At 62.6% G+C, this 52,231-nt stretch carries 45 protein-coding genes and 3 pseudogenes; 13 read left to right on the forward strand and 35 right to left on the reverse strand.

The window, feature by feature from the left end; translation table 11 throughout:
• Nucleotides 1-299: 299 nt before the first annotated feature.
• The 4 genes from AC1DNF_RS10790 to AC1DNF_RS10805 are packed head-to-tail and all read right to left on the reverse strand — an operon-like array spanning nucleotide 300 to nucleotide 3,644.
• Complete coding sequence (locus AC1DNF_RS10790) at nucleotides 300-509, reverse strand: Rid family hydrolase (protein ID WP_478148623.1); 210 nt, start codon at nucleotides 507-509, stop codon at nucleotides 300-302.
• A gap of 6 nt (nucleotides 510-515) precedes the next feature.
• Nucleotides 516-1,568, reverse strand: coding sequence for an isocitrate lyase/phosphoenolpyruvate mutase family protein (locus tag AC1DNF_RS10795; protein WP_478148577.1), 1,053 nt, complete (start codon nucleotides 1,566-1,568; stop codon nucleotides 516-518).
• A 25-nt stretch (nucleotides 1,569-1,593) separates the two neighbouring features.
• On the reverse strand, nucleotides 1,594-2,778 hold the full coding sequence (locus AC1DNF_RS10800; protein WP_478148578.1) for an MFS transporter: 1,185 nt from the start codon (nucleotides 2,776-2,778) through the stop codon (nucleotides 1,594-1,596).
• A 2-nt stretch (nucleotides 2,779-2,780) separates the two neighbouring features.
• Nucleotides 2,781-3,644: an SDR family oxidoreductase gene (locus AC1DNF_RS10805; protein ID WP_478148579.1), complete on the reverse strand. Its 864-nt coding sequence runs from the start codon at nucleotides 3,642-3,644 to the stop codon at nucleotides 2,781-2,783.
• A 135-nt stretch (nucleotides 3,645-3,779) separates the two neighbouring features.
• On the opposite strand from AC1DNF_RS10805, the gene AC1DNF_RS10810 reads away from it, so the two are divergent.
• On the forward strand, nucleotides 3,780-4,727 hold the full coding sequence (locus AC1DNF_RS10810; protein ID WP_478148580.1) for a GlxA family transcriptional regulator: 948 nt from the start codon (nucleotides 3,780-3,782) through the stop codon (nucleotides 4,725-4,727).
• 120 nt (nucleotides 4,728-4,847) lie between these two features.
• Here AC1DNF_RS10810 and AC1DNF_RS10815 read toward each other — a convergent pair whose 3' ends face one another.
• The 12 genes and pseudogenes from AC1DNF_RS10815 to AC1DNF_RS10870 all read right to left on the reverse strand — a co-directional run bounded on the left by AC1DNF_RS10815 (nucleotide 4,848) and on the right by AC1DNF_RS10870 (nucleotide 18,759).
• The gene (locus AC1DNF_RS10815) at nucleotides 4,848-5,249 is read right to left on the reverse strand and encodes a PIN domain-containing protein (RefSeq protein WP_478148581.1); all 402 of its coding nucleotides are present in this window, start codon (nucleotides 5,247-5,249) and stop codon (nucleotides 4,848-4,850) included.
• Nucleotides 5,249-5,470: an AbrB/MazE/SpoVT family DNA-binding domain-containing protein gene (locus AC1DNF_RS10820; RefSeq protein ID WP_478148582.1), complete on the reverse strand. Its 222-nt coding sequence runs from the start codon at nucleotides 5,468-5,470 to the stop codon at nucleotides 5,249-5,251. Before AC1DNF_RS10820 ends, AC1DNF_RS10815 begins: the two co-directional genes overlap by 1 nt.
• A 396-nt stretch (nucleotides 5,471-5,866) precedes the next feature.
• Nucleotides 5,867-6,934 carry a CobW family GTP-binding protein gene (locus AC1DNF_RS10825; protein ID WP_478148583.1) on the reverse strand — a complete coding sequence of 356 codons (1,068 nt, stop codon included), beginning with the start codon at nucleotides 6,932-6,934 and terminating at the stop codon, nucleotides 5,867-5,869.
• 3 nt (nucleotides 6,935-6,937) lie between these two features.
• Nucleotides 6,938-8,125 (reverse strand): thiolase family protein, encoded by a 1,188-nt coding sequence (locus tag AC1DNF_RS10830; RefSeq protein WP_478148584.1) that lies wholly within the window; start codon nucleotides 8,123-8,125, stop codon nucleotides 6,938-6,940.
• Nucleotides 8,126-8,132: 7 nt separating this feature from the next.
• Complete coding sequence (locus AC1DNF_RS10835; protein ID WP_478148585.1) at nucleotides 8,133-9,551, reverse strand: SDR family NAD(P)-dependent oxidoreductase; 1,419 nt, start codon at nucleotides 9,549-9,551, stop codon at nucleotides 8,133-8,135.
• Nucleotides 9,520-9,693, reverse strand: a pseudogene (locus AC1DNF_RS10840) (SDR family NAD(P)-dependent oxidoreductase); the annotation flags it as partial. The pseudogene AC1DNF_RS10840 and the gene AC1DNF_RS10835, both read right to left, overlap by 32 nt.
• A 13-nt stretch (nucleotides 9,694-9,706) precedes the next feature.
• On the reverse strand, nucleotides 9,707-11,080 hold the full coding sequence (locus AC1DNF_RS10845; RefSeq protein ID WP_478148586.1) for a phenylacetate--CoA ligase family protein: 1,374 nt from the start codon (nucleotides 11,078-11,080) through the stop codon (nucleotides 9,707-9,709).
• Nucleotides 11,081-11,127: 47 nt separating this feature from the next.
• A complete protein-coding gene (locus AC1DNF_RS10850; RefSeq protein WP_478148587.1) occupies nucleotides 11,128-11,973 on the reverse strand; it encodes a hypothetical protein in 846 nt (281 codons plus the stop codon).
• 90 nt (nucleotides 11,974-12,063) lie between these two features.
• Nucleotides 12,064-14,124, reverse strand: coding sequence for a hydantoinase B/oxoprolinase family protein (locus tag AC1DNF_RS10855; RefSeq protein WP_478148588.1), 2,061 nt, complete (start codon nucleotides 14,122-14,124; stop codon nucleotides 12,064-12,066).
• A 41-nt stretch (nucleotides 14,125-14,165) separates the two neighbouring features.
• Nucleotides 14,166-16,391, reverse strand: a complete 2,226-nt coding sequence (locus AC1DNF_RS10860) for a hydantoinase/oxoprolinase family protein (RefSeq protein ID WP_478148589.1) — start codon at nucleotides 16,389-16,391, stop codon at nucleotides 14,166-14,168.
• Nucleotides 16,388-16,774 carry an acetophenone carboxylase subunit beta gene (gene apcB, locus AC1DNF_RS10865; RefSeq protein ID WP_478148590.1) on the reverse strand — a complete coding sequence of 129 codons (387 nt, stop codon included), beginning with the start codon at nucleotides 16,772-16,774 and terminating at the stop codon, nucleotides 16,388-16,390. The genes AC1DNF_RS10860 and apcB overlap by 4 nt, the downstream gene beginning before the upstream one ends.
• A 14-nt stretch (nucleotides 16,775-16,788) precedes the next feature.
• On the reverse strand, nucleotides 16,789-18,759 hold the full coding sequence (locus tag AC1DNF_RS10870; protein WP_478148591.1) for a hydantoinase/oxoprolinase family protein: 1,971 nt from the start codon (nucleotides 18,757-18,759) through the stop codon (nucleotides 16,789-16,791).
• A gap of 126 nt (nucleotides 18,760-18,885) precedes the next feature.
• On the opposite strand from AC1DNF_RS10870, the gene AC1DNF_RS10875 reads away from it, so the two are divergent.
• From AC1DNF_RS10875 to AC1DNF_RS10885, 3 genes are all read left to right on the forward strand, one after another.
• Complete coding sequence (locus AC1DNF_RS10875; RefSeq protein ID WP_478148592.1) at nucleotides 18,886-20,748, forward strand: PAS domain-containing sensor histidine kinase; 1,863 nt, start codon at nucleotides 18,886-18,888, stop codon at nucleotides 20,746-20,748.
• Nucleotides 20,745-21,365 carry a response regulator transcription factor gene (locus tag AC1DNF_RS10880; RefSeq protein ID WP_478148593.1) on the forward strand — a complete coding sequence of 207 codons (621 nt, stop codon included), beginning with the start codon at nucleotides 20,745-20,747 and terminating at the stop codon, nucleotides 21,363-21,365. Before AC1DNF_RS10875 ends, AC1DNF_RS10880 begins: the two co-directional genes overlap by 4 nt.
• 1,166 nt (nucleotides 21,366-22,531) lie before the next feature.
• Nucleotides 22,532-22,978, forward strand: a complete 447-nt coding sequence (locus AC1DNF_RS10885; RefSeq protein WP_478148594.1) for a hypothetical protein — start codon at nucleotides 22,532-22,534, stop codon at nucleotides 22,976-22,978.
• Nucleotides 22,979-23,065: 87 nt separating this feature from the next.
• On the opposite strand, the gene AC1DNF_RS10890 is transcribed toward AC1DNF_RS10885, so the two are convergent.
• Both AC1DNF_RS10890 and AC1DNF_RS10895 read right to left on the reverse strand, forming a co-directional pair.
• Nucleotides 23,066-23,284, reverse strand: coding sequence for a GDCCVxC domain-containing (seleno)protein (locus AC1DNF_RS10890; protein ID WP_478148595.1), 219 nt, complete (start codon nucleotides 23,282-23,284; stop codon nucleotides 23,066-23,068).
• 417 nt (nucleotides 23,285-23,701) lie between these two features.
• On the reverse strand, nucleotides 23,702-23,881 hold the full coding sequence (locus AC1DNF_RS10895) for a hypothetical protein (RefSeq protein ID WP_478148596.1): 180 nt from the start codon (nucleotides 23,879-23,881) through the stop codon (nucleotides 23,702-23,704).
• 222 nt (nucleotides 23,882-24,103) lie between these two features.
• Here AC1DNF_RS10895 and AC1DNF_RS10900 point away from each other — a divergent pair, with 222 nt between their 5' ends.
• Nucleotides 24,104-24,601 (forward strand): H-NS family nucleoid-associated regulatory protein, encoded by a 498-nt coding sequence (locus AC1DNF_RS10900; protein ID WP_478148597.1) that lies wholly within the window; start codon nucleotides 24,104-24,106, stop codon nucleotides 24,599-24,601.
• A gap of 277 nt (nucleotides 24,602-24,878) precedes the next feature.
• Here the strand turns inward: AC1DNF_RS10900 and AC1DNF_RS10905 are convergent, their stop codons facing one another.
• Nucleotides 24,879-25,061, reverse strand: a complete 183-nt coding sequence (locus AC1DNF_RS10905; protein ID WP_478148598.1) for a DUF3606 domain-containing protein — start codon at nucleotides 25,059-25,061, stop codon at nucleotides 24,879-24,881.
• Nucleotides 25,062-25,237: 176 nt separating this feature from the next.
• Between AC1DNF_RS10905 and ligD the strand changes: the two genes are divergently transcribed.
• Together ligD and AC1DNF_RS10915 are read left to right on the forward strand one after the other, a co-directional pair.
• Nucleotides 25,238-27,823, forward strand: coding sequence for a DNA ligase D (gene ligD / locus AC1DNF_RS10910; protein ID WP_478148599.1), 2,586 nt, complete (start codon nucleotides 25,238-25,240; stop codon nucleotides 27,821-27,823).
• A 9-nt stretch (nucleotides 27,824-27,832) separates the two neighbouring features.
• A complete protein-coding gene (locus tag AC1DNF_RS10915; RefSeq protein ID WP_478148600.1) occupies nucleotides 27,833-28,003 on the forward strand; it encodes a YciI family protein in 171 nt (56 codons plus the stop codon).
• A 204-nt stretch (nucleotides 28,004-28,207) separates the two neighbouring features.
• Here AC1DNF_RS10915 and AC1DNF_RS10920 read toward each other — a convergent pair whose 3' ends face one another.
• Entirely contained in the window at nucleotides 28,208-29,182 is a 975-nt protein-coding gene (locus tag AC1DNF_RS10920) for a ferritin-like domain-containing protein (RefSeq protein WP_478148601.1), read from the reverse strand.
• Nucleotides 29,183-30,117: 935 nt separating this feature from the next.
• Here AC1DNF_RS10920 and AC1DNF_RS10925 point away from each other — a divergent pair.
• The 4 genes from AC1DNF_RS10925 to AC1DNF_RS10940 all read left to right on the forward strand — a co-directional run bounded on the left by AC1DNF_RS10925 (nucleotide 30,118) and on the right by AC1DNF_RS10940 (nucleotide 34,521).
• Nucleotides 30,118-30,633: a hypothetical protein gene (locus AC1DNF_RS10925; protein WP_478148602.1), complete on the forward strand. Its 516-nt coding sequence runs from the start codon at nucleotides 30,118-30,120 to the stop codon at nucleotides 30,631-30,633.
• 771 nt (nucleotides 30,634-31,404) lie between these two features.
• Nucleotides 31,405-32,076: a GntR family transcriptional regulator gene (locus AC1DNF_RS10930; protein ID WP_478148603.1), complete on the forward strand. Its 672-nt coding sequence runs from the start codon at nucleotides 31,405-31,407 to the stop codon at nucleotides 32,074-32,076.
• 37 nt (nucleotides 32,077-32,113) lie between these two features.
• On the forward strand, nucleotides 32,114-33,121 hold the full coding sequence (locus AC1DNF_RS10935) for a tripartite tricarboxylate transporter substrate binding protein (RefSeq protein ID WP_478148604.1): 1,008 nt from the start codon (nucleotides 32,114-32,116) through the stop codon (nucleotides 33,119-33,121).
• Nucleotides 33,118-34,521: an FAD-dependent oxidoreductase gene (locus AC1DNF_RS10940; protein WP_478148605.1), complete on the forward strand. Its 1,404-nt coding sequence runs from the start codon at nucleotides 33,118-33,120 to the stop codon at nucleotides 34,519-34,521. Before AC1DNF_RS10935 ends, AC1DNF_RS10940 begins: the two co-directional genes overlap by 4 nt.
• 554 nt (nucleotides 34,522-35,075) lie before the next feature.
• Here the strand turns inward: AC1DNF_RS10940 and AC1DNF_RS10945 are convergent.
• The 4 genes and pseudogenes from AC1DNF_RS10945 to AC1DNF_RS10960 all read right to left on the reverse strand — a co-directional run.
• A pseudogene (locus tag AC1DNF_RS10945) lies at nucleotides 35,076-35,741 on the reverse strand (IS5 family transposase); the annotation flags it as partial.
• Between the two features lie 173 nt (nucleotides 35,742-35,914).
• Nucleotides 35,915-36,694, reverse strand: a complete 780-nt coding sequence (gene istB, locus AC1DNF_RS10950) for an IS21-like element helper ATPase IstB (protein WP_478148606.1) — start codon at nucleotides 36,692-36,694, stop codon at nucleotides 35,915-35,917.
• 53 nt (nucleotides 36,695-36,747) lie between these two features.
• The gene (gene istA, locus AC1DNF_RS10955; protein WP_478148607.1) at nucleotides 36,748-38,271 is read right to left on the reverse strand and encodes an IS21 family transposase; all 1,524 of its coding nucleotides are present in this window, start codon (nucleotides 38,269-38,271) and stop codon (nucleotides 36,748-36,750) included.
• 242 nt (nucleotides 38,272-38,513) lie between these two features.
• Nucleotides 38,514-38,837, reverse strand: a pseudogene (locus AC1DNF_RS10960) (transposase); the annotation flags it as partial.
• A 183-nt stretch (nucleotides 38,838-39,020) separates the two neighbouring features.
• Here AC1DNF_RS10960 and AC1DNF_RS10965 point away from each other — a divergent pair.
• A complete protein-coding gene (locus tag AC1DNF_RS10965) occupies nucleotides 39,021-40,307 on the forward strand; it encodes an IS256 family transposase (protein WP_478148608.1) in 1,287 nt (428 codons plus the stop codon).
• Between the two features lie 433 nt (nucleotides 40,308-40,740).
• Here AC1DNF_RS10965 and AC1DNF_RS10970 read toward each other — a convergent pair whose 3' ends face one another.
• The 9 genes from AC1DNF_RS10970 to AC1DNF_RS11010 all read right to left on the reverse strand — a co-directional run bounded on the left by AC1DNF_RS10970 (nucleotide 40,741) and on the right by AC1DNF_RS11010 (nucleotide 48,512).
• Nucleotides 40,741-42,057: an McrC family protein gene (locus AC1DNF_RS10970; RefSeq protein ID WP_478148609.1), complete on the reverse strand. Its 1,317-nt coding sequence runs from the start codon at nucleotides 42,055-42,057 to the stop codon at nucleotides 40,741-40,743.
• A complete protein-coding gene (locus AC1DNF_RS10975) occupies nucleotides 42,054-44,528 on the reverse strand; it encodes an McrB family protein (protein WP_478148610.1) in 2,475 nt (824 codons plus the stop codon). Before AC1DNF_RS10975 ends, AC1DNF_RS10970 begins: the two co-directional genes overlap by 4 nt.
• Nucleotides 44,529-44,672: 144 nt before the next feature.
• Nucleotides 44,673-44,921: a hypothetical protein gene (locus AC1DNF_RS10980; protein ID WP_478148611.1), complete on the reverse strand. Its 249-nt coding sequence runs from the start codon at nucleotides 44,919-44,921 to the stop codon at nucleotides 44,673-44,675.
• 73 nt (nucleotides 44,922-44,994) lie between these two features.
• Complete coding sequence (yidD, locus tag AC1DNF_RS10985; protein WP_478148612.1) at nucleotides 44,995-45,660, reverse strand: membrane protein insertion efficiency factor YidD; 666 nt, start codon at nucleotides 45,658-45,660, stop codon at nucleotides 44,995-44,997.
• Between the two features lie 86 nt (nucleotides 45,661-45,746).
• Nucleotides 45,747-46,010 carry a DUF1272 domain-containing protein gene (locus AC1DNF_RS10990; protein ID WP_478148613.1) on the reverse strand — a complete coding sequence of 88 codons (264 nt, stop codon included), beginning with the start codon at nucleotides 46,008-46,010 and terminating at the stop codon, nucleotides 45,747-45,749.
• Between the two features lie 532 nt (nucleotides 46,011-46,542).
• The gene (locus AC1DNF_RS10995) at nucleotides 46,543-46,875 is read right to left on the reverse strand and encodes an antibiotic biosynthesis monooxygenase family protein (RefSeq protein WP_478148614.1); all 333 of its coding nucleotides are present in this window, start codon (nucleotides 46,873-46,875) and stop codon (nucleotides 46,543-46,545) included.
• 119 nt (nucleotides 46,876-46,994) lie between these two features.
• On the reverse strand, nucleotides 46,995-47,318 hold the full coding sequence (locus tag AC1DNF_RS11000; RefSeq protein WP_478148615.1) for a hypothetical protein: 324 nt from the start codon (nucleotides 47,316-47,318) through the stop codon (nucleotides 46,995-46,997).
• Between the two features lie 201 nt (nucleotides 47,319-47,519).
• Nucleotides 47,520-48,158: a hypothetical protein gene (locus AC1DNF_RS11005; RefSeq protein ID WP_478148616.1), complete on the reverse strand. Its 639-nt coding sequence runs from the start codon at nucleotides 48,156-48,158 to the stop codon at nucleotides 47,520-47,522.
• A 138-nt stretch (nucleotides 48,159-48,296) separates the two neighbouring features.
• Nucleotides 48,297-48,512, reverse strand: coding sequence for a hypothetical protein (locus tag AC1DNF_RS11010; RefSeq protein ID WP_478148617.1), 216 nt, complete (start codon nucleotides 48,510-48,512; stop codon nucleotides 48,297-48,299).
• A 317-nt stretch (nucleotides 48,513-48,829) separates the two neighbouring features.
• On the opposite strand from AC1DNF_RS11010, the gene AC1DNF_RS11015 reads away from it, so the two are divergent.
• Entirely contained in the window at nucleotides 48,830-49,462 is a 633-nt protein-coding gene (locus tag AC1DNF_RS11015) for a dihydrofolate reductase family protein (RefSeq protein ID WP_478148618.1), read from the forward strand.
• Nucleotides 49,463-49,550: 88 nt separating this feature from the next.
• Here AC1DNF_RS11015 and AC1DNF_RS11020 read toward each other — a convergent pair whose 3' ends face one another.
• On the reverse strand, nucleotides 49,551-51,032 hold the full coding sequence (locus AC1DNF_RS11020; protein ID WP_478148619.1) for a Fic family protein: 1,482 nt from the start codon (nucleotides 51,030-51,032) through the stop codon (nucleotides 49,551-49,553).
• Nucleotides 51,033-51,407: 375 nt separating this feature from the next.
• Nucleotides 51,408-51,779: a hypothetical protein gene (locus tag AC1DNF_RS11025; RefSeq protein WP_478148620.1), complete on the reverse strand. Its 372-nt coding sequence runs from the start codon at nucleotides 51,777-51,779 to the stop codon at nucleotides 51,408-51,410.
• Nucleotides 51,780-52,231 lie beyond the last annotated feature (452 nt).

Genomic DNA, 52,231 nt, shown 5'->3' on the forward strand with positions numbered 1-52,231 from the left:
CCCTTCTGAGTTCCTCCACAGTTGTCGCACTTGCTAACGCGGGAAAATCAACAGCTTGCGAGGGTCGTTTTCAAATCTGCACCGCTCGGTTTTTCAAAGTTCCGCGGGCGGACAGGTGCAGCGAGCATCCAACGGCCGCTTTTCCAGGCCCCGTTGCCGTCCGCTGTAGACCCGGTTCGGGCCCTTAGCGGAAGGCCATCATCGCTCCTTGAACGACAGCAGTTCCAGCGAGAGCAGCCCGATCCGGAGACGGTGTGCCGCCTCCCACTCGAGCAACGACAAAAGCAACGAGGCGCGTTCTAGGTCGGCATCCCGGAGCGAGCGGCGACACAGTCCACTTCGTTGTCGAAGCGTCCTGGCCACGCCGGCACGCAGACGAATATGCGCGCCGGCGGATGGCGAGGAAAGTACCTTGCATAGATCGCATTGACGGCCGCGAACTTGTCCACTGACGTGCAGTAGACGTTGCACTTGAGTTCGTTGTCGAGCGAGCTGCCTGCGGTCTCCAGGCAGAGCTAGAGCTGCTCCATCACCAGCTCCGTTTGCCGTTCGATCGGTGCATCCACCACTTCGCCGGTTTCCGGATCGAACGGCGGCAGCCCGGAAACATAGATCGTGTCGCGACTTCGCGTGACCACCGATGTCGGTGCTTTCCACCGCTCGAGATAGGTGGAGAGTGGCTCGACCCGAACAACGTCTATCGACATCGCGACCTCCGCCATTACGGCACGGGAACACTTCGTGGCCCGCAGAAACACTGGCGATCCGCCGAACAGACTCTGGAGATCGAAGTACGCCGTCGCGTCCCCGACCAGCTCGCCGCTGTCCAGGAAGTGTCGGGTCTTCAGCGCCGCCTGCGCCCAGACGCGCGCAGAGATGCCAGACCCGGCGCTGAGCCGTCGCACACCCGCCGCCTCGAGCCGGTCCGGCTCCGGCAGACCCTCCCAGGCCAAGACATTCAGTGGGAGCTTGGCGCGTCCGGCGATGTCGCCGATCTCGGGCAACGCCGTGATCGCCGGGACAAACAGCCCGTCGGCGCCCGCAGACGCATAGAGTTTTGATCGACGCAAGACCTCCTCCACACGCCTGGAACGCTCGGCCAAGCCGGCAAGGTAGACATCGGTGCGGGCGTTGACGAAGAGTTTCATTCCCCCCTTTGTCAAGGCATCCTTCGCGGCGCCGATCTTGCGGGCCAGCAGGTCAGCAGCCTCGGCCCCGTCTTCGAGGTTGACGCCCACGACCCCGCTCTCGGCCAACCGGACAATCAGCTCGGCGACCTTCGCGGGATCGGAAGAGTAGCCGCCTTCGATGTCGACGCTCAAGGGCACTTTGATCACTCTCGCGATGCTCTTGCTGACCGAGAGCACCAGGCTTGGCGGCATCTGGTTGCCGTCGGGGTAGCCCGCGGCCCACGCGACACCTGCGCTGGTCGTGGCAATGGCCTTGGCACCCAGGCGCTCGATCACGCGGGCGCTGCCCGCGTCCCATGCGTTGGGGAGGCGCAGCAAGCCGTGCTCATGCGACGCGCGAAAGGTTTCGAAGCTCGACGGGTGTGCGGTGATGGACACGAGAAGATCCTTGTGGGTCGTGTGATTAGGAACGAACCGGTTGCATGGCCACCAGCGAGGCCGCAGTGCGTTGCTCCTCGATTCGCCGGCCCGCCATGTGCGATGTGAAGATGGCCAGCACGAACACGCCGACGCTCAAGAAACTCAAGTAGTGGGCGCCAAGCAGATGAATGCCGACCGCGCCGAGGATGCCCGCGGTCGTGACACCCAGGTACGTTGCGGCGGTGTTCAGGCCGAGGAGGACGGGCGCGATGGCGGGCGCCACGGTGACGAGCCGGTACTGCTGCGGGCCTTGAATCCCCCAGCCCGTCGCGCCCCATACCGCGATGGCCAGCACCGCCGACCACAGCGATGCGCTCGTCCAGGGCAGGAACGCCATGTCGCCCGCCTGGACGACCAGCACCAGCAGCATCACTTTTGTCGGGCTGGTCTTGTCCAGGACGCGTGAAAGGGCGATGTTCGTCGCGGTACCGCTCACGCCCCAGACCACCAACAGCGCGCCGAACACGACGGCGTTGGCCAGGACGCGGTCGAAGACCACCGAGAAGTAGACGTAGACCAGGAAGTTGCCCGCCATGCCCAGGTAAGTGGTGATCAGGGTCCATCCGATGCGCGAGTCCTGCAAGGGAGCCAGCCGGGCCTTCAGCCCGATCTTCGGCGGCAGGGGCACGTGGTGGAGCAGCGCCATGATGCCGAAGCCCGCGGCAAGACCGACGGCCGAGACGAAGTACATCGTCCAGCGCCAGTCGCTGAGGCCGCCGAGGACCGTTCCGATCGGCGATCCGAGCGCCGTCGCCGCGGTGAGACCGGCGACGATGATGGCGATCGCCTGGCCGCGCCGCTCGGGAGCCACGATCGTTGCGCCGGTTCCGGTCGCGGTCGGTGCGTACATCGCGGCGCCCAGTCCAGCGAAGACGCGAGAGATCAACGCGATCGTGAACGTGGGCGCGAGCGCGGTGGCGAGGTTCGACAGCACGAACACGCTCAACGCCGCAAGCATCAACTGCTTTCTGGGGACGTTCCCCGCGATGGCAGCGATTGTCGGCGCCAGCAGCGCATAGGCAATCGCGTACACAGTCGTCAACTGACCCGCCATCGCGATGTCGACGTTGAAGGTGTGCGCGATCTGCGGGAGCACGCCGGCGACGACGAAGGTGTCGGTCCCGAGCGCAAACATTCCGAGCGCCAATACCAGGAGTCGCTTGTCCATGGTCAGACCTTCAGCCTGCTCAGCCCGCCCATACCAATGCCGTCGATGAGCTGCTGCTGGATCGGCGTCAAGGCGACGTTCACGTCGGCGGCCCCGAAAGGATTGCCGACCACCACCCGGGCAGGGCGCTGCCCTGGCGGCGTGTCGACCAGCCGGACCAGCGCGGTCGCCACGTCATGCGGATCGGGAGCTTCGGCGCTGGTGAAGATGCCCTGCAGGAATGCAACGAACGCCTTCGGAAAAGCGGCCACCTCGCCGTACTCGTTCGCCCGTGTCCCGTCCGCAGGGCTCGGATGCGCGTAGAGGCCGGTGGGATAGGCGCTCGGCTGGATCAGGACGACATCCACGCCGAGTTGCGACAGCTCGTAGCGGTACGACTCCGTCATCGCTTCGACGGCGTGCTTCGAGGCGCCGTAGAGGCCCACGAAGGGGATCGTGACGCGTCCCAGGATCGAGCCGATGTTGACAATCAGCCCGGCCCTGGCCCGGCGCATAGCAGGGAGCACGGCACGTGTCGTGCGCTGGATGCCGAGGACGTTCACGTCGAACATGTCGCGCGTCTGCTCTGTCGTGATCGTCTCCGAGATGCCCTGGACCATCGAGCCTGCGTTGTTGACGAGCACGTCGAGCGTGCCACCGGCTTTTTCTAGCACGGAGCTGAAGGCCGCGTCGACACTGGCGTCCCGCGTGACATCCATCTCGACGAGGTCGATCCCCTTGGCCCCGAGTTCCGCCGCCGCGTCACGGTTGCGCCCGGCCGGATCGCGCAAAGTTCCGAACACGCGATGGCCGGCGGCCGCCATCGTGAGAGCGGTGTCCTTGCCGAAGCCGTTGGAGACACCGGTGATAAGAATTGTCTTTTGCATGGTTTGCTTTCGATGAAGAGGCGCCGAGGTCGATGAGGATGTGCGTCATCGGTATCGACAGGACCTAATCATGGCGATAGACTGCTATGGCGTAAACGTCGTATTTCCTTCAATTCAAGCCATAGAGGCAATCCAATGATTCGCGTGGGTGTGGTGGTCTATCCGGGGTTCCAGCTACTCACGCTGGCCGTCGTCTCTGTGTTCGAGTACGCCAACATGTCGCTCGACCAGCCGCTTTACACGCATGACGTGCTGTCAGAGCAGGGCGGGCCGGTCGCGTCTTCCTGTGGGGTGGAAATCGGCACGAAGCCTTTTGACGGTGCGCACTACGACACCGTGCTGGTGGTGGGCGATACCGTGGTGACGGAGGGTTCGCCTGCGTTGCTGGCCTTCCTGCGCAAATCAGCGCGGCGGTCGCGTCGGATTGGTGCAGCCTGCACCGGTGCTTTCAATCTGGCCCAAGCCGGGTTGCTCGACGGCAAACGCGCGACCACACATTGGGCTCACGTCGGCAAGATGAAACGCAATCACCCGGAGGTGAGGCTGGAGGAGGACAGCATCTTCGTGCAGGACGGCAGCGTCTGGACATCGGCTGGCGCGACGGCATGCATCGATCTGGGCCTGGCGCTCGTCGAGGAGGACTGCGGCGCCGACGTTGCCAAGTTCGTCGCCAAGCGGATGGTGGTGTACCACCGGCGCATGGGCGGCCAGTCGCAGCATTCCGCCATGCTCGAACTGACGCCCCGAACCGACCGCATCCAAAAAGCGCTCGAGTACGCGAAGAGCCATCTGGTGAACGAACTCTCGGTGGAAGAACTGGCGAAGGCGGCGCATCTCAGCCCGCGCCAATTCGGCCGGGTGTTCAGGGAGGAGACCGGGCAGACCCCGGCCAAGGCCATCGAACGTCTGCGAACCGAGGCAGCGCGGCTCATGATCGAGTCCCAGCATCTGCCCATCGAGACCGTCGCAAGGGACACGGGCTTCGGTGACCCCGACCGCATGCGCCGGGCGTTTCTACGCGCGTACGGACAGCCGCCGCAGGTGATCCGGCGGGCGAATCGGACCGAGGCGCGAGAAGCTTAGATCAACGCCTCGTTGAGGTTGTTCTTAGCAAGCGTAGCCAGCGTCTTGGTTGGGCCAGAGCGGCCATTGGTCGGCAAGGATCCAACGACTGCAACTGGCCGGATGCCGCCTATTGCTTGGTCACCGACCCATCAACCGCGCGCCGCTGACCTTGGCTGCGCGCTTGTCGAAGGTCCACAACGGTGATTCGCCCGCCTGTGCCGCCAGGGCGATGTGCACGCAGTCGGCAAAGTCGGCCGTACCGTTGCGGTACAACTGCAACGCGACTTCAAGCGCACGCTCCGACTCGAAGGTCAGTTCGGCCGCCGAAAACAGGCTCGACAGCGCCTCCATTACTTCGTCCTTGGCGTATTCGAAACTGGCGCGCAGAACCCACTCGAACTCGAGCGTGACCGTCGCCGGCACGAAGAGCGTCTGTCCCTCGGCTACGCACTTGCGGATGAGTCGCCGCGCAGCGGCCAGCTGTACTTCGTCATCCTGCACGACGTAGCGGACCAGGACATTGGTGTCGAGCGCCGGCATCAGCGCCAGGCGTTCATCTCTTCGACGCCAACGCGCCTGCCCTTCGGGGCCTTCAGCATGCCGGCCATATCGAGGATGGACTTGGTCTTAGCTCGAACGATGATGGTGCCGTCTGGCATCACGGACCAGACCAACCGGGTTCCGGGCTTGGCATGCACGAGCGCCCTCACGTCGGCGGGAACCGTGGTTTGCCCCTTGGCGGTGATGGTGGACTCTGCCATAGCTACTCCTTACCTAGAGCTAAATTGTAATGCATTGCGGCCGCGGTGAGGCGTACTCTCCGCGAACTGCATCGGCCTAACGAAGGTCCGTACATGGATGCCCCCGAATATGCCAGGCATTCAGTTGATGATGAGGTTCGATTGCACCCGTACATTCGGACTTTCGCTGCGGCTTTCGCCGCTGTCCCTGATGGGGTCTGCTGGTCGGCTCCTCAATCGCAATTTCGCACTCGAGGTGCTGCGGACCTTGTAGGCTTCGCCGACCACGGTCTAACTGAACCTGCAATGCTTCGAAGCGGTCGTTGACACCGGCAGTACGGCCAACCGGCGATCCGCCTAAACCTACTCAGATAAGGCGGACGCCTCAATCTGCACCGTCATCAACTTGGGCGCGAATCAGTGCATGGCTGAGTTCGGCGCGTTGGACGCACTCTCACAGGCCTCCAGTTCATGCTGGATCCAAATCGGTTCCAACGCCTGGCCAATGAAGACCAGCACCGTTCGCTTCGGCTCAAAGGCGCGCCACATCGTGCCACCGGCGATCTGAATAAGGCTTTGCACGCCTTGAACCACCAGGCGCGGTCGTTGATTCTCTGCGTAAACAACGCCCTTGTAGCGCCACAGCCTCGCGCCATACCGCTCCTGAGCTGCATCGAAAAAGGCGTTCAAGCGGTCCAGATTGAGTGCGGTCGCCGACTCGAACACACAGGAAACAATGTCTTCCGTGTGAACAGGCGATGCGACGTTCCGCAGGCGAGGCGACGCAGCGCCCGTCAGCGGTAGCATCCGGGCCGTTAGGCGTTTCAACTCATCGGGCGCGACATAGTCCAAGCTGTAGCCGCTGGCGTCGAACAACAGGCCTAACAGCGCGGGCATTGAAGCGTGATGCAGGTCGATCGGCAGCATCTGGGCGCGCGGATTCATATGGGCCAGGTTCTCGCCGAGGGCACCTTGCTCCCCTGGCGCAGCCAGATCGCATTTGGTGAGCAAGATCCGATCGGCGTAGGCCACCTGCGCGCGGTTCTCGACCTGATGCAATTGGCCTGCGCCGTGGACAGCATCCACAAGGGCCACGACGCCGTCCAGATGGTAGCGCGTGAGGATCGCCGTCTCGGCGAGAAACGTCTGGATGATGGGGCCTGGATCGGCGATGCCGGTCGTTTCGATCAGTACGCGGTCGAATACGAACTCGCCTTGGTCGCTGCGCTGTGCCAGTTCGTGCAGCGCACGCGCCAGGTCGCCGCGGACGCTGCAGCAAAGGCATCCGTTGGCCAACTGGATCACGGCTTCGTTGTTCTCGGTGACCAGAAACTCGGCGTCTACGCCGACGGCACCGAACTCGTTCTCAATCACGGCCAGCCGCTGGCCATGCGACTCCTGGAGGATGCGATTGACCAGGGTCGTCTTGCCGCTGCCGAGGAATCCGGTGATGACTGTAACGGGCGTAGTGATGCGCGCGGCCATACTTCACTCCGCGCTCAGCACCAGCGCAGCGCCCGTGTCACCCGCGGCGCAGCCAGTGAAGAGTCCGATTCCGCCACCGGCTTCGCGGAGAGCGTGCACCAACTCGATGATCGAGCGCAGCCCGGTCGGTCCCTGCGGGTGGCCGAAGATCAGGCTGCATCCATAAGGATTCATCCGGTCAAGCGCGTAGCCTGTCTGCTGCGCGAACCAGAGGTCGTTGACCGCGAAAGGATTGTGTGTCGTCACGAACTTGAGCTGGTCGAAGCCCACGCCGGCACTCGCCAGTGCACGTTGCGCGGCCAGGGTCGCCGCCTTCGGCATGCGGCCCTTCTCGGCGCGCGCGAAGCCGGCAGCCAGCAATCGGACGATCCCTTCGCCTTGGGCTAGATCGCTGGCCCTCGCCTGGCTGCACACTACGGTCCCAGCGGTGCCATCGGCCGGGTGGGTCTGCGAGCCGAAAGTCGTTAGTCCATCCGAAGTCACTGGCTTCAACGCGGCAAGGCCTTCGGCGCTGTAGGGGTGCACGCCTTCGTCGGCCTCGACCACCAACTTCGTCTTGCCCTTTGCGATGACCACCGGCTGCATCCAATGACGCTGAAACGCGCGGTTGTCCGCCAACGAGCGCTGGTATTGCGTGTAGCGCAGCAGCGTGAGGTCGTCCAACGCGCTGCGCGTCATCGCGCCGTCGCGCGCCACGGCCTCTGCTGTCTGGACCATGGCCTCGCCGGTCCACGGATCGGCGGCGAAGCTGTCCAGCACCCAATGCTCCGTTGCAGGCGCCCCGCCCGCCGCCTGCGAGCGCGGATAGACGAGCAAAGGCCCGTTGCTCGTGCGGTCCGACGTCACCACCAGGGAAGTCGTCTCGCGATCGACCTCCACCGCCTGCGCAGCCGCGACGAGGCACGCCACCGACGTCGCGCAGGCCTGCGCAATGTGCGGCCCGCTGACGCCGGTCATGCCCAGACGTGCTGCGACCCAAGGCGCACCATAGAAACTCTGCGCCTGCGGAATCGTCGCGCCGAGCACGATTTGGGTCACGGCGCCCGTATCGAACTGAACCTTCAACAGGGCGTCACGGGTGACCGCGACCGCCAGGTCCAGGCTTGACACGTCGGCAAGACTGCCCTGCCACCGCACGAACGGCGAAGACCAGAGGTGCCGGGCGCTGAGAAATGCGTTCTCGAATTTCATGATCGGCTCAATGTCGCACCATCCCGCCATCCACGGCGAGAGTCTGGCCGGTAATGAACGCGGCGTCGTCGGACGCAAGGAAGGCCGCCGCCCCGGTCAGATCCGAGGGCACCTGTAAGCGCGGGATCGACTGCAGCATCTGCGGAAGCACCTCGAACATCCCCGCGAGCGGGGAGGCCTCGGTGGTTGCTGTTCTCACGAGGCTTGGCGCAATCGCATTGACCGTGATCCCGTGCGGCCCGAGTTCCGAGGCGAGCGCTCTGGTGAATCCGATGTTCGCGGCCTTGGTGCTGATGTAGTGCGTGTAGGCATCGATCTTGAGCCAGAACACCGTCGAGCTCATGCTGATGATGCGACCCCATCCCTTCTTCTTCATGCCGGGCACGGACGCCTTGCTCATCAGGAGCTGCGAATCGACGTTGATCTCGAAAGTGCGCTTCCATTGTTCGAAGCTGAGGTCCTCGAACGGCGTCAGTGGGTAGATCCCGACGTTGTTGACCAGGATGTCGCAGCGCCACAACGACGAATGCACTTGGTCAGCAAAAGCCTGGACTTCGGCCGGCCTGGACGTGTCGCACTTTATCGAGAGAAACTTCCGGCCTGCTGCCTTCACTGCGCCCTCCGTGTCGCTGGCGGAGCCAATGTCGGCCACCGCTATGTCGGCGCCCTCCTGGGCGAAGCGCGTCGCAATCGCCTGCCCGATGCCTGCGGCGCCGCCGGTGACGACGGCGACTTTGGACTTGAATCGTTCGCTCATATCTGTCTCCTTTGTTCGTGAATGAAGCTCGCTTGGCCATGCAGCCGCCGTCCGCCACCAGCATGAGGCCGGGGTGTAGCTCGACGCGTCAGAGGCCAGGTAGAGCGCAGTGCCCTTCATTTCGCTGGCTTCGGCGACGCGGCCCATCGGGCTGAAGCCCGCGATCGCCTGCACGAACTCGGGGTCGTCGTACGCGCCGCCCGCCAATCGAGGGCGGAAGAATCCGGGGCAGATGGCGTTCCCCTGAATGTTCGTCGGCACGTACTCGAGTGCAAGCTCGCGTGTCAGATTGACCACCGCACCTTTGCTCGCGTTGTACGCGGGGATCGGGAAGACACTTGACGCGGCGGCAAGGCCCCACATCGAAGCGACGTTGATGAGCTTGCCGCGATTCTGGTGCGCCATGATCTTCAGTGCGGCGCGATTCGTGTAGAACACGCCCGTCAGATTGATGGAGACAACCGTGTTCCAGTTCTCCGTCGGATAGTCGTGGAGAGGTTGCGGCGCAGGATCGGCAATCCCGGCGTTCGCGAAGGCGATGCCCACCTGGCCAACCTCCTTGTCTGCTGCATTGAAGAGCGCGGTAACGTCGCGCCTCGCGTGTGACGTCGCATTTGACGGCCAGTGCCTTGCGCCCAAGCTGACGCACACGCTTGGCAGTGCGTTCATTACCTTTTTCGTCTATGTCGCCACAGACAACGTCTGCACCAGCCTCCGCCATCGTCTCGGCGAACTCGTATCCCAGTCCGTTGCCGGCGCCGGTAATCACTGCGACCTTGCCTGTCAGGTCGAACATCTTCATTACGTGCATCCTTTTTGGTTTCTCAACCGCCAGCGCGCACGGCCAGCAGGGAGTTCTTGTAGACACTTCTGGGCAAACTGCCCGACTCGAGTACCGTGATGGCGACGCGCACCTGTAGCTGAGCGCGCACCTCGTTCTCAATGGCCTGCACGAGGCCGGTCGCCTGTGCAAAGTCGAATCCTGGTACCACCTCGATGTCAACCGGAATGGCATCGTCGAAGCGCACCTGATCCTTGTCGTCCTTCCAGATTCGCAGCATCGGCTCCACCGTTCCGGCAAAACGCTTCGAGATCAGGTCCCGTATGGAGGTCGGGAACACGTTCATGCCCTTGTAGATCAGCATGTCATCGGTACGGCCGATGCAGCGAATGCGCGGGCTGGTGCGGCCGCATGCGCATCGATCAACCCCGCAGACCAGCGCGTGGTCGCGAGAGCGGTATCGCACCAGGGGTGTTGCGTCGCGCGTGAAGGCCGTGTAGACGATCTCACCTTTCGCGCCCCGCTCCCATGGCAGCCGGTCGCCGGTAGCAGGATCGATCAGCTCGATGGCCACGTACTTCTGTGCATTGAAGTGCATTCCGTCGTGCGCCTGGCATTCACCCCACATAGCGGAAATCACATCGCCGAGGCCCATCACCTCGCGCAGGTGGCTGATCTGCAGTCCGTTCGTGATGCGCTCGCGGATCTCGGGCTGATTGAGCCCGGGCTCACCGCCGCACAACACTTTGCTGAGCCTTGACGGGATACCGGTCTCACGTCCGACCTCATCCCACTGCTCGCTCAGGTACAGTCCGAAGGAGGTCGTGGCCAGCAACGCAGTAACGCGCAGCCGACGCATCTCGCGCAGTACCCGGTCGGTGGGAAACCCGCCGAGCCAGCAAAGGGTCGCGCCGATGCGCCGAAATCCGTCTGCATACGGGAGGCCGCCAGCCACCATAGGCAGACCGACCAAGTGAGCCACGACGTCATCGCGGCGAAGGCCCGCAGTGAACCAGGTATTGGCGATCGCATCCGCGAATGTCTCGACATCTACGGCGGTCAAGCCGTAGTACAGCGGCGCGCCCGTCGTGCCGGACGAAGCGATGACCTGAACGATCTCCGGCGTCGGAGCGCCCTGATTTCCGCCCAGAGGCTGCAGGTCGGTGGCGTCTGCCTGGGCGCCTCGGACGTGTTCCTTCATCGTGAAAGGCAGAGAGGCCAGGTCACCGAAGCGGCCCAGCCTGACGGACTTGGGCACATCCGCATACAGCCGCGCGTAAAGGGCCGATCGCTCGCGCAGCGGACCGAGCATGGCTTCTATCTGCGGCACCTGCCAGCGCTCGACCTCGGCCCAGGGCCTGGTTTCCAGCGCCTCGTTCCAGTACCTTGTGGCGGTCGGGTGGTAAGTTGATGACAAGTCAGGCTCCCGTGGTGGTGTCGTTCATGGACGTCGTCGACAGCCCTTCAGGCCGCTTCGCGCACCCGTTCCATTTGCCCCACCAGCTCGGCCAGCCCGAAGGCCGCCGGTACCTCGCCCGCAGTCGTGATCAGGCGCGCATGGCCCGCTTGCGTGGGAAGGGTCGGCCAACTTGAGGGATCGTCCGGCCAGAGCTGGGCATGCGGCCTGGTGGCGGGCTGCAGCACTGCGCCCGGGGCGACACAGGGAACGGCCTGCGCCGGCCAGGCCATCCCGGCCTGGTCGCCCGAGAACACCAGCAGCGGCGGGACGCGGTGAAATCGGGCCATGTTGCCCGCCGTACCCAAGGCATCCTTCCAACAGTCCTCGTCCGCACCCGGTCGCAAGGTCTCGTGCAATTGGAGCAAGTGGACTCCGGCCTCGCAATACATGCGAATCAGGCCGGCCAGCAGGTGGCCGACAAAGTCGTACAGCGCCGCGGAACTCTGTCCGTCGCATCCCGCGGCTCGCATTTGCGAGACCAGGGTGGCGGGCCCCGTCAATGCCACCGCGATCACCGGCTCGCTCGCGTCGGCACCGGCGAACTGCCGAACTGCATCCACCGACGCAGCCAAACGGGACGAGCGCAACAGCGCGCCGGGTTCAGTATCCAGCGCGGCAAGGTCGAGAGAGGTGCCAGCCACCTGGCGAGGTGGCCAAGCTCCGCCGTCCACGCCGCCGCCGAGTGCCTCGAGCTCCATCAGGGAAGGTACTGCGCAAGTGACCGCTGGCAGGGCGAGCATTCGGCGTAGTTCGGAGAGGTTCTTCCGGAGCTTGGTGGCATCAACCACCATGTCCCGAACCCCTATTGCGTCTATTTGAGCGGCAACGCCGTACAGCAGCGGCGCGAACATCGGATCATGCGCCTTGCCCACACCGCGTGCCAACTCCTGCAGGCGGCGGCGCCACACTGCTCCAGTGACTGGTTCCATGGCGTCTTCCGCTCAGGCACGCAGCAGCGGCGTCACGATCCGGGCGTCAGGCCACGAGCCGTAGTACAGCAAGATCTCGTCCGCCGGCTTCAGCGTGTTCCAATGCTTCTCGAACTCGGCATAGGGCACGCCACGCTTCTTGCGCGCCGCTATCTCTCCGGTGCGCAGCTCTTCGGTGGCCGCGAGATCGACGCGACGGCCGTCTTCGTTCCAGATCACCTTGTAGACCTGCTTCGCCGTGCCGGGCGTGATCAGGCTCTTCTCGATGTCGACTCCCACGGAAGCCGGATCACGTTCCAGCGAGTCGCCATAGCCCGTACCGCCGGTCGAGAAGGCGAAAGTGATCACGTCGCCGTCGTTGTACGGCCGAACTGAACGGCCCTGGAACTCGGTCTCGTAGCTGCCGCCCACGCTGCGGTTGACCAACAGGTCCTGCACATCCATCTTCAGGCCTTCGTCGCCTTCCATCATGAGTTGCTTGACGTTGGCACTGCGGATGCCGATGCCGGGCACGGTGCAGGGCGAGTAGCCGCCGAACAGCGGCTGCGGCGTCTGCAGCTTCGAATTGTCTGCGATCGCCATCATGTACACCGCCGGAACATGGTGCGTGACCCACATCTGCGCGGTACCGACGCCGCCGCGGTACTTGCCGTGACCGCAGGAGTCCTTCCAGTGATTGGACAGTGGCACGAGCAACGGGAACTCGTTCTCCACGGTCTCGGTGTTGGGCGCCCGTCCGAACACGCACCACGGGAAGCCGAAGGCATCCATGCCGTCCTCGGTCGGGCGCGCGCCCTGGCCCTCCGTGTTGATCGAGTAGGCCAGCATGTCGGCGAAGAATGAGCCCCACTGATTCTGGCCGGCCAGCACGAGCGCGTTGCCCCCGTTGCCCATCGAGGCTCCGGACTGCTTCCAGAGAGAGGTGGAGAACATCGCCTTGGCCGCGCAGTTGTGCACCGCGCTCATCACGCCGGTCGAGATCATCACCGAGCACGAGGTGGCCGCCCGCGCGTCCGGAGACAGGCAGGTGTTGTGGCCGAACTTGAAGTCGATGTTAGCGAAGGTGCCATTGGAGATCGGCAGGGCGTGGAACAGATACTCGTAGATGTAGTTCGAGAAGTGCGCGATCGCCGCTTGCGGGTGTGCGTTGTACGGCGATGGTGTCTCGGGCCCGGTCTCCGAAAAGTCGACCAAGATACGGTCACCCTTCTTCTCCATCGTCATGAAGCAGGAGCGCACCAGGCCCTGTTTCAGGCCGACGGCGTCCTGGAAAGTCACGCAGCGGTACTTGCCGTCAGGCCACAGCTCGATGATGTCGCGGGCGCCGGCCTCGGCCACCTGCAACATCTTGCGGAACAGGCCCATCAGATAGTCGGGTCCTTCGCGATCGCACAGCTCGACCAGGCGAGTGCGCACACGGTCGGCGGTGGTGCAGCGAGCCTTCAAGTCGACGGCGATCATCGAGGGCGCGCGAATGCCGAATGCCACGAACATCGAAACGATGTCCTCGCGCAGTTCGAAATTTTCCCCGATCTTCATCGGCGGCAGGTTCATGCCCTCTTCGAATCGTGTCGTCGCCGAAACCGGCATGCCGCCCGGCTCGATCGCACCGGTCTCCGTCGTGTGCACCAGCGCTGCCGTCCACGCCACCAATTTCCCCTCGTAGAAAACCGGCATGCAGACCATCTGATCGGGGTTGTGCACGCCGCCGTACACGGCGTCGTTGGCGAACCAGAGATCGCCATCCTTGATGCCGGGCTTGGTGCCGTACGTCGCCATGATGTACTTGATGATCAGCGGCGGAATGACCGCATGAAGGTAAGTACCGCACGATCCGTTCACGATGTCGCCTTCGGCCGTCATGATTGCCACGAGCGAGTCGCCCGCGACGCCCATGGCGCATCGGCAGGAACGCACGAAGACGTCCATGCCTTCGTCCAGGATGTCATTGGTGCGCTGGAATCCGATCTCGAATTCAGCGGCGTCGATCTGCGCAGCCAGTTCGAGCTCCCGCGCGCTGGCGGGCGCCGGCTTCAGCCAGGTGAGTTTCTGCTCAAGGGTGGGAATCGCCATTTTCGTCTCCGTGATGTGTTTGAAGTCTTGAGAGCGTTCGTTCAAACGCTGACGGTCACAGCGGCGGCACCGACCTTGCGTCGCGCCGCGGCGGCCATGATGGGTTCCAGGATGCCCAGGCCGTGCTTGTCGATGGAGAACCGTTGGCCGGGCGGAATCACGATGGTGGTGAACTCGGCCTCGGCAATGGCTGGCCCATCGACGACGTTTCCAGCTTGCATTTGCTCGAACACGTAGATCGGCGTATCCGCCCAGGCCTTGGTCTCGGGCCAGTAGGCCTTGCGATGGCCCGACAGCGCCGCCGAAGGGTCCGATCCCTGCATCGCATACTCGGGAACCTCGGGTTTCCATGTGGGCACCGTCACGCGCAGCACGAAGTTGTCCAGGAACACGCCACCGGGCTTGTTGACTACCAGCGGACTGAAGGCCTCGGAGAACTCCTTTTCGAACTCGTTGTAGACGGCCAGTGCATCTGTATCCGATTCGAGCCGCAGCAGTGGCGAACTGGCGCGCTTGACGTTGACCTGCCCGCCATAGAGCATGTCGAGCTCGAGTGAATAGACCGCCTCGTCAACGTTCAAACCCTCCGACGCGATCTCCTGGCGTGCCTTGTCGATGAGCGCTGCGACCGTGCTGTTGAAGGCCTCGCGGTCGATCACGATTTGCTCGGTCAATGGCTGCATGTACACCATTCGCCGCGACTGCTCGTACATGTGCACGATGTCCATGATCGACGAGCCCATCGCGCAGAACACCGGCGCTGCCGGAAAGACAACGGCCTTGGGCACGTCGGCCTTGAACCCTGCCATGTGCGTCGGACCGGCGCCGCCAAAGGCAAACAGCACGAAATCTTCGGGATGGTAGCCACGCATGTGCACCTCGCGCTTGATCGCGCCGGCCATGTTCTCGTCGACCACGCGGCGCACCAGCGCCGCGGCTTCCACCACTTCGATGCGCATTGGTTGGGCTATCTTTTCGCGGATCGCACGTTCAGCCTTGGCCTTCGACAGCGGCATGCGGCCGCCAAAGTAGGTGTCGGGATTGATGTATCCCAGCACGACGTCAGCATCGGTCACCGTCGGCTCCGTGCCACCCAGGTCGTAGCAAGCCGGCCCGGGCATCGATCCCGCGCTGCGCGGGCCGACCTCGAGACGCTGCCCCGCCTTGTCGACCGAGGCAATCGAGCCACCGCCCGCACCGACCGACAGGGTCTGCATCATCGTGACATTGACCATCCACTTGTCGATGACCGGCCGGAAGGTGTAGTTGCGCACGCTGCTTTCCACCACCAGGGCGACGTCGAAGCTGGTGCCGCCGACGTCGCCGGCGATCACGTTCTTGAAGCCGAGCTTCTTGGCGAAGTAGGCCGAACCCATCAGGCCGGCGACAGGTCCGCCGTTGAAGGTGCGCGAAGCGGGGGTCTTGAAGATGTCGGCGCTGCCACCCGAGTTGTGGATCATCAGGAACGCACCGCGGTAGCCCTTCTCGCGCAGCTTGTCCCAGGTCGCGCCAATGTCGTTCTGCATGGAGCGCTGCAGGTAGGCGTCCAGCACCGCGGTCATCGTGCGCTCGTATTCACCGATCTTGGAGACCACGGAATGGGACATCACGACCGGCACGAAGCCGATGTGGAATTCCTTGTACTCTTCACGAATGATTTCGCGCACTCGTCTCTCGTGCGACGGGTTCATAAAGCTCCACAACAGCGACACCACAATGGCGCGCGCGCCGCGGTCCATCAGCAGCCGCAGCTTGCGACGAACGTCCTCTTCGTCGAGCGGACGAACGATGTCCCCTTTCGAATCGACGCGCTCGCGCACACCGACGATCAAGCCGCGCTCGAGCAGGGGCAGTGGCTTGTTCTGCACTGCGATGTTGCGGCGTTCGGACACGCGTTGGCCGTCTGTCCATTGCGCGCCCTTGCCGATGAGGATCGCGTCTTCGTGGCCTTCGGTCGTGATCAGGCCGATGCGCGGCCCCTGGCGCTGCAGCAGGCGGTTCAGCGCCACGGTTGTGGAGTAGCGGATGATGTCGATGCGTGGCAGCAGTTCCTCGACCGTCAGTCCGAGCTTGTCGCTGCCGGCCTCCACCGTGTTGAGGAAGCCGATCGACAGATCGTGCGGTGTCGTCGGGCACTTCGCGATGATGCGCTCACCGTCGATCGTGATCACCATGTCGGTGAATGTGCCGCCGACGTCGATGTCGATGGAGTTCATCGCCGTGCCGGCGGAGATTTGCGCATTGGATTGCTTCTGGACGGTGCTCATGCTGCGACTCCCTCGGGCTTGGCCAGCTTCCCGGCCTTGATGACGACGCTGCCGTTGGCCAGGCGTGCCTTCAGGCTGTCGATGTCCACCTCGATGTCCACTGTGATCGGGTGGCCGGGCGGCAGGTATTCGGTTTCGATCTGGCGCGCGCACCCCGGGCAGTAAAACTCCACGATGCGCACCCATTCGGGGTCGGGCGCGAAGGTGTAGTCGCCGTCGATCACCGGGTTGTGAATCTCGCGTGGGTCACGTTCGGCGACCAGGCAGCCCTTCTTGTAGCTTTCGCGCGCCGAGATCAGCCTGGTTCCGCAGTCGTGGCAATACCAGTGCTCGTCGTTCAGGTCGAGGTCGAGATACTCAGTGAATCTGATTCGCTCAATCATGTTCGTCTCCTTGCTTATTTGGCGTGCCGCATCTCGGCGTTTCCGTAGTCATCCACTTTCAGTGTCCAGCCAGCCGGTATGGGACACGTCAGCGTCGCGCCGTTGATGACAGCCGGTCCGGCGACCACGTCGCCGACATTCATGGATTCCCACCGCAGCACAGGTGTCGCCTTCTCGCTGGAACCATCGAAGCGCATGGAGCGGGATCCGGCAGCTTGGCTGACAGACTTGTCTTGTCGCCTGGAAAGGCCGTGCGAACCCACGGACATCCTGGTCGTGAGGCGAAGCAGCAGCAGCGGCTTCTTGGCCGTGGCACCGGCTGCCTTCAACCCGTCGCACAGAGCTCTTGTCAGCGCTTCGCCGGTGCCGAGTGCAATTTCGGCACGAACGCTGGAGACGTCGTCCTCGCTCTCACCCAGCTCCAATTCCCAGGTGAAGCTCGCCTTGGACGCCTCGAAACCCTCGCCGGCTAGGTCCCGCACGGCTTGCGTCTGGATCGAGGCCGCCAATTGACCGTGCGATGCATCGTCCCATCTGCCCGAGGCGCCGCGCTCGTACACATGCACCACGTCGGAAATGGCGGAGCCGAAGGCGCTGAACACAGGCCCCAGGTTGAAGGCGTATGCAACCGGAATGTCGAGCTTCCTGGCAACGAACGCCGCAAACATCGGGCCGTTGCCGCCGAAGCTGAACAACGTGGTGTCCTTGGCGTCGAGCTTGGCCTCGTCGAGCGTCGCGCGCAGCAGCTCCGCCATCATCGCGACCGCTTCGTCGCGAATCGACAATGCCGCAAGCTCGACCGACATCTTCAAGGGCTGCGCGACGTTCTTTTCGATCGCGGCACGTGCCTTGTCCACCTGCAGCTGGCGCCTGCCGCCGAGGAAGTTGCTCGCGTCAAGGTAGCCGAGCACCAGAAGCGCGTCCGTCAGCGTGGCCCGGCTACCGCCCAGGCCATAGCAGGCCGGACCGGGAGCCGCCCCCATGCTGTCCGGTCCAAGGGTGATGAGGCCATTCTTGGCGCGCGCGATGGAGCCACCACCCACCACTGCAGAGCGCAGCATCGCAAACGACGACTGCACCGGCACCTCCATCAGCTCTCCGCCGCGCTGGAACACCGGCGTGCCATCTCGGATGATGGATGCCTTCGTGGTGGTGCCGCCAACGTCGAAGCAGACGACGTTCTTCAGGCCGTAGGCGCGTGCCATGTATGCGCCGCCGAATGTGCCGAAGACAGGGCCCGATTCGATGGTGTCGACGGCCTTTGTCTTGCCGATGCGCGCGACCCCGCCGCTGGTGTGTCCGATCAGCAGAGGCCCGTTCCAACGGTGCTCATCGCGCAGCAGATCCTCAGCCTTGAAGAGTGAGTTGGCCAATTGGGTGTGGGTGTAGGCGTTCATCAGCGAGTAGTGCACTCGCGTCTGATCGTGGCGCAGCGGCGCCATCTCGCTACCCAGCAGCACGGGCACTGCGCCAATGATGTGATCCGGATATTGATCCTCGATCACCTCCTTGATGTGTCGTTCGGCGTTGTTGTCCGGGAAGCTGTCCTTCAGGCAAACGCAGATGCGGCGCACGCCTGCTTCGAGCAACTCCTTCACGCCAGCAAGGATCTCTCCTGAGCTGGGATTCTCGGAGAGGCCGATCACGCTGCCGGCGCCGATCAGCTCGTCGACCACCGGCGACCGCGCGTTGCCGTAGAGCGTCTTTTCGCGGCCCGCGCTCACCAACAGGCCCACCTTGGAGCCGCGGCGTTCGCCCAGGACATTGGTCGTGATGGTGGACGACCAGCGGATCAGGCCGACCTTGGCAAGCAAGGCGGCGACGTCGGGGTACCGCAGTGTCTCGGCCGCCTCGGTCAGGCAAGCGAGAAACGAGACGGTGTAGTCGTGAGGGGTAGTGTCCACCTTGAATGAGTGGCGCGATTCCCCATCGGAAACAAGCGCGTCAGTCATGGTTCCACCAGTATCGATGTCGATGGTGAGCATCGGAGTCTCCAGTTCTGTTCGTTGCAGCATTCGCCCGATTCAATGGGATCGAGTGGGGTGGATGCTAGGAGCCGAACGATCCTGTGCCATCGGCAACGAATCCCTACGAACTAAGCAAAACACGTAGTGCAGTGCAGCATCAAAACTGTGCTCGAGACCGTCGCTGCGAATGGCGCCACGGGACAGCCGCCGATTCGCCCCCGGACGACACCTAGGGAAAGTCCCTACCCAACTTGGAGGTTCAGAATTCAGCATCGCCAGCCGCGGGACGTTCCCCGATCAACAACCCGAACACGCGTGTCCATCGATCTGCCCATACCGTCCGACGTCGCCAGCCTGCGTGGCCACGACTTTCCCTACGAACTGGTGCTCAACAACACCATCGTTGGCGTGAGCTACATGCGCGAGCGACGCTTCATCTGGGCCAACGCGCGGATGAACGAGATCTTCGGGTACGCAGACGGGGAGCTCACCGGCTGCCCGGTACGTATCCTCTACAGCACGGAGGAGGACTACGCGGACGTGGGTCGCCACTACGCTCGATTCGCGCGCGACAACAACAGCTACACGCACGAACGCGCGATGGTGAAGAAGAATGGCGACACGCTGTGGTGCCTTATTTCCGGACGCATGATCGATCCTGGCGATCCGCACTCTCCGTCGGTGTGGGTCGTGCAGGACATCAGCGCGCGCAAGCAAGTGGAGAACCAGCTCAAGCGGGCAAACCAACGGCTCGAACAGGCCGTCGAATCGCGCACCCAGAATCTGCGTCGCAGCAACGACGCGCTTCGCGTGGAGATGGAGCGGCGGCGCAGCATGCAAGCGGCTTCGGTCGAGAGCCGCGAGAAGTACCGCGCGCTTTTTCGACATCTGCCGCTCGGAATTCTCGTGACCAGCGCCAACGGCGAAATCGTCGAGATCAATCGTGCAATGCAGCGCCTCGTCGGCGCCACCGCCTACGCGGTGTTGGCGCCAACCCTGGACGATGAGGAGCGCGTGGTTCTTGGGCCCGAGAATTCGTGCTCGTTGCGGTCGTTCATCCACGACAGGACGCCCGCTGACGGGCGGCGCGTGGAGCGCAGCCACATGAGCTGGCGTGGTCGAAGCGGCAAGGTGAGCGAGTTCCAGATGGTCGCCTCGCGCTTGACGAGCCACGGCCTTGGTGCGGTGTTCACATTCGAAGACGTGACCGAGCAGCACCGCGCACGCGAACGCGAGCATGAACAGCAGCTCGCGCTGGCTCACGCGATGCGACTTTCATTGATGGGGCAGTTCGCTTCCGCGCTGGCGCACGAGCTGGGCCAGCCTTTGAACGCATGCGAGAGCTACGTGGCCGGAATCCGTCTTCGGCTGAGCGAGGAACTGGCGGACCGGCCGGACGTGCAAGGCGCACTGGCGCAGGTTTCGCTCCATCTCGAGCAGGCGGGTCAGATCGTCCGCAACGTTCGCCGCTTCGTCGGGCGGCACGAACCCGAGTTCGAACCGCTGGATGCGCGCGAACTGGTCATGCAGACGCTGAATCTGTTGCGGGTGCAACTCGACGCCTCGGGATGCATTGTCGAGGTGGACGCGCCGGACGACTTGCCGATGGTGCAGGCGAACCGGGTGGAGATCCAGCAGGTCCTGGTCAATCTCGTGGTCAATGCTATCGATGCCATGGAGACCAACGCGCCCGCACAACGCCATATCACCTTGCGCGTGCAACGCGAAGGCAAGGCGATGCTGGGCATCCAGGTGACAGACAACGGGCTCGGGGTCGCTCCGGAGTTGATGGAGCGCATCTTTACGCCGTACTTCACGACGCGCAAGGACGGTCTTGGCATGGGTCTGATGATGTGCCGCACGATCGTCGAATCACATCAAGGCACGATTCGCTGTATCAGTCCGCCCGGCTGTGGCGCCACCTTTCGCTTCACGCTACCGATCGTCCCGCAGAGGCCCGCGAAAACCAAGGGCGGCAACATCGAGAACGCGGGAGCGGTTCCATGAGCCAGCCCGCCGCCGTCACCGTATTTCTCGTCGACGACGAGCCGGACGTCGCAACCGCGCTGGTCTGGCTGCTCGACTCCGTGAAGATCAGCACTTGCGCTTTGCCCTCTGGGGCCGCCATGCTGGAAGCGTTGAGCACGCTCAACGGCCCCGCCTGCGCGGTCCTTGATCTGCGCATGCCCGAGATGAGCGGACTGGAACTGCTTCAACGCATGAATGAGCTGGGCCATCGAATTCCGGTCCTCTTCCTGAGCGCGCATGGCGATGTGCCGGCGGCGGTCAACGCGATGCAACTTGGCGCCATCGATTTTCTGCAGAAGCCGTTCAATTCCCAGGCATTCCTCAACAGCGTGAACCGCGCTATCAAGCTTGCGCGTGAAGTCTGGGAGCAGCGCACCCGTGAGATCAACGTCGAATCGTTGCTGGCGCGGCTGTCGGATCGCGAGAAGGATATTCTTCGGACTCTTTTGCTTGGGCAGACCAGCAAGGAAATCGCACGAACGCTCGGCATCAGCCCAAAAACCGTTGACGTGCATCGCGCCAATGTGATGCGAAAACTCGAGGCAGCCACATACCGGGATTTGGTGAACAAGCTCCGCGGAACATTTGCGCCTTAGCGCTTGCCATCGCACGGCTTGCTACGCGGAAGCTTGACGAACTGGCGCGTCAATGTCGGCTTGCAACCCTAGACCGGCCATAGGGGGCGGATACGCGACTGACCTGTCCTGGCGGACTGTAGCCTGTGGCAGTCACCGGAGCTTCGGACCCATAAGGGCGTACATGTGAATTGCAGACGTTCGCGAATGACGCTCGCGCCGATGAAAGCATCCGCGCGAACACTGCCGATGCTTACCATGCCAGCTCTAATTGTTCGGAACTCGAGGCCGGAGCAGTGAACAGCGCCCGCGGCACAGCAACAGCATTCATGGTCCAGTAGCCTTCAACTCGCCGGCGAGGAGCTGGCTTGGGAAAGACATCAAGGCACACGCCATTGACGACAGCGAATACGTGGCCCTTCACTTTGAAGATGTAGCGACCAACGGACAAATCGCGAACAAGTTGGGCAACCGCGGGCCGCATTGCTGGTCGCCGACTAAGGAAGGACACCCACGTGGCTCCTTCGTGGTTTGCATACGCCGCACGCACTGCGCTGGGCCGCATTATTCTGCGCGGGCGCCGGCCAGCGTCGGCACAGATTTTGTGTGCCTGCAGGTAGGACATGCCGGTGCTCAATGCCAGGGCCCGAACCGCGCAATCCAATTGTTCGTCCAGGCCCGATGCGTCGCGACCAGCATCGGACGTGATGTAGCTACGTATCATGACGAATCAAGAATTCTTCTCGGCCGTTGGAACAGGTTTCCGCTTCTGGCCGCATTCTGCCTTGCATGCGTCCATCAAGAACAGCGGCCATCGCTCCCCGACACTGAGCGGATTGGGTAGAACCCGCACGCCAAACAGGCTGTTCATCCCATGTAGGGCGACGACCCCTCTCAATTCCATCAATCCAACCCCGCGCGCGTCGAGCAGAGTTGATAGCCGGGAACTGGGGGGCTCGCGCAGCCGAACACGCCGCACAGAAGTGCTGGGCTACCACCCTACTGGCTCGCGGCGCCGGGCGTCGCGCTCGGCATTGGTCGGATTCTGCTTCGGCGCCCGTGGCCCTCTGCTCACGGGCGAGCTACAAGAATGCGACCCTCTGCCGATATCCCATGAAGCCCCGGCGAGATCCCACGAGCTGGGCCAACAACCAAGACGACTACAGTCAGACAGCACCTGAGGCCAAATGAGCATCGCAAACAAAGCACTAGTGATTTCGCTACCCGTCATCGCCCTCGCCGCACCCGCTCTGGCTGGCGCCGAAATCGTGGGGGAATGGAATCTGAAGGTCGAGCCCGGTAGCTTCGTACGCTCCAGTAGCATGGTCGGGCTCAGAAACGGCCTTACCTATGGCAAGCTTGTCCTGTTCCAGAGTTCCAACGGTGCCTACAGCGTTCGCATGCAGGGCACGACTGTCGATGATTGCTTGAACGTCGAGGTGCCCGCCGAAGTCACCAAGTCAGCCTCAACCACGACCATCATCCCTGGAAAGCGATTTCCAAGCTGCCCGCTGCTGCGCCTCGAAGTCAATAACGATGGCTCGGGCGGAAACGTGCAGATGAATGTCGGAAAGCGGGGCGCAGTCGCATGGGTTCTGGACGAAGACCATTCATACGGGCTGACACCGCGCTAGTCACTGGGATGCTTAGGCCAAGCACAACATGCGGGGCCCCAACGCCTATGTTCCTGATGTGCCGGAGGCGCCCTGCAAGCGAGCGCCTCAGCATGAGCGACAGGGAGGCTGGCTAGCTTGGATTGATGGGCACTTGTTCGTGACGTACGAACAGAAGGCGCAGCAGTCGCCCTTCTTTGGATGCAGCACCTGCCCACAGTTCTCACACTCGTAGAACCACTGGCAAGCATCCACGCGCATCGTCTCTTCTTTCACGTGATCGCACTGCGGGCAGGTGATGGTTGACAGCATTGCAACTTCGCTCATTTCGCTGAACCTGCCCTCCCTTTCGACAAGGGTTACCCGGCACTGGTGGCGGCCTTCATCTGGTCCCGGCTGCGTGAGCGTCTGCTGGCAATATCCGCGTGCCTCGGATACTGCGTGAGCAAGCTTGAGGCAGGCAACAATTGAATCCACGTTTCATTTTGCGCCTCATGCGCCGGGCGATTCAAGAAGACCATCTTTGCAATCGGCCCTCAGCCCAACACAACCGCGCGATGGCCGTACGAGCAGCCCAGGGGCCCGCAATACCGCCCATTGCCTCAAACCACGCTTGGGGGCAGCATTCGCTCCTCCGCCGCTCCCACAGGAGGCGTCATGGATTTTTGCTTTTCATCCGGTGAGGTCACAGCGTTTGCCTTTGCCGTTCGCAATGGAGAATTCTACGAAGGACGGGTGAATTTGCTAACTGGCCCGCGCGCCCTGCGCGTGCAGCACGCCTGCCTCGGGGTTCGAGACACCGAGGAAGCGGCTCTTGAGGACGCGCACACTGATGCCGTGCGCCTCGTCCGACGATGGCAGGACCAGACGAGATTCAACAGGCTGGACCAGGGTGACGCCGATGAACCATGAGATGCTGGCCATGATGGCATTCGTAACACCTATGATTCTCGTTATCTGGTTTTCCGCCGAGGGAGACTGGCAACTACAGGTCGGATTTTTGCTCTTAGCAGCCGCGGTAGCAATTGGGTGGCTCAGCTAGCTGCATTCGGGGGTGGATTCGTTCGGAAATCCGGTCTTTGTTGATGGAGACTCCCCAATTCGAATAGAGTCACTACTTCATCACAACCTTGAAACCAGAACCCAATGACCCAGAGCTACTCGCAACTTCAGAAGCAAATCGAAGCGCTCCAGCGGCAGGCAGAAAAGCTACGCGACACCGAGGTCAAGGGGGTCGTCGACCGCATCAAAGTCGCGATTTCCGAATACGGACTGACCGCGGAGCAGTTGGGTTTCGGAGTTAAATCGTCGGGAGCCGCGAAGGCGAAGGCTTCGAACCGTGCTGCTTCTCAGTCGGCGAAGTACGGGGATGGCAACGGCAACGTATGGTCAGGTCGAGGCCCGCGGCCGCATTGGTTGCGAGATGCACTGAATGCCGGCAAGACGCTCGAAGATTTCGCAACGGGTTCCGTGGCTACGAAGGCTACCCGCGGCAATGCGAAAGCAAAGGGTCCCGGCAAGCGCAAGGCGAAGGCGCAGTATCGCGACCAAGCTGGCAACAGCTGGACCGGCATGGGTCCGCGCCCGCGATGGTTGAAAGAGGCCCTAGCAGCCGGGCAAACGCTCGAACAATTGGCCGCGTAGGCAGTCCATGTGGGCACAGAGGCCGTCCGGGACCCTGCTGGGGAATACCTAGCCCGAGAAACGTTGAGCAGTCTCACACACCTGACCTTGTGACGGTTCAATCGGCCACGATGCCCTACCTTTCCTGAAATTCATTCTCCGGCAGCTGGGCGGACCCCCGTGCTCCTATTCGGAAGCGCCAAGCCGCTGAATGCCCTTCCTTGGTCGGGCCGAGCCGCCGCGTCCTTGGCGCGAATGCAGGTCATTGGAGCTCACCCTCTTGGGTTGCCTTCCTGTGCTATTTGCGTCCTTTAAGGTGCTGCTCCACCGCGCTTACGCTCGTGCCGACCGCCTGAACTGCGGCCTTGAGCTGCTCGGGCGTGACGCCGAACTTCTTTGACCAGTCTCTCAGCTCATAGTCTTCATTGACGTTGATACGCGTGCGGTCTTGTCCGCCTGGCTTGCTCTTGTCGTCTGCCATGGTTTGCTCCGTTCGGGTATGAATTGCCAAGGATGCTCGACGGCACCAACCGCGATGGTCGGCGGCCCACCAAGAAAGCAGGCCAGTCGATGCGCTGATTTGAAGGAGGGCGAATCCGACATTCCTTCGAGCCGTTCGCCGTCGGGCCCATTGCCATCCGACCTTACGCTCCGCACATGGCAGCATTGGACTCCCCCTCCGGCCCCCTCGCGCGATACTGGTCGAAGCGCGATTTCGCTGTAACGTCCGAGCCCCGCGGCGAACATGGCAAGCCCGGCAAGGCGCTGAGCTTCGTGATTCAGAAACACGCCGCCAGCAGGTTGCACTACGACTTCCGCCTCGAATTGGACGGTGTGCTGGTCTCATGGGCCGTGCCCAAAGGCCCGAGTTTCGACCCGGCGGACAAGCGCATGGCAATCCATGTCGAGGACCATCCGCTCTCCTATGGCGCGTTCGAGGGAACCATTCCTCCGCGGCAGTACGGCGCAGGCACGGTAATCGTCTGGGACAACGGCACCTGGGAACCGGTCGGCGACCCGCATGAAGGGCTGGCCAAAGGAAAACTCGCTTTCCGGATATTCGGCCAGAAGATGGCCGGTCTCTGGGAACTCGTGAAGATTGCAAATGGCGGCGAGAAGCAGGAGCCATGGCTCTTGTTCAAGAAACGCGATGAATTCGCGCGGCCCAAGTCCGACTATGACGTCGTGACCGCGCTGCCGGACAGCGTGATTGCAAAGCCGTTGCGAGCGCCGGCAGCAGCATCACCTGCGCCGACCACCTCCAAGGTCAAAGGCAGTGCGAAGAAGGCCGCTGTGCGCGCGGATGCCGGCCTCCCCGGGGCGGTCAAGGCTCCCCTTCCAGCAAAGATGAGCCCCCAGCTCGCGACGCTCGCCACCGGCCTTCCCCCCGAGGGCAAATGGGTCTATGAAATCAAGTTCGATGGCTACAGAGTGATGGCCCGCATCGCGAACGGCAAAGCCATGCTCATCACGCGCGGTGGACACGACTGGTCACCGAAGATGCCGCAGCTGGTGAAGGAGCTCGAGGAGCTTGGCATCAAGTCTGCTTGGCTCGATGGCGAAATCGTCGTCCTCGACGATACCGGGCTGCCGAATTTCAATGCCCTGCAGAAAGCGTTCGACCGCGGGACCGGCAGTGACGCCATCGTCTTCTTCCTCTTCGACGTGCCTTACTTCGAGGGCTATGACCTGCGCGTCGTTGAGCTCGGCGCTCGACGGCAGCTGTTGAAAGCGCTCCTGAAGGAACGCGCCTCGGAGCACGTTCGATACAGCGCCGATTTCGAAGCCGACCCCGCATCCATGATCAGTTCGGCGTGCAAGTTGAACCTCGAGGGCGTCATCGCCAAGCGCCTGGATGCCCACTACACATCACGGCGGACCGAGACGTGGCTCAAGCTGAAGTGCAAGCAGCGTCAGGAGTTTGTCGTCTGCGGCTACACGGACCGCAGCGATGCTTCGCCGCAGATTGGCAGTTTGCTCCTCGGGGTGCATGCGCCGAACGGTGACCTGGTCTCCGTTGGAAGCGTGGGCACGGGGTGGAACTCGGAAGAGGCTGGAGACCTGAAACAGAAGCTCGTGAAGCTTGAGGTTCCCAAGTCGCCATTCACCGCAGGAGCGGCGAAGCCGGGGCGCTGGTCGAAGCGTGTGGCGGGCAGCGAACGTTGGGTCGAGCCACGCGCGGTCGCTGAGGTCGCGTTCGCGGAATGGACACCCGATGGACAGATTCGCCATGCCTCCTATGTATCCCTCCGCACCGACAAGCCCGCCAGCGCTATCGTGCGGGAGAAGGCCAAAGAACTGCGGTCGGCGCCGCTCAAGCCCGCCGGCAAGCAGGCTGTTGGAGGCGTCAAGGTCAGCAATGCGGACCGTGTCATCGACCCCAGCACCACGCTCACGAAGCTGGACCTCGTTCGCTACTACGAATCGGTTGCCGACTGGATAATGCCTCACCTGAAAGGCAGACCGTGCTCGCTGGTGCGCGGCCCAACCGGGGTCACCGGAGAACTCTTTTTTCAGAAACACGACGACAAGTTGAGCATGCCCGGCGTCAAGGAGTGGGATAAGAAGTTGTGGCCAGGCCATGGCGCACTGTTAGAGGTGGGCACGGCCCAGGCACTGGCCAGCGCAGCTCAGATGAACGTCATCGAGTTCCACACCTGGAATTCGCTCGCGAAGAACATCGACAAGCCAGACCGGATGATTTTTGACTTGGACCCGGGCGAAGGAACGTCGTGGCAACACGTCCAGGAGGCGGCGACGCTCGTGCACACGCTGCTCTCAGAGCTTGGCCTGAAGGCATGGTTGAAGACAAGCGGCGGTAAGGGCCTGCACGTCGTTGTGCCGCTCGCGCCGCGCTTCGACTACGAGACCGTGAAGGCGTTCTCGCAAGCTGTCGTTCTCCACTTGGCGAAGACGATTCCGTCTAGGTTTGTAGCGAAGAGTGGCGCCTCGAATCGTGTCGGCAAGTTGTTCGTGGACTACCTACGCAATGGCCACGGAGCGACGACGGCAGCGGCGTTCTCGGCCAGGGCTCGGCCCGGCCTCGGCGTGTCGATACCCGTGGCCTGGGATGTCTTGCCCAAGCTCAAGAGTGGAGCACAGTGGACGATTGCGAACGCGCGGGAGTACCTGTCGTTTCACACGGAGGACCCGTGGTCGGGATACTGGAACACCAGGCAGTCGCTCGTTGGGGCGATGAAGACGCTAGGGTTCAATGTTTCGAAACGAAAGCCCAAGGTTTGAGGCCGCCATATGTTCGTCGTCACCTTGACCTACCTGCGGCCAGTGGGCGAACTTGATGCCCTTATGCCCAAGCATGTGACGTGGCTCAAGAAGCACTACCGCAGCGGCCTTTTCCTCGCGTCTGGCCGCCAGGTCCCACGCCAGGGAGGCGTGATATTGGCGCGGTCTGGTGACCGATAGAAACTGGAGAAGCTGCTCCTAAGAGACCCATTCGTGGAGAGCGGATGCGCTCGCGCGGATATTGTGGAGTTCCAGCCCACCATGACAGCGCCCGGGGCTGAGGTCCTGAAGAAGCTCTAGGCGTTGCGAGACGCGTCGCGCGCAACGAGTCAAGTCTCTACGCGCCCCCCAAGAAATGGCGGCCGAGCGCCAAGGTCTGCAGGCTTAGCCGCGTGCTCTGGCCGCGTTACGCAGGTCTCGAATCTCGTCATGATTCCTTTGAGCTCCGTCAGCCTGCCGCTGCACAACCGCCCTCACATCCTCCGGAAGCGCCTGCTTGAGGGCCTTCCGGTAACGAGCGATAGCAGTGTCCTCTCCGCGCTCGCAAGACTCCAGAATCGACAGTTCACTATCCGCGCCAACGGCGCCCTTGACCTGCACCCAGCCCCGGTGCATTGCCCCTGCGACCGTCCCACCAGCGGCAGGTTGGCCGCGGTATTCCACGATAAGACGCGTCAGTTCGGCCGCTGCCGCCTTACAGTCCTCTGCCCGGGCTGCGAACAATTGCTTGGCGGCTGCCGTTTCGACCTGCTCGGCGCAGGTGCGAAAGCCGTATTCGCCATCATGCGCGTTTTCCAGCAAATCGTTCAGCACATCGACCACGTCGTCATCGGACAGGGCTCCCTGGCTCACGATGTCCTCGCCGTTCGCCTGCTTGCCGTAATAGGTCTCGTCGGCGCGCTCCCATGCGGCCTTGGTCGCAGGGCGCGCCTGCTCCCAATCGAGGCTCGAGGTGCCGCGGCGCGTCCCCCAGTCCCGTGCAAAACCCATTTCTGCCTCTTCGAAGCTGTCGCCTTGCGCACGAGCTGACCAACCCAATTCATACGCCGAGCGGTAGTCGTCGTAGGGCCGGCCGGCTTCGTAGTACGACTCCTCGCTGTAGCTCACACGCCAGTAGGCATCCTCCTGCGTGGGATTCACCACTTCCGCCACGGCCTTTCCGCCCAGGCCACCAGCAACGGCGCCGGCGACGAGGCCAACCACGGTGCCGACGGGACCGGCAAGGCTCCCCGCTGCTGCGCCCGCGAGCGCTCCGCCCGTTGCTCCCATTCCTGTGCCCACTGGATGTGCGCCGGGCGTCCCGGTGAGGGGATCACGGTTCGGCTGGCCGGCACCCAGTTCGCCATTGTCTGTCGCCATGTTCTGCTCCTTCGCGCCCGTTTGGGCTGTGGGTGAGGGTCCTCAAAGAGGACTCAAAGTGGGAAGTGTCGATAGCGGGCCTCATTTCGGCCGTGGGCTAGGCGGCTTAGCCGCCGTAGGGAAACAACCTGCGACCGGCCTTGACAACGAACACTTGGCAAGCTTGTGATTAAGGCTCGGGAACCTCGCCGACCACGGGCCTACGTCCCATTGTCTGGGGCCGGGCGAGTTGCCGCCCGCACTATCACCGCGGCTCATCCTCTGTCAGCCTGATGCGTACAAAAAAATATTGCCGACGGAAGAAGCTGCTCGTTCGTTGAGCACCGCAGTGGAAGCGAGGCAGGGTGCGGTTCCGGCGAGATGCTCGCTGGGTTATCCACAGAGTCATGCACCGGTCGCGGGGAAAACAAATTCTTGACTTTCTCGTTTCGGCGCGTTGCAGCACCCAGTTTCTCATTGGTAGCACCTCGAGATGAGCAAACACGGCAATGCGGAGCCTGGTCGCCACGTCGTCGCAGCGCCACAATCTTTTCCACAGCTGAATGCGAGCGTCAACTCACGTGCGCGGGGCCGTCAGGTCTAGCCGACAATGGATTCACTGAGGAAGGTCATCCCCCGCTGCCGCAGCTCGATCAAGAACGAAGAGCGTCAAGGGGCACCGCCACCTGCAGACTGGTCTAACGGGTAGCGCCGCATCCGGCCGCCGCGCGCGCGCTGACGCCCGCCGTTGCGGCGCGATTTTGGCTACCTCAATGGCGAATCACCACTCAGACGCCGCGCCCCTACGAAGCCCGGGGGGCGTGGCGTTCAGGCCTCGGCCGGCGCGGTGATCGTCGGCATGCACGCGAGTGTCCGGCACGGCGAGGCCTGCCGCCGCCTCAGGTCGCGCAGCATGCCGCTGCGCGTATAGGGCAGCCTATTGTCCGGAGAGCAGGATGGAGAGCCTCGTCACCATCGAGTGCGTCCTTGATGCCGGCCCCTGGACCGGCATCAGCATCAGCCACAGTGCCACCACGGCGGGAACGAGAGGCCTGATCAGCCTGGCGGACGGTAGACCCTCCCAGTTCAGCGCCACGGCGCTGGCGGTGCCGCCCACCAATAGACCGGCCAGCACCTCCGAAACCGAATGCGCGCCAACCACCACCCTCGAAGGCCCCGATGAGCTGCGCCACCCCGAAGCCGGCGGCCACGGCGAATTGGCGGCTAGCCCGCGAGGCAGGCGGGGCCAGCGCGCCCAGCAGCAACGGATAGACGGCGGCGGCAAACATGGCGTGCCCCGAGATGCCAGTGAAATTCAGCTCGGGCCAGCCGATGCTCTAGCCGATGAACGCCACCTTGCTCGCGGTCGTTACGAGCGTGGCTGCGGCCAGCGATGCGACCCAACATGTCGCGAGCGGGCGTGCATCCGGATGCCGCAGCAGCGCCAGCGTCGCCAGCAGCGCAGCCGGTAGAACGATCTGCGCCTCGCCGAGACGGGTGAGCAGGTGCTAGACGTGATGAAAGAGACCCAGCTCACCGAGCACGATTCAGCGACCCTTGTCGTAGTACCGGCTTCGCTCGCCACGTCAACGAAAGAACATGCCGAACCTGGCCAGGAGCATGAAAACCGCCAGCGTGAGCAGCGTCAGCGTCACCCATCGCAGAGCGACCGCCCGCGAACGCGGCCGGCCGCTCCTGAAGGCCGTGAGGCGGTTTGCTCTTCGAGACAGGCGCGGCATAAGCGCTACTCTGCACGCACCCGGCTGATCTGCCACTTGCGGCCGTACTTCACTCTTCCGGGTCAGCAAGTGCAGCAAGGCGAAGCCGGCTCATCCGATGAGGATGACCTCGCGCAATACCGGCCGGTCGAGGTCGTCAGGGCGACGGCTCCGTTCCGATGCCTCACGGCCCATCGCCTCCGGAAGCTTGTTCCACTGCTGCGGTGGAGAACTCCGCTCCGCAGTTGGAGATCGTCAGTAGCAAGCGGACCTACCTAGGCCTGGGGAAGAGCCCGTGTGCCTCACGTGCGCGCGGGATCGAATTGCGCACCGGCCCTTCGTCAAGGTCCTGACGAGTTCTCCTGCTCAAGAGCTCCGCGCCGCCGGCACAGCGGTAGCAATTGCGGGCGAACCAGGCACGTGATGCCGAGACTGCAACAACCCTTTCACGGGAGCGGCCCCCATTGACACCTCCATCCGATGACGGCACAGTGTGGACGTTGTGTATACACAGAGAATCCGTAGATGCAGACATCAAAGCCGTCCGGCCTCACCGCGAGCGCCTATGACCAACTCCTCGAAGCCATCGTGCAAGGTACGCTGGTTCCGGGAGAGCCGCTGTACGAAATCCACCTGGCCGATCGCCTCGGCATGAGCCGAACTCCCATTCGAGAAGCCATGAAGCTGCTCACGCGTGACGGCTACCTACAGCAGTTGCCCTCGCGCGGATATGCCGTGCCGCTTCGTTCTCTTGATGACTTGCGTGAATTCTTCGAGTTGCGTGAAGTGCTTGAGGCCAGCGCCACGCGCTACGCCGCAATGCGCGCCACGGCGGCCGAGATCGCCGAATTGGAGCGCCTGTGCCAGCGATACGAGCGAGAGAAGAACGACGCGAAGTGGGCCCAGTTTGGGCACGACTTCCATTCGACGCTGATCAAGGCGGCGCGCAATTCGCGGCTTGAAGTCATGCTGAATTCCCTGAACGCGCAGATCGTGCTGTCGCGCCGGACTGTCGCGCAGGCCGACGCTGTGCGCCGGCAGGCGGCCGTTCGCGACCACCGCGCGATCTTCGAGGCCGTCAAGGCCCGTGACGAAACCCGAGCGCAGGCACTTGCCGCGGAGCACGTGAGGCGCTCCTACGAGACAACGCTGAGGGCCTACGTGCCCGATGCCTTTTCCATCCGGCAGTCGGCCTAAACCGCCTGCGCTCGCGCGTCGTTGGGGCGCGCGATGGATGCCGATCCGCCGCTTGCGCGGCACTGCCATCAAGGAGACAAGAGAGATGAAGCGAGCCACCTTTGCCCTCGCCATGGCGATGGCCCTCTGCGCCAGCGCGCAGGCCGACGACTACCCCAGCAAGCCGATCAAGATCATCGTGCCCTACCCCGGCGGTCAGGCCTCGGACACGATCACCCGCCTAGTGAGCGAGCGCCTCGGCAAGGCGCTCGGTCAGCCTGTCGTGGTCGACAACCGCCCAGGCGCCGGCGGCAACATTGGCACCGACGCAGGAGCCAAGGCGCCACCCGACGGGTATACCCTGACCATCGCAACCGCTGCGCTTCCGATCAGCAAGCACGTCTATCGCAAACTGCCCTTCGATCCGGCAAAGGACTTCGTTCCGATCACGCTGATGACTATCACGCCGCTCGTCCTAGTCACGCGCACCAGCCTGCCAGTGAAGGATGTCGCCGATCTGGTTGCGCTCGCCAAGAAGGATCCGGGCAAGATCACCTTCGCGTCGTCCGGCCCCGGCACGTCGCATCAGTTGTCGGGCGAGCTCTTCAAGTCATTGGCCGGCATCGAGATGCTGCATGTGCCCTACAAGGGCAGCCCGCCCGCCCACGTCGACCTGATGGGCGGCTCAGTCGACATCATGTTCGACAACATCGTGCCGGTCGCGCCTCACATCAAAGCGGGAAGGTTGCGTGCCCTCGCCGTCACGACGAAGACGCGCGCGTCCGCGTTGCCCGACGTGCCAACAATGGCCGAGGCCGGCTACCCGAACTTTGAGGCCACGGCCTGGTTCGGGCTGCTGGCGCCCGCGGGCACACCGCGACCCATCGTCGACAGGCTCAACAAAGAAGTCGTCGCCATCCTCACCTCGCCCGACATCAAAGAGAGGCTGGATGGCATGGGCGCCACCGTGGTGGCAGACAAACCCGAAGAATTCGGCCGCTTCATGGCCAATGAGATCAACAAATGGGGCCCCGTCGTCAAGCGGGCCAACATCGAACTGGAATGAACATCATGACCAATGCACAGACCTTCATCACCGAGCCGGCACGCGAAACGCCACTGCTGATGGAAACCGACGTCATCGTCGTCGGAGGTGGCACCACCGGACCGTTCGCGGCGATCTCCGCGGCGCGGCAAGGCAAGCGCGTCGTCATGATCGAGCGCTTCGGATCGCTAGGCGGCAACCTCACGCTCGGCCTCAACACCAAGCCATCCGGTGCACTCGTCGGCGGGCTGCCGCTCGAGGTCTGGAACCTCGCGCGCGCCACCGGCGGCGCCGGCGAAGACTATATGGCGGTGGTTAAGACCGGTGGCGTGAAGATCGCCTCTCCTTGCGACCCGGAGATGATGAAGATGATTCTGACGCGCCTGTGCGCAGAATCCGGCGTGCAGATCCTCTTCGAGACCGTCGTTTCCGCACCGGTGGTCGAGGGCGATACGGTCAAGGGCGTGATCGTCGAGAGCAAGACCGGCCGCCAGTTCATCGCTGGCAAGGTCGTCATCGACTGCTCGGCCGATGCCGACATCGCTACGCGTGCCGGTGCCCCGTTCGTCATGGGCGGCGGTGGGGAGGCCAAGACCATGCAGCCAGTCTCGATGTACTTCACCATGGACCGCGTCGACCTGGTGCGCCTCTCCGAATGGGCCAAGAGCACGGACGACGTGCCCGCGCGCGCGATACCGAAGACGGTCGAGGGCCTGGACTACGGGCTCTGGCTCACCGGCTTCAACAAATCCCTTCGCGCCTGGCAGGAGAAGACAGGCGTCAAGCTGCAGCGCGACAACATCACGCTGAAGACCGCCGACGGCCGCATGTACGTGAATGGCACCCGCGTGACGAATGTGGACGTGTTCGATCCCGTGCAATTCACCAATGCGGTGCTCGAGTGCTATAGGCAAATTGAAGGCGTTGCGCGCTATCTACGCGAGACGATCCCGGGCTTTGAGAAAGCGCGCATCGAAGCTATCGCGCCGGTGCTTGGCGTGCGCGAGACGCGCCACGTGACCGGGGAATACACGCTGAGCGGCAAAGACTCGATCGAGGGTACGCACTTTGAAGACAGCATTGCAGCGGATGCGTCCGCGCTGGACATTCACGATCCCAAAGGCGCTGACGTCGACTTCCAGGGTCTGCGCCCCTACGAAATTCCCTATCGGGCGCTGCTGCCGCTGGGTGTTGAGCAATTGCTAGTGGCAGGCCGTTGCATCTCAGCCGACCACGCCGCCCATGCGCGCTCGCGCAACATGCCCGCTTGCATGGCTACCGGCCAGGCGGCCGGGGTCGCGGCCGCAGTCGCGATCGACACGGGCGTCAGCGTCCGCAAGGTCTCGGTCGCAACGGTGCAGCAGAAGCTCCGCGCGCTCGGAATGCCGCTTCACGGTGACGAGGTCAAGGGAACGATGTGAGCTCACAGGACTGCGGGCGGTCCTGTGAGTCGCGCAACCTTTTGTGGCGTCGTTTTCGTTCGCGGCCCTCGCCCGCCAAGGCGCCCACCGCTGGAAGCATGATCCTGGCCGGATTTTTCCCGTCCGAATGACAGCACGGAACGAACGAACACGAACGAATGAGTTCCTCCACAGTTGTCGCACTTGTTAACGCGGGAAAATCAACAGCTTGCGAGCGTCGTTTTCAAATTTGCACCGCTCGGTTTTTCAAAGTTCCGCGGGCGGAAAGGTGCAGCGAGCATCCAACGGCCGCTTTTCCAGGCCCCGTTGCCGTCCGCTGTAGGCCCGGTTCGGGCCCAAAGCGGGTGTACGTTTATGCGGAAAGCGGCCGTTCGGAGACCGTTGCGCCGTTGGTTAGGGATGGTCTGCAGAAGACGTTCTGCAATCACGTCTGAATGAACAAGGTGATGTCGCCGCAACCAGATGGCTCGATCGCGCAAGGTCGGCAACGATTCGCTGCGCGGGGCAGCCGCTGCGGCCGCCTTGCAAGCCCGTTTCGGGCCTCGCAGACGCACTCATCCCCGGACCTCCATCAACTTACGCCGCGCCATCCACAGGTTCGACAGCGCGAACAGCGTGACGATCTGCGCCGTGTTCTTCGCCAAGCCTCGATAGCGCACCTTCGTGAACCCGAACTGCTGCTTGATCACCCGGAATGGGTGCTCGACCTTGGCTCGGATGCTGGCCTTCATCTTCTCAACGCGCTCGGCCACGAACTCCGGCTCGATGAACGGGTTGAGCAGCCTGCGCTTGCCCGGGCGCATCGCCACATGCCAGGTTGGCCCTGCGGCCTCTGCTCGTTTGTGCACGCCCTGGTAGCCCGAGTCACCGAAGGCCGCGTGCTCCTCGCCGTGCAGCAGCGCTCCGGCGACGTTGATGTCGCTCACATTGGCCGACGTACCAACAACCGTGTGCACCAGCCCCGACGCGGCATCCACGCCAATGTGAGCCTTCATGCCGAAGTACCACTGGTTGCCCTTCTTGGCCTGATGCATCTCGGGGTCACGCTCGCCTTCAGCGTTCTTGGTCGAACTGGGCGCGGCGATCAGCGTGGCATCCACAGCAGTGCCAGTGCGCAACAACAAGCCCTTGGCTTGAAGGATGTCGTTGACCACGCGCAGCATGTCGACGGCCAGATCGTGGGCCTCCAGCAGATGGCGAAAGCGCAGGATGGTGGTCTTGCGTATTTCGGCGAACGTGACCGGTCATTTCGGCCATCGTGACCGACGCCGCTGAGGGCGTCGGTAAATGTCGTTTCGGTATCGTGACCGCCCGTTTCGGCGATCGTGACCGCCGGTCCGGCGGCAGGTGTTGCGTAGAGGGTGGAGTCTAGGGTAGGCGGCGTGGGGTCAGGTCAAGATTTGGCCTCCTGAGTTGTCTTATTCGACTTGTTTGCCACACCAGCGTTGCGTCGCGTGCGACGGGATTCACCTTCGAGCGTGAAGCGCCGGCAGTGCTGCATCAAGCGATCAAGGATCGCGTCTGCAACGGTCGGGTCACCCAGCCACGCGTGCCAGTGCTCAATGGGGAGTTGATGCGTGATGATCGTGGCCCGCTGGGCGCTGCGGTCGTCGACGATCTCCAACAGGTCGGCCCGGGTCGCAGCGTCGATGGCGCCTGTTCCCCAATCATCCAAGACCAGCACGTCCACCTTGGCCAACTGCTGCAGCCAGCGCCGGAAGCTGCCCGCGCCGTGCAGGATGCGCAGCTCCTCGGCCAGGCGCGGCACGCGCAAGTACAGCGCCGAGTGGCCCTGGCGGCAGGCGTATTGCGCCAGCGCGCAGGCCAGCCACGTCTTTCCCAGCCCGGTGGCGCCGGCGAAGCAGATCGTCTCGCCACGCTCGATCCACGTGGACAGCGCCAGGCCCATCAACGCCGAGCGATCGATGCCGCGGATGCCCTCGAAGCTCGCATCCTCCAACGTCGCGGTCGTGTACTTCAGCTGGGCCCTCTGCAGCAGCCGGGTGCGCTTGCGGTCACCGCGAGCGTAGACCTCCCGTTCGACCAGCAGAGCCAGGCGTTCATCGAAGGACAGACCCAGGCAGTCGGCTTGCTCGTGCTGCTGTTGCAGCGCGTCGGCGAAGCCTTGGAGTTTGAGGGAGCGCAGTTGGGCGATGGTGGCGTTGTTGAGCATGGGGGTCAGAGTTCGGTGGTTTGCAGGGAGCGAAGGCGTCACGGCAGATCGCCTCATTGGTAGTAGTCCGGGCCGCGCACATTCGCGTGGACGGGGCTGGTCCATTCCGCGGCCGCCTCCTGGGCGAGAAGATCGCGGTTGTTGGCCAGCAGGTCACGCACGTGCCGGTAGCGCACGGTCCCCAGCGCCAGGGCGCGCTCGCACGCCGCCTCCAGCCGCTCACGGCCGTAGCGCCGCGACAGGCTCAGCAGCCCCAGGCAGGAGCGGTAGCCGTGCTCCGGATGCTTGTAGGTCTGCAGCAGCCGGGTGACGAGTTCACCGCAGGCCATGCCGATCTGCTGGCCCCACTCGATCAGGCGCTGCGGCGTCCATTGCAGCTGTGCCCGGTGCGCCGCGGGCATGTGCGCTTCGACCGTGGTGAAGCCGCCGCGCCGGTCGCTGCGGATATGGGCGGCCACCCGCTGAGCGCGCAGCAGCAGCTCCACGGCGTGCTTCGTGAGCCGTGCCTCCAGCGTCTGCCCCACCAGTGCGTGGGGCACGCTGTAGCGGTGGCCGTCCACCTCAACGTGATAGTCAATGTGGACCTTCACCGTCTTGAAGCGGGCCAGTTCATAGCGCTGTGGCGGCAGCGGCATCAGGGCAGGCGCGTCCAGTTCGGCGAACACGCTGGCGCGGCTGCCGGGCAACTTCTGGAACGGGCGTTCGTTCACGCTGGGCAGCAGTCGGGCGATAGCCGCGTCCACCTGCGCGACGGTGTCGAAGCGGTGGTGCCGCAGCCGCGCCAGGACCCAGCGGCCGATCACTTGAACCGAACTTTCTGCGGTGGCTTTGTCTTTTGGAGAACGCGGGCGCGCTGGAAGGACCGAGGTGCCGTAATAGCGGGCGAAGTCCTGCACCGTGTCGTTGGCACGGGGCTCGTAGCGGTCGGCCGAGGCGATCACGGCCGTGGCGTTGTCGGGGACGACAAGCGCCGGCACACCCTGATAGAAGTGCAGTGCCCGTACCATGCCTTCGATCCAGTCGTCCAGGCGCTGCGTGGGCGTCGCGCAGGCGAACACGCAGCTGGAGGCGGCCATGGCCGAGACGAAGACCTGGGCGCGGGCGCCATCGCTCAGCGGCACCGTGGAGCCGGCGTAGTCGATGAACATCTTCTCCCCGGCGCGTCGGTGCTGGCGCATCGAGCGCTTGAGCGTGGCGGCGAAGGCCTTGTAGTGCTCGCAGAACTGCGTGTAGCGCCAGGTGCGGCCCTTCGGATTCGCCTCCACGTATTCCTGCCACAGCAGCATCAGCGTGACGCCCTTGCGGTCGAGTTCGCGGTGGATGCGGCCCCAGTCGGGCACGACGACGGACAGCGCGGCTGCCGAGCGAGGTTGCAGCGCAGTAGAGAGCTGCTGTTCGCTCCAGTCCAGGACGGTGCCCCAGTCCAGGCCGGCTGCGGTGGCCAGGCCGACGTACTTGGCGACGACGCCCTTGGAGATCTTCAACGTGGCGGCGACTTGCTCGTGCGAGAGCTGGGCGTGCCACTTCAGGCGGAGAACATCTTTGATCATGCGTAGAGAGAGTTGTTGCTTGGGCATCCGCGGCTCGAGGGCAAAAACCGTCGAGGGTAGGAGACCCGGGTTGCGTTCTCTACGCAGCACTGCCGGCTGGATCAGCGCCCTTCTTACGGGGCGCCGTCACGGCGGTCACGATCGCCGAAATGGGCGGTCACGATCCCGAAACGGTCGGTCACGATGGGCCGAAATGAAAGCTCGGTCACGATGACCGAAATGCGCGGTCACGATGCCGAAATCGGCGGTCACGATGCGCCGAAATACGCAGTCTCGTCGGGCAGGCGGCTCACGCCGTCACCCAGACCCGCGAACTCTCGGTACAACGGCACGTCGTGCAGCGCCTCTTCCATCGCCGGATCGCTCAGCCCGAACCATTGTTGAAGGTAGTGGATGCGCAGCATCGTCTCGATCGCAAATGGCGGGCGGCCAGTCTTGGCCCGAGGGCTGTGCGGTTCGACGATCTGCACCAGCGCGCTCCAGGGCACCACCCGATCCATCTCGTCGAGGAACTCGCGCTTGCGCGTTTTCTTCGTCGACAGGTTCAGGCCCAAGCCCAACTGATTCGGGGGAGTCACGCGTTTGGAAATCATGGCTTCAGATCATGCAAGGCTCGGGCCCGTTTTGCAGACCATCCTTAGCATTCATGTGCCGATGTTGGCGGAAGTTAAGTTCAAAGAAGCATCTATGGCCGTCTCAAACGCGAAGTTCTCGAACGGAAGCGAGCCTGTCCGGAATTTTGTGTGCGAGGCATAGCATGACGACCAGGAGCATGTATGCCAAGCAGGAAGACGACGAAGGCGGCAGCGGCCGCTGCGACGGATTTGCCGTCGATCCCCAAGGAACTGATTGATCAGTTCGTGAAGGGGCCCATGAGTGCCGAGGCGGTGCAGGCCGCCTCGATGGCGTTCAAGAAGGCGCTCATCGAACGCGCCCTGGGCGCTGAGTTGTCGCACCACTTGGGCTACCCGCCGGGTGCGACCAAGGCCGATGACGTGAGCAACCACCGCAACGGCGCCAGCGGCAAGACCGTGTTGACCGAGGATGGACCGCTGCGTATCGAGGTGCCGCGCGACCGGGAGGGCTCGTTCGAGCCGGTCTTGATCCCCAAGCACGAGCGACGCTTCACCGGCTTCGACGACAAGATCGTGGCGATGTACGCGCGCGGCATGACCGTGCGCGAGATCCAGGGCTTCCTCGCCGAGCAATACGGCACCGAGGTCAGCCCTGAGTTCATCAGCTCGGTCACCGACGCGGTGATGGCCGAGGTTGGGGCCTGGCAGTCGCGCCCGCTGGAGCCGATGTATCCGGTGATCTTCTTCGACGCGCTGCGCGTGAAGATCCGCGAAGAGGCGGTGGTGCGCAACAAGGCGATCTACATGGCGCTGGGGGTGCTGCCCGACGGCACGCGCGACATCCTGGGACTGTGGATCGAGAACACCGAGGGCGCCAAGTTCTGGATGAAGGTTTTCAACGATCTGAAGACACGCGGCGTAGGCGACATCCTGATCGCGGTCACCGACGGCCTCAAGGGTATCGGCGAGGCGCTCGGTGCGGTGTTCCCGGCCACCACGCTGCAGACGTGCATCGTGCACCTGATTCGCAACAGCCTGGACTATGCGAGCTGGAAGGACCGCAAGCTGCTCGCTGCAGCCCTGCGCCCGGTGTACACGGCGCCAAGCGCCGAGGCCGCTCTGGAGGCCTTGAACGAGTTCGAGCGCAGCCCGTGGGGCCAGAAATTCCCCACCGTCACCGCAGCGTGGCGCCGCGCCTGGGATCGCGTGATTCCGTTCTTTGCGTTTCCGCCGGCGGTGCGTCGCGTGGTCTACACAACAAATGCCATCGAGAGCGTGCACAGCCGGCTGCGCAAGATCATCAAGACGCGCGGGCACTTTCCAAGCGACGATGCGGCAACCAAGCTCATCTGGCTGGCTCTGCGCAACATCACCGCTGATTGGGGCCGAGCGGCCAAGGAGTGGCGCGAGGCCATGAACCAGTTCGCGATACTCTACGAAGAACGCTTCACGCAGCCCAATCACGGTGGCGGAAGAACAGGAGGTTGAGCATGAGTACATGGCTCAACCGGGGGCGCCTCCGGCGGCCTGGCAGGGGCCTGAAGACAGAAGAGAAATCAGTCGAGACCAATTCAACCAACCGCCTCACACACAGAAATTCGGACACCCCCACGGAAGCCAGTGCGGTTCAGTGCTTCCGACAGCGCCCGTTTTAGTTCGTCCATGCCTGACTTCTCGCATGAGAGTATCACCGAGTCTCCAAGCCCTACCTCCCCACCATCACGCATTGGCGATGCTCGTAGTCTCTAGTGCCCCACGGTCCAAGCAGCCATCCACAGACAGCTCGTGTGCCAKCCAGATGCTCGTAGCAATCACAGCTTCCGCGGCGAGTTCCAGACCAATTCCGACGCGGCGTTCACGACGAAGGTCTTCCTATAGCCGCATTCTGCTGCAGCGACTGTCCGCCTTTGCCTCTGAGAGGCTACGTCGGTTCGATTGCCTCCAAACTCGCCAGCCCCACGGCGCGTCGATATAGCAGCCTGAGTTGTTGCCGGACCTTGCCGAGGTCCGCGAGGCAGATTTGCCCTACGACGACAGTGGTGTTGCGCGCTTGATACCGCAGCAACCTACCCTCGTCCAATGGCACTTTTGCGGCTTGCTCGTAGGGATATAGCATCAGCAGACGTTCACAGTGGTAGCGGTGGGCGTATCCGAGCATCTGATAGAGGTCAGCCTGCGCGACGCCAAGTTTGCGCTCCTCCAGCTGCAGGCGCTTGTACTTGGTGTCTGCGATGCAGTAGGTCACCCCTGCGCCGGCGACGACAATGTCCGGCTTCAGACGGAACATGCTGACCTCGCCGTCCTCCGATTGCATCAAATGATGCTGAGAGTGCTGCAAGCTCACACTGAGGCCGTGTGCAGCCAATTCTTTGCGGAGCTGTCGTCCGACGTATTCCTCGAAAAGGAGATTCATGTCGAAGAGCAGCGAGAACGAACTCTTGCCTCCCTTGGCAACGTCAGGACTCATCTTCGAGATGAACAGCTGTGCCATCTTCTTGGATGGCTCAAATCGAGCGGCTAAACGATTTAGCTTGACGCCGCGCCACCAAGCGCCCTGCGACGTGCGTATGGAAACGGCCCCGAACGAGAGAAGCAGTTCTCGGACGTGGCGCTGAGTTTCGGCGGACCGTGCAAGCCGAAGCATTCGGGTAAGCGCAAGCTTCAGGAGTTGGTTCAGTTCGTGGTCCTCGTCCAACTCATCGAACTCACAAGCAAGTCGCTCCTTGTGCACAAAGTTGCGGCGGACTTGCTCGTCAACAAGAATCCGACCGCGCACCATCTGCAGGTCATCTTCATCGACTCGATAGCGCTTTGTAAGGCCGCGGCGAGCCTGCTCTCCCAGGTTTCGGCAGAACATGAGTATGAAAGCGTCCAGCCAGCTTGACTTCGCCAGGACTGCCTGGGCTTCACCTGGCAGATGAACCTCCACGTCATAGGCCGCCAACAGCATGGCGAGGAGGTTCCCGCGGACGCTGGCGATGCCAAGTGGCTCTCCTGGCGTCTCAATCTTTGGCAAGACCTCAATGTCCCTGCCGCCAACCCGTACTAAGCCGACGAATTGTCGGAATCGCACCTTGCTCCTACCGGTATGCTCAATGATTCGCTGACGCATCCGCTTTCCCAGCGCGTACAACTCGTCGACCTCCCCGTCCGTCAGGACCGGCGCGTTAGGGTCCCCTTGCGGAAGTTGGCCGACTACAGCCAACCCCTCATATTCAAGGGCGCTGAACCCGCTCATTCGTAAATCGCTTTGACCATGGCCAGGGTGATATCCGGCTGGACTGTGTACCGCTTCCGGGGCTCCAAGCCATCCACGTTTGTGCCGAACAGCTTTTCGGGGGACACCTCGTCCGCAGTCACAATCTGATGGCCGGATGCCGAGCGCTTGCCGTCAAACACGAGCTGAATCTTGGACCAGTCATCGTGAAAATACTCCTGGAGCAAGGGGATAACCTTGAACCTCAGGGCATCCCGAACGTCGATGAAGCTCTTTGCGTTGCAGAAGTAGGCGTGGCCGATGGTGTGCTCGCGGTCAAAGAGGAAGCCGATGCGACGGTTCAGTTTTTCCAAAAGCCTTGGTAGGTCGACGTCACCCACCGGGGCTTGCGGGAGTGCTTCAAGTCTAGGCATCAATTCCCTGAAGACGAACCTTCGTCGCAGCGCAGTGTCCATGAGCGCGATGGAGTGGTCTGCGGTGTTCATGGTTCCGACGATGAAGAGGTTTGGAGGCAAGCCGAAAGGCTCCTCTTCCTCTTCCGCATAGGGCAGACGAGCCGTCAACTGGTTCGGCCTTCCGAGGCGCTTGTCGTCTTCGATGAGCGTGATGAGCTCACCGAAAATCTTAGCGATGTTGCCGCGGTTGATTTCGTCGATGACAAGCACATAGTTCTTCAGCGCCTCCCCAGTCGAGGCCGAACCGAGGCGCTCGTCAGTTGCCTGCAGTAGCTGGACGACGGCCCAAAAGTAGGTTGGCACATGCCGGCTGATGGCGGTGACTTTCGAAGAGGCGCTCCTCTTAGCCCACGCCGCCTTGAGCTTGGCCCGCGAGAGCGAGACTGGCTCACTCCCGTTTTTCGATTTGACGTACAGGCCGCCGCGTCGTTTCGCCAAGGTCACGGTCACCTCGGTTCCACACGAGAGTTTGGCGCTGACGCCACCTGCTTCATTAGCCTCGATATCCTGCACGACTTGGTCGTATGCGCGGTCGAATCGGGCTGCGTCAGCAAGCTCACCCTCCCGCCCTTGCATTGACTTCAGCCAGTTTCTTCTGGCCTCGACAGCGATACGCATCAGAACCCCATCTTGTACGTCGTAAGAAATCACCCCATCGTCGGTTGAGGGTCGAATACCCTGAACAAAATCCTGATACGAGTAGGACGGATGAAACGTGACGAAGTCAATCTGGCCGCTCTTCCGAAGCGTGTCGAATAGCGCCTTGGTCTTGGTGTACTCGGATTCGGCGACCAACTCACCGACCTCGCGCCCGGTGACGATAGACACTGCTTCCGCCACAGATTCGTAGGTTTTCCCTGTACCAGGAGGTCCATAAAGGATGCGATTGAGTGGGCCCTCGGTCAAGCCGGTCTGCGAGACGCTCTCGTTTGTCACGGATATTTCCTTTTCGACTCTATCTTCGTCTTCGTCAGCGTCATCTGCGGCAATCAACGCCGCCAGGTCCAGGAGGTCCATGTCGAAGAACGGCTTCAACACGACGCTTTCAAACTCCAGGAGTTGCAGGTGCGGCACCTGAAAAAACGTGGAGATGCCGCCTGGCGACCACTTGCGTTTGCTGTTTACCGTGTCGCGCATGTTAGAAGCCTGCTTCAGGACTTTGTAGCGCCGCTGCGCGTATGGTTCGCCCTTAGCGGTGGGCTCGATGTCGCCCACTAATCGACCGAGGAGCCGCAAGCTGTTGCTGTGACAGAGGAAGAACACTGTGCCGTGCTTAGCGGCGACGAACTTTGCCCCTTGGTCCTTCGGGGCGTCCGTCCCGGTCACGATGACCCGCGCGGCGAGCATTGAAGCTAGTTCATCCCTCGTGAACACCTTGTCCCCGTGGGAGAATTTCCAGACGTCCACCTTCTTGGTGCTCCATTCGGTCCAGACCCGGTCCCCGAACTCGATAAGCCCTTCCGCTGAGGTGCGATGCGGGAGGATTTCCGAATACAGCTGGCTATTCGCAGCCTTACCCGGTGGCTTGTCCAGGAAAGCACTGAGTGCCTCCCTCAGGTACACCGCAATCGCGAAGGGCTCAGATTGGGGCTGGTAAAGGAAGGCGATTTTCCATTTGAGTGCGTTGCCTAGGTCGGCGTTCTCGATTGTCTGGACATCCCCTCGGGCAGCGGCCTGCGCGACCGTGACAACCGCGGTTCGAACAGCTTCGAAGGCCTTCTGCTCCGTCGCCCCGTATTTAGCCAGCCAACCGTATTTTTCCGACCTCTTGATGCTCGGATTTGTCGAATCCTTGTCGATGCCCGGAACACGCGAAAAAATGCGCATCGTGCGGCCGGAGCCACCGGAAATCTCACCGAAAACCTTGAGCTTGTACTCCACCCAGTAGGCGAACGTAGAGTGCGAGCCCGCCTTCGTGTACTCCTCCAAAGTCATAGTGGTGAGTCGGCTCAGGGGCCAAACAGTCAGGAACTCCTTCCACAGGTTGTACCTCGCACCGAAATCTTTAACCGTTTTGGCCGTTGCCTCTTCCGCCATTGAGCGTTGTCCTAGTTGTTGTGGCCTCCGCTAGCTGAGGCCACGAACGGCGAATCTTGCCAGGGAATGTCCTTGGCGATTCGGCCGTCTTCAGGTTCATTGGGAGTTGGGGACGAGTGACTGCTGGTGGCCGCAGGCAGCCGCCTATCGAATGCCGTTCGCGACGATGTAGGGTGCGAACTTTAATTGGACCCGTGCAAGCTCCGTCGGCGGGACGGCTTGAATCATCGCCGCTTCAGAGCCAAAGGTTGCCATCGGCTGAACTTGGCATGGGTTGTAGTCGTGTTGCGTGTTGCCCCCTCGCGTGGCGAAGGCGATGTCGCCAGTCAAGGTCCGGTCGAGTACCAGTCGATGCTGATTGGTCGGCGTTGCGTATAAGTCGCCAGCGTTCAAGTGATTTCTCCGTTTGGTGTTCTGGATATTGAGGCAGAGCGGCCGCTTATCGGTTATTGCCGGAGCATAGCCGTCAGCGCTGCGGTCGGCGCCTTGCTCTGTCTTCTCGCCTCGAGACACGTCTCATGCATCGCTCCCGGGCCATGTCCGCGGCGGAGGGTCGGGTGAAGTAGCGCCACAGCGCACCCACGACGGCCAAGGCGAGCATGCCCAGTAGGAAGTACACCATGAACTCTGTGAGCCATGGAAACGGGTCCTCGCCACCACTACCGCCTCGTCTGCGCGCCTGAGCCGGCGTTGCCATCAGGCTCGCCATCGCAACTGAGCCCAGGTTGAGGAATTGAGGAATGGACATGCCTATGCGTTGATTTGAAAGGACCGCGTTGAAGGTCAGCTGATGGCGGGATTCTGACCTAGCCGGGCCCGCGCGCGCAGCACCCTGATAGTCTCCTCGCGCCCAGCGGGACCAAAGCGGGCAAGCCTCGGCGGGAGCTTCCGGCGGCGCCGCGGCGGCTTGGCCTTCCGCGCTGGAGAGGACTCGTGCCGAGGCGGCGCATGCTTCAAAGCGGCGGATGGTGACCAGGACGCCGGCCACCATGCCCAGGCGAGCAATCGCTCGCTTTGCGAACCGCGAACATGAAGCTCCGCCCGTCCGCACTCGATGTGCGCAGCTGAAGCCCTTGTAGGGTGAGATGAACCGCTGGTATCCGTCAATGGCAGCTATCGCGAAGGTCTTCATGTGCCTCGTTGGACGTCCGTGCGGAATGTCTGGTCCTGGCCGGTCACGGCTGTTGGCGAAGCGCTGTCGTACACCACGTACCGCGCCTACTGAGGCCACGTTCCCTGTGCCGTCGCGCAACCTTCAGGCTTGAACACTCGCGTGGTCGAAGCCGGATATTTCGCAAGCTTGGCGGCCGACCGCCGTGGGCGCGGGAGCAACTCACCGCCGCAGTTCGGGCAGATTCCGGCGAGGCGCTGTTCGGCGCAGTCACTGCAGAACGTGCACTCGAAAGAGCAAATCCGGGCAACGGCCGAATCGGGCGGCAAATCTCGGTCGCAGCACTCGCACCCGGGTCGCATTTGAAGCATGACGAAAACCTCCGCAAGCTTTGTTGACCAAGGTTAAACGAGACCGGACGGAAGATTGGGCGGGACTTCCGCTCATGGCCGACTGCAGCCGCCGGCATTCTCGTCGTGAATTGCCCAAAGCGGTCCTCGCGCTCGGCCGAGGTAGCCACTTGCAGCCTACTGTGGCCCAAGGCACAGCCCAGACTTCGGACCCTCGCATTCGATGGGGTGGTCGCTCCACCGGCAAATCCATCGACCGTCGTCCTCGACGACCTCTCCTAGTTGCATCGGCTGCAGTTCCTCGGCTGTGAGCGGGCGTATCAGTCCCACGCGGATGAATTCAGACTTGTCGCAGATGACAACCGTGGCGTCTGGGTCGCACCTCTGCAGGAGTTGAATGAGTTCGCTAACCTTCATGCTACGCACGATAGGCGCGTCCTTCACCTGCGACAAGAGGACCGTGTCGCACGACCGCTTCTGGCCGACTGCAGCCAGAAGCTGGCGCGAAGAATCTACGGCCCGTGGCATCGCACCGTCATCGAATCGACGGCCGTCAGCCTTGAAGCGAAGCAGAAAAGACTTTCACCACCTCGTACATCCCAGGGTCGAACTTCGCTATCGCGAGTGCTTGGTCGAGGAATGGGGAGGCGACCGGATTCGAGCGCATCGCTTGGTAGTGCTCGGCGCTTTCCCACTGGGCGTACATCGTGACTTTCGTACCATCGACACTACGATGAAGGGCTGCGGAGACAAAGCCCGGAACGTGGCGGACTGACGTGTCCGTGGCCTGTGCGAGCAGTGTGACGAGCTCCGATTGATTCGCGGGCTCGACCGAGAAAACGTTGATGAGCGTGACGAATCCTGTGTTCTCAGCAATCGTGGTCATATGAGCTCCGGCCTTGGGGGCAAAGTATGGTTCAACGTTTCACTTCGTGATGGCGTTCGGCAACGTCAGCTGTTGGCCGACTGCCGCCGCACGACGCCACTGCGCCTTGCGACCGGCAATCACATGGTTTCGGCCTTTAGCGCCATCACGATGCAGCTCTCCGTGTTCGCGTCGATACGCATGTCGAGTACGTAGCGATACCCGCTGACGTTGGACCGAATCGTGACAATCTCATCGGCGCTCACTCCGTCCTTCATGATGCCCAAAATGCTCAGCTGGTTCCCGCTGACTCGGCCCCAGCCCAAGCCGTCGATGTATGTCGCGGCCCTTAGCGCCGTTGGCCCACACAGCGGTTTTGATTCAGCGACGGAGGCCAGCGGAAGAGCCATCAGAATCATCGCGTGGACAACGGGAGCGAGTCTGAGCTTGGATAGAAGCCGCATCGGAGTTCTCTGGAAATTTGGGTGCTTGAGTCGTGCTTTGCCGCGAATCTAGCCAGCGGGTAAGCGGCTTCAAAGCGCTTTTGAAGGAAAACTGAAAGGTCGTGACGAAAGTCCGGTTGTGGCCGATTGTTATCTGCTGTGCGGTCCGTTCGCATGCGCTCTGGAGGCCAGGCGCCCCTCCGCAATTGCCGTCAGCATGGCCTACTGCATGACCTGCAACATGAGCTTCGCAGCCCCTTCACAGTGCTGCGTCAGCCAACGCAACACCGTGTTCAGAGTATCGCTGTCAAGGACCAAGTCATTCTGCCATTGCGAAGAATGAGCCTTCAGGTTCCGCGCTATGGTTGCTTTGCCGTGGAATTCTCCGCCCAAGAAGTGAGTTCTAGGCGGACGGCCGCGATGAAGAAGGTAATCGCGGACTTCGTACAGCCTGGCAGCCTCCGGAGCAATGAACGAGTTTCTGAGAAACCGGCCAAGAGCACCGGTGGCACCGCCCTTTGAGACTTGCTCCACCATTTGGTCTCTCGGCTGTTTGAGGGCTTTTTCCATTGGCTGCGGCACCATCGGAAAGACGGATAGAAGGTAGGCCGCGAAGACCGCGTTCTCAGCGGCCGCCGTCGCGTTGGCGATGCAGTCGAAGAAGCGAGCGTCTTGCTCGAACCTTTCTTCAGTGCTGGAGGCCGCTTCGGCCGAGAATAGCCGCTTGAATTCCTCTGCGTGACGACCGGCGGCCTTCATGCGAATGGCGACACCGTTCCAACCCGAGCCGAAAAGCAAGTAGTGGTCTCGATGGCTTGGCATCATCAACGCCGAAGAACGCAGGCAGACCGCGTCGTGCAAGGCAACGTCGATTAGCGAACCAAGGTCTACGCCTAGCGCGACGGAGACGCCACGTGGTGCATGTGTCACGGGAAAGCACTCATCGAACTAACTGGGCAGCAATATTGTGAGTCGGGCTCGAACGACCGGTATTGGCCGTCAGCCGCTGGTGAATGGGTCGGTCCAGCCTGGCCGAAGGCCGAGAGCGAACTCTTCGCGCACCTTTTTCAATGATGGCTCCCAGCCCATGGCCGCCTCGACCTCGCCAACACACCCCCAGCAGTCGCCGGCGCAGTTCACCGACAACGGGTCGTCGTCTCGGTCGAGCTCACGCCCGCAAATCTGGCATTTCATGGGCTGATTGTTGCCCGCCATGTCGTCAGTGCGCACGCGCTTCGGAGCCCGAGTGCGACCGTCCGGTTCTGGCCGACTATAGTCCGCCGCGACCAAGGCGCATTGGCATGGGATAGACCTGCCTTGAACTTCGCCGGGAGGGAGCCGTCAATGTCTGGTTGTGGCCGACTGTAGCCGGTCGCGGCGCGGCAGGGGAGCTTCGAGCCCGAAGCGGTCGCCCAGGTGGGGGGCAGCAAAAAAAAATCCGCCGGGGCTGGACGAAGGGGACCTTGTACACGGCATCCATTCCGGGATATCGTTGTAGACGCTGTACACAACGGTCGACCTAAAGGAAAGTCATGAGCAAAGTATTCGTCAACATTGGACTCAGCCTCGACGGCTATATGGCGCCGGAAGGCATGACCATGGGCGACCCCGAGTTCAAGAACTGGGGGGCCAAGTGGGGCGCAATGATGGCCTGGATACTCAAGCAGCAGTACTTTCGCGAGAACGTACTCAAGCTCGGACCAGGCGGAGAAACTGGCCCGGTTAATGACCTCGTTCGATACACCTTCGAGCGCATCGGCGCCAACATCATGGGCAAGCGGATGTTCGACCAAGGGGAAATCGCCTGGCCGGAGGACGCCCCGTTTCACACACCGGTCTACGTTCTTACCCACGAAAAGCGCGAACCGTGGGTGCGTCCAGGCGGTACGACCTTCCACTTCATCAATGACGGGCCCGAGCGTGCGCTAGCGATGGCCCGAGAAGCCGCAGGCGAACGTGATATCCGCATCGCGGGTGGAGCGGATGTAATTCAGCAGTACTTAAACCTGGGTGCCGTCGACGAACTGGAAATCGCCTGGGCACCCGTGTTGTTTGGTAGCGGGCGGCGCCTCTTCGAGAACCTGCGAGAGCCCAGCCCGCAATTTCGCATCGACAGCGTTCTACATGGTTCAGCCGCCACACATTTGCGCTACGCGCGCCAGTGAAGGTGGCCCGGACGCTGCGGGTGTCTGCTTCTGGCCGCATTCTGCCGCACGCGCACCGGCTTCAGCAGGCCCACGAAGTAGTCGCCGGCTACGGCATCAAGAGCTTGAACTGGGTGAGCGAGCGCTCAAAGGCATTGCAGCGGCGCATGTCCGCGATGACCTGGTCGAGGTCGTCGTAGCGAAAGCGCGAGCTCCAGTCATGGATATGGCAGATGGCCTTGATGAATGGGTCCGGGTCGCCCCCGCGGGTCAGCGCACGCAGGCAGTCCAGGTACTGCTCGCGATACAGCGTGGGCACGATGATGCGGCATCCGTCGACGGCAGACAGCTCAGCGTTCATCACCAGGCGCGCCAGGCGTCCGTTGCCGTCGTTGAATGGGTGCACCTCGGCAACAAGGAACATTGCCAAGAGCGCACGCGCGGTGCCCGCGGGCACGCCTGGCAGCAGCTTGCTACCTTCGACCAACGTTCCTCTCACCAGTTGAGGCAGCACAAACTCGGTGTTGCCCGCGCGATTCACAACCAGCTTGAACTCACCCGGGCCCATCTCCGGTCGGTTCTCCATCTGCTTGCTGTGTCGCGCGCGCAGTTGCTCGAGCACAGGCTCGCCCGCGGGTAACGTAAGCGTTGACCAGGTGGGACTGAGCGCCTGCTCGAACACGCCGATGATGTCGTGGGAATCCTTGGGCCGTACCGTGACAGGAACGCCCTCCAGCACGAAGCCGCGCGCGTCCTCGACGGCGAATTCGGTGCCTTCGATGAAGTTGGAGAAGTACGATTCCAGGAACGCAAAATTCCGCCGGGCTCGGTCGTTGCCCAGCGAGGAGGGCGGCATGGGCAGAGGGTTGGCGCGCAGGCGCTGCGCGAACTTCTCGAACAGCTCCAAGCGAGCGCTGTCGTAGGGGACGGCCGCGGTGTGGGCCTTGCCCTGATGCGTCGTCAGAACGCTGGGCCGCGAGTTCAGGATGCTGCCCACCAAACCATCGAGTTGCGCAAACTCGCGCTCGAGGCCCAGCGCCGGCGCGACCTCACGCGCCCGCTCCCGCAGCTGACTCAGGGAGCTCTCGCCGCGCGAGTGGCAGATGTCCAGCAACCGTTTCTCCACGGCCTCGACGCCAACGCTCTTGGGGCTCTCCCCGCGGCTGGGTGACAGGTTCTCGAGCAACACCCGGGGCTCCGACGCGAAGTAGAGCGGCCGCCCCATCATCTGGCTGTCACCAGCCTGCGGCGGTGGGCCCTTCCAGACCTCGACCGTCAGGCCGGGCAGTTCCACGTTCCGCCGATAGGTGCCTACCAGGAAGACTTTGCCTTGGCTCGGGGCGCCGCCGTCGAACGCGGTGCGAAAGCTCATCACGGTGCCTGGGAAGAAGGCGGCCAGCACGCGCGGACGGTGTCGTGCGACGAGGGCGGCCCAGTCCTCCTTGGGCAGCGAGGATGCGAAGCCCTTGGCCACCTGCTTCAGCTCTCCTGTCGCGAGCCGCCGCTGGACCTGGCGCACCTGCGCGGGCGAAAGCTCCGGGTACAGAAGGATGGTGTCGTCGAGAGCGGGTGTCGTGATTTTCGTGACCAAGGGAGTGTCGTTTCGAGGCTTGTCGGATATTTGAGCTACAACTCCCTCTCATTGTCGCATTATTCGATTTCAGAAGGAACCGGCATGTGTCGCGTTTTTCGAGGGCAGTGGCGATGGTGTCGACAATATGTCGGTGTTTTGCCACACAAAGATACGATTTTGTCGCGATTTTGATGGAAAACGGCCCGGCGCCACTCGAGCCGAGCCCAGAGGCGACCGAGGAGGATTGCGCCCATCTCGCAACTCTGAGAATCGCTCCGCAGGGTCGCGAGGTATGCCTGGCTCTTCGATGGATTGGCCAACCATTCCTTCGAATTGGGCGGTTGGTTTGAATGTCAGCAGTTGGCCGAATTCTGAACTAGCCGCTTTGGGCGGCTAGCCCAAGGTACCGTCGGCCCGAACCCGGACTTTCCAGACTCGAACCACCTTGAACGGATGCAGGAGGGTCGGCTCGCGCACCTTGTCGTAACAACCCCAGGATTCGAGGTCTTCGCTGGTAAAGCGAGGGGGGCCGTACTTTTCCGCCCGCACACCCCATTCTTCATACCACTCCTCCACCACCCGACCATCCCAGTTCACGCGGACGTCCGTCTTCACAAGTCCGCTCCGAAGCCGAAAGTGCGTGCGCACCCCATACCGCTCCATCAATTCTCGCTGGAACTTGTTGGTGACAGTCGTCAGGTCGTGACGTAGTACTGGCTCCATCACGCTCCACATTGCCTCGGGAAGGACCAATTCCTTGCTCATAGGCGGAGAGCCTCGTCTGCGTACAGGGGTCGATTCATTGGGTGTCGTTGTTCACTGAGTCGAAGCGCTGAAGGTCCGGTGTTGGCCGACTGTAGCCTGCTGCCGCCTTCGCAGCCTCGGGGCCTTATCGGCCACACGGCTCAAGCCGAAGCGGTCGTTCAGGAGCGGGAGGCCGACTTGACTTGCAACTACGTATTCCGCATTGCCCAGGCGAGACGAGCGTCAGGACACTGCCGCTCAACGCGAAGCAAAGACTCCCGGTGGATGAGGCAAAGGCGCTGGGGCGGGAGAAAATCTGCGGCGTCAGCCTTGCTTGATGAGGTTCTGAAGAATGAGCGGTCCTCCCATGTCAATCAGAGCGCCGCCTTCGTTGATTTTGCCGAGCGACACAGGGGCGAAGCCGAGCTCGCCGACCAGTTTGGCAATCGAGGCCTCGGCGCCTTGGTCATTGC

The organism is Variovorax sp. 01T432 (genome assembly GCF_056398605.1).

Coding starts and splice junctions, on each gene's coding strand:
- AC1DNF_RS11000 (WP_478148615.1), bottom strand. CDS start 47,318: ATGCGGCTTCTATCCAAGCTCAGACTCGCTCCCGTTGTCCACGCGATG.
- ligD (WP_478148599.1), top strand. CDS start 25,238: ATGGCAGCATTGGACTCCCCCTCCGGCCCCCTCGCGCGATACTGGTCG.
- AC1DNF_RS10990 (WP_478148613.1), bottom strand. CDS start 46,010: ATGCTTCAAATGCGACCCGGGTGCGAGTGCTGCGACCGAGATTTGCCG.
- AC1DNF_RS10915 (WP_478148600.1), top strand. CDS start 27,833: ATGTTCGTCGTCACCTTGACCTACCTGCGGCCAGTGGGCGAACTTGAT.
- apcB (WP_478148590.1), bottom strand. CDS start 16,774: ATGATTGAGCGAATCAGATTCACTGAGTATCTCGACCTCGACCTGAAC.
- AC1DNF_RS10995 (WP_478148614.1), bottom strand. CDS start 46,875: ATGACCACGATTGCTGAGAACACAGGATTCGTCACGCTCATCAACGTT.
- AC1DNF_RS10860 (WP_478148589.1), bottom strand. CDS start 16,391: ATGAGCACCGTCCAGAAGCAATCCAATGCGCAAATCTCCGCCGGCACG.
- AC1DNF_RS10920 (WP_478148601.1), bottom strand. CDS start 29,182: ATGGCGACAGACAATGGCGAACTGGGTGCCGGCCAGCCGAACCGTGAT.
- AC1DNF_RS10965 (WP_478148608.1), top strand. CDS start 39,021: ATGCCAAGCAGGAAGACGACGAAGGCGGCAGCGGCCGCTGCGACGGAT.
- AC1DNF_RS10935 (WP_478148604.1), top strand. CDS start 32,114: ATGCCGATCCGCCGCTTGCGCGGCACTGCCATCAAGGAGACAAGAGAG.
- AC1DNF_RS10885 (WP_478148594.1), top strand. CDS start 22,532: ATGAGCATCGCAAACAAAGCACTAGTGATTTCGCTACCCGTCATCGCC.
- AC1DNF_RS10905 (WP_478148598.1), bottom strand. CDS start 25,061: ATGGCAGACGACAAGAGCAAGCCAGGCGGACAAGACCGCACGCGTATC.
- AC1DNF_RS10805 (WP_478148579.1), bottom strand. CDS start 3,644: ATGCAAAAGACAATTCTTATCACCGGTGTCTCCAACGGCTTCGGCAAG.
- AC1DNF_RS10880 (WP_478148593.1), top strand. CDS start 20,745: ATGAGCCAGCCCGCCGCCGTCACCGTATTTCTCGTCGACGACGAGCCG.
- AC1DNF_RS10940 (WP_478148605.1), top strand. CDS start 33,118: ATGAACATCATGACCAATGCACAGACCTTCATCACCGAGCCGGCACGC.
- AC1DNF_RS11015 (WP_478148618.1), top strand. CDS start 48,830: ATGAGCAAAGTATTCGTCAACATTGGACTCAGCCTCGACGGCTATATG.
- AC1DNF_RS10925 (WP_478148602.1), top strand. CDS start 30,118: ATGGAGAGCCTCGTCACCATCGAGTGCGTCCTTGATGCCGGCCCCTGG.
- AC1DNF_RS10895 (WP_478148596.1), bottom strand. CDS start 23,881: ATGGCCAGCATCTCATGGTTCATCGGCGTCACCCTGGTCCAGCCTGTT.
- AC1DNF_RS10820 (WP_478148582.1), bottom strand. CDS start 5,470: ATGGCAGAGTCCACCATCACCGCCAAGGGGCAAACCACGGTTCCCGCC.
- AC1DNF_RS10850 (WP_478148587.1), bottom strand. CDS start 11,973: ATGTTCGCGCCGCTGCTGTACGGCGTTGCCGCTCAAATAGACGCAATA.
- AC1DNF_RS10830 (WP_478148584.1), bottom strand. CDS start 8,125: ATGAAATTCGAGAACGCATTTCTCAGCGCCCGGCACCTCTGGTCTTCG.
- AC1DNF_RS10975 (WP_478148610.1), bottom strand. CDS start 44,528: ATGGCGGAAGAGGCAACGGCCAAAACGGTTAAAGATTTCGGTGCGAGG.
- istB (WP_478148606.1), bottom strand. CDS start 36,694: ATGCTCAACAACGCCACCATCGCCCAACTGCGCTCCCTCAAACTCCAA.
- istA (WP_478148607.1), bottom strand. CDS start 38,271: ATGCCCAAGCAACAACTCTCTCTACGCATGATCAAAGATGTTCTCCGC.
- AC1DNF_RS11010 (WP_478148617.1), bottom strand. CDS start 48,512: ATGGCGGGCAACAATCAGCCCATGAAATGCCAGATTTGCGGGCGTGAG.
- AC1DNF_RS10970 (WP_478148609.1), bottom strand. CDS start 42,057: ATGAGCGGGTTCAGCGCCCTTGAATATGAGGGGTTGGCTGTAGTCGGC.
- AC1DNF_RS11025 (WP_478148620.1), bottom strand. CDS start 51,779: ATGAGCAAGGAATTGGTCCTTCCCGAGGCAATGTGGAGCGTGATGGAG.
- AC1DNF_RS10815 (WP_478148581.1), bottom strand. CDS start 5,249: ATGCCGGCGCTCGACACCAATGTCCTGGTCCGCTACGTCGTGCAGGAT.
- AC1DNF_RS10825 (WP_478148583.1), bottom strand. CDS start 6,934: ATGGCCGCGCGCATCACTACGCCCGTTACAGTCATCACCGGATTCCTC.
- AC1DNF_RS10870 (WP_478148591.1), bottom strand. CDS start 18,759: ATGCTCACCATCGACATCGATACTGGTGGAACCATGACTGACGCGCTT.
- AC1DNF_RS10800 (WP_478148578.1), bottom strand. CDS start 2,778: ATGGACAAGCGACTCCTGGTATTGGCGCTCGGAATGTTTGCGCTCGGG.
- AC1DNF_RS10855 (WP_478148588.1), bottom strand. CDS start 14,124: ATGGCGATTCCCACCCTTGAGCAGAAACTCACCTGGCTGAAGCCGGCG.
- AC1DNF_RS10900 (WP_478148597.1), top strand. CDS start 24,104: ATGACCCAGAGCTACTCGCAACTTCAGAAGCAAATCGAAGCGCTCCAG.
- AC1DNF_RS10835 (WP_478148585.1), bottom strand. CDS start 9,551: ATGAACGCACTGCCAAGCGTGTGCGTCAGCTTGGGCGCAAGGCACTGG.
- AC1DNF_RS10930 (WP_478148603.1), top strand. CDS start 31,405: ATGCAGACATCAAAGCCGTCCGGCCTCACCGCGAGCGCCTATGACCAA.
- AC1DNF_RS10810 (WP_478148580.1), top strand. CDS start 3,780: ATGATTCGCGTGGGTGTGGTGGTCTATCCGGGGTTCCAGCTACTCACG.
- AC1DNF_RS10890 (WP_478148595.1), bottom strand. CDS start 23,284: ATGAGCGAAGTTGCAATGCTGTCAACCATCACCTGCCCGCAGTGCGAT.
- yidD (WP_478148612.1), bottom strand. CDS start 45,660: ATGAAGACCTTCGCGATAGCTGCCATTGACGGATACCAGCGGTTCATC.